This window comes from Acinetobacter sp. YH12249 (genome assembly GCF_013417475.1).
In the GTDB taxonomy this organism is placed as follows: Bacteria; Pseudomonadota; Gammaproteobacteria; order Pseudomonadales; family Moraxellaceae; genus Acinetobacter.
In genome coordinates this window covers 1-42,640 of record NZ_VPDX01000025.1, presented here as the reverse complement: position 1 = coordinate 42,640, position 42,640 = coordinate 1, and the positions used below count along the sequence as shown (strand labels likewise).

Below are 42,640 nucleotides of genomic sequence, written 5' to 3'. Positions count from 1 at the left end.
TGTTCAAATGGCGATTCAGCGTTTAATTGGTTTTGGGAAAAAAGAAGAGTTTAAGGAAATTTTGGCAATTTTAAGAAAGCAGAATCCTGATAGGATAAGGGTTCTGTGAAATTTGTCGTGTACAGAGATGTTTAGGGCTGCTCAATTGCAACATTATCTTGATCTCAATCATGACTCGGGTGTGGCCAATTATGAGATTGGCAATGAGTTTATTCGGGTTCAATTCAAGAAAACTTCGAAAGTGTATACCTATAGCTATAGCAGTGCGGGCTATCAGCATGTGGAAAATATGAAACAGCTGGCCCAGTATGGTGATGGCTTAAATGCCTATATCAATCATCATACCCGTCATCTGTTTGTACGCTAAAAAATGATCGCTGGAAGTTAGAACTGAAACTTTTAGCTCAAAATATTTAAACCATTTCTCTTTAGATCACAGATACAAATCAGTAGTTCCTGAACATTTGATTGATCTGTTAACTTAATGATAGATGGCTCTACAGACAGGGAATCACTATGAATCTCGATTTCTGGTGTCGATTTTTACTTTATACATTGGCTTTGAATTACGGCATTTTAATGCTCTGGTTCTTACTCATTGTCTTTGCGCGAGACTGGGTAAAACGATTGCATGGTCAATGGTTTCAGCTTTCAGATTCGACTTTTGATGCCATTCATTATGGCGGCATGGCCATCTATAAAGTCGGGATATTCCTGTTCAATCTGGTTCCGCTGATTGCCATATATTTGATGGGGAAAAGTTAGGAGATAAAACTTTCCAAAGTTCCAGGAATAAATAAAACTGATAGTCGCATCAGCATTACACAGAGCAGTTTAAACGCTTAAAATGCTCGAAACAAAATAACAATATGGAAAAGGAGTTCGGCTCAATGAATCAGTTTAAATCCGCCTTGATTTTAGGGGCTTTGATTGGCTTGGGAATGATTATTGCCGGATTCATTCTGGGTAATAGTGCGGTCAAGATTAAACAGTATGAGCGGATTGTTTCCGTAAAAGGTTTATCGGAACGTGAGGTTAAAGCCGATGTTGCAGTCTGGCCCATCCGTTTTAGTGGCGGTAGTCAGGATCTGACAGAACTGTATGACACTATGGAGCTGCAAACCCAGCAAATTCAGGCTTTCTTAAAAGGTGAAGGTTTTAAGGCAGAAGAAATTACCACCGGTTCTCCAGTCACTACAGATAAATATGCCCAGCAATACGGCGGTGATGCCAATGTTGCCTTACGTTATACCGCGCATCAGACCATTACGGTTTATACCCACAATATTGATGCAGTCCGTGCAGCGCAAACCCGTCTGGTCGCTCTGGGTAAAAAGGGCATTGCTTTTGGTGGTGATGATTCTGGGCAAAGAACGGAATATATCTTTACCAAATTGAATGACATCAAACCAGCCATGATTGAAGAAGCCACGCAAAATGCCCGCAGTGTGGCAGAAAAGTTTGCCGCGGATTCTCAAAGCCGTCTCGGGAAAATCAAGACGGCCAATCAAGGTCTGTTTAGCATTGAAGACCGTGACAGCAATACGCCTTATTTAAAGAAAGTCCGTGTGGTTTCTACAGTGGATTATTATCTGGCGGATTAAATAGCTGGAAAATTGAAAATAATAGTCTGAAAAATTTAGAGCAGAATGAAGTTTTAAGTGAAGATAAATTCCAGTAATTCTGCTCTTTCTGCAATAAAAGATCTTTATTTTGAGCTAAAAGGTAAAAAATTCTTCTTCAAATATATTTAAAGAAAAATATTTTCAAAAATTAGGAAAATTAAAAAATCTTAGGAAATTAATTTTGCCACAGCTTGGCTACTATATATCTCAAGGGTGTGATGGGATCGAAAAGAGTAGCATGCTGTGAGTGGCGCAAAACGCGAGTGCAGTACGAACCCAAAAGGTCTCGATTCGGCTTAGGACGCTATAGACCAAAAGTTTATAGGCTATAAGATCATTTCTTACAAAGAGTGATAGTTGAAGTAAACCATCAAGATGTTTTCCCAACACCCTCAAAATTTTCTCTTCTCATAAAAATAATCTTCTTCTTCAAACTGCTTAATACCTTCCTTACTCAGTCACTTATCTTCTTCCTCAAATAGCTTTAAATTTATTTGAGATTCAAATAAATACTATTAAAATCACATATCTAATCTATTTTATTTACAGTCTATAGTTTTCGATTATCTTATGTTTAAATACTACTCTAATGTCGCTGGTTGTTTATAAGTATTTGATATAAATAATTTAAAGTATAATATGTTTAATATTTGCTCACAAATTATATCCTTGAAAAATAAAACAGAATGCTATGATAATTTTGCATATAAGAAAGGGGCACGTCCCATGAAAAAATATGAATTAGAAATCAGTTATCCGCATCAAGAAGAAGACGAAGCAGAGCAGCTAGGCAGCTTATCGGCAGAAGAAATTCTCTCTACTTTCAAGTCCATTAACTGGCAACAGTTACGGGTTTTACAATTACAGATGCAAGCCGCCATTACCACTTTTACCGTAACAGACTCCGATGCTGAACAGTCGATTCAGATCACACTGAATGAACTGGCGCCCTCAGGTCAGCTTGAGTTCAGGCTGGAAAGTGATATTGAAGTCGAAGCTCAACATAAAATTCTGGGATTGTTTAGCCTGAAAAACAAAGACTATGTGTCATTTCGCAATCTGACTATGTCACAGGTTCAGCAATATCTTATGGCATTCTTAAATGAAGATCTCGACAGTCTGAAAACCCAGTATCAGTCGGGTCATTCAGTATCTCCCATCAGTGCAGCGTCCAAAGCTTAGTCAGGCACTGATTCTGTAACAGGGCTGGATTGACAGTATTCCCTGACATTGTTATTTTGCGCGTTTTCTCCTGAATGCTTAAAGCACATGCCTATTAACGACAACTTTGTCTACGCGCCGCCTCAAGACCCATTGCATATTCTGTATGAAGATGATGATCTGGTCGTCATTGAGAAGCCGGCCGGTTTGTTGTCTGTTCCGGGACGTTTGCCTGAGCATCATGACAGTGCTTATTTACGGGTACTAGAGCGTTATCCGAATGCCAAAATTACCCATCGTCTGGATATGGCGACGTCTGGCATCCTGATGTTTGCCAAACATCGCGATGCTGAAGTGGCAGTCAGTAAAATGTTCCAGGCACGTACAGTCAGCAAGCACTATATTGCGCTGGTACAGGGAGAAATTCAGACCGAGGGCAGTGTCGATGTACCTTTGATTACTGACTGGGAAAATCGCCCACGGCAAATGGTGCATTTTGAACTGGGTAAAGCTGCCAAAACACTCTATCAACGGCTGGAATATCTGCCTGAGCAAGACATCAGCCGGGTATTGCTAACGCCAATTACCGGACGTTCACATCAGCTCAGAGTCCACATGCTGCATATTGGTCATCCGATTACGGGCGATAAAATCTATCATCCGGAACCAACGCGTAGTCCTCTTAATCGCATGGCCTTGCATGCCAGTGAACTGACTTTTACTCAACCCTTGAGTGGTCATAAAGTTGAAATTCTTGCACCTGCACCATTTTAGTAAAATTTAAGCATTCAAAAAATGAATATGGATTCTGATAAATATTTAAATTTTAGTAAGCTGCAACAGAAATGTCAGAATTTATTTCAGTCATCGGAAAATTATGGAGTTGAATTTAAGCAGTTTTCTAGAAAAATTATGTTCTGAATCATGTCTTATCAAGTAATGATTTTTTGAAATTAAAAAAGTGTACCCGGAAAAATTTCAGGAATCATTTAAGGGACTTTATCACTTTATCTTTAGTTTAACTGTTTGATCTATCTATTTTTATTCAGTTTTTATCAAGATTTGCAGTCTCTCAGGGGTTTGTTCTTATAACATTCGATATAAAAATAAAAACCCCTTTAATTGATTATCACCAACAGATTCATTTTAAGTAAATTGATAGGCATAAAAATATTAAGGTTTTATAGGTGAAAAAATCATTTAAAAGATCAATTATATTAAATGTTTATGGTCATTTTTTATCTTTGATTCTCATCATTAAATTATGCAGAATAACTTTAAAACATCATAAATTTTTAATTTTTTAGTGCCTATATATGGTGCAAGGGGTAAGGGACAGGATGATGCTAAGTGGCGCGCTCTTTGTTCTCGCAAGTGTTTTAATCATTGTATTGCTACGGGTATTCAATAGCCTGAAATTATCAAGAAACAATATTCAGTCTCTACAGGAAAATCTGGATCATTCACGCAGTAAATTGGCTGATTATGAAACACAAGTTGATGAATTAAATTATGAAATGACCCAGCTACGGATGCAGCTGGGAAGTGCCAGAACTGAACTGAATAAATATAAAAAATATCAGGATATCTGTGACATCGAACAATACATTATTAACCGCAGTTTGCAGGCTGAAAATTTCGTAGAAGTAACCAAGCTCGATGCCTCCATCATGCTGGATGATCTCAAAGCCCATATCGCCCAGGTCAAAGCATATTTACAGAGTTTACAGGCTCAGGCCGAAGCTGATATTGAGCAGCAGGCCCGAAAAGCTTTACAGGTTTATTATCAGCAGGCTAAAGAACAGCAGCGACTGCAAGAAGTAGTTGAAGCTCTCGAGCATAAGATCAAGGGCTACCAACATGGTTTTGATCTGCCGGTCACGCACCTTCTGGATCAGCTCATTAGTGGCTACAACGATACTGATGCAGCCCGGCATTTACTGACTATCAGAACACAGATTGAGCAGGCCAAAGAACAGCAGCAGGTGGCCAGCTGCAACTATGTTGATGAAGACCGTCGCAAGAGCACCATTGCGATTTTGAGTCTGGCATTTAATAGCAGGGCAGAATTGTATTTGTCCCAGTTAAATACTCATAATCTGGGTGAAATGCTGCAATCCTTAAAAGATGATTATCGCCTGATGAACTATAAAGGACAAAGCTTGAGCCAGGCCATGATTCAGGAGTCCTATCTGAACTTACGTCTGGAAGAGCTTAAATTCGCCGCCGTTTTACTACAGTTACGACAGAATCAAGTATCTGAGCCACCTGTAGTGATCACTTCCTAACTACAATTAAAAAATCCAGATCAACCGATGAAATTTTTTAATCTGCAGATTGATATGCAGGTATTTTTAATTAGATGAAAATGCAGCTTTTTTTTTCAAATTCTTAAATTTATATTGATAAAATTCAGTTGGTTATTTAGAGAAATTCAATTTTTTTTCATATTTTGTACTCGATAATTCAAATAAAATAAGTTAAGCTGAATCGAATAATAAAACATCATAATAAGGATATCTCTATGGCACGCGATTATGACAAATTCCCTGACGATGAAAATGGTCATGTACTGTGGCAAATGTATCAGGATGGTGATGATCTGCAGGACGACCATGAAATAGAATTCTCGATAGCTTTTAATAGTGAAGAGCAGGCTGACCGCTGTGCATTGCATTTACTCAAAGAAGAACAAAAGATAAGCCTATATCAGGATGAGGAGAGCGATACGCTGGAATGGACAATTACCATTCATGTCTATATGCAACCTACCTATGAAAATATTGTCGATCTGGAACAATGGTTTACCAGAATTGCTGCTGAATTTCAGGGTGAATATGATGGCTGGGGCTGTATGGCCTATGTTTACGATGATGAAGGCGACCCGGAAGAAGGCGAAAGCAAACTTCGTAGCAGCTAATCAAAATTTCCTTATTCAAGCCCGGTTAAGCCGGGTTTTTTATGGCCTGCGGTATTGGTCGGGTCAACTGTAGTTTTTTGTTATACATCCTATAAAATGGATAAATAACAATTATATTTAGGTCGTACAGTATATTGGGCAGTCATTTAAATACTGAGGCCGACGAGATCGGGATGATCCGTCCGAATAATAAATAAAAATAATCTTTCAGTAAGAACAAGAAAAAAAGGTAGGCTGAAATGAGTTATACCCTAAAAATGCATCGCGTATTCAGTGCGCCACCGGAACGGGTGTACCGGGCCTTTATTCATCCAGATGCCATCGCAAAATGGCTGGCACCGCATGGCTTTACTGCCAGAGTTGAGCATGCCGAAGTCAAACCGGGGGGCAGCTATAAAATCACCTTGACCAATTTTGCCACTGGTACCCAGCATCATTTACATGGCACCTATCATGAAGTTATTCCTAACCAGTTACTGCGCTATACCGATTGCTTTTCTACACCTGAGGTCAAAGGTGAAATTGAAGTCACGCTCATCTTTGAAAAAGTGTCTGTAGGCACCAGCCTGCATATTATTCAGGTGGGTTATCCGGATCTGGTACCGCCATCTGCATGCCACTTAAGCTGGCAGGAGTCATTGCAACTTTTGTCCTGGTTGGTCAATCCACATATTTTGGATGGTTAGGTTCAGTTAATTAAGTTGAGCGGGAGATCCTTTTAAAGCTTGAGCATGAGCCCACCCAAAGATGCTATAATTCAGCTTTAATTTTTTGTTTTTTCTTTTATTTTTTATTTTGTTGAGGTTGCTATGGCTCTACCACAATGCCCAAAATGCCAGTCTGAATATACTTATGAAGATGGTGACTTGTTAATCTGCCCAGAATGTGGATATGAGTGGAAAGAAGGGGAAGCAACTGAGGAAACCGTGGTCATCAAGGATGCGCATGGCAATCTGCTGGCTGATGGCGACACAGTTACGGTGATTAAGGATCTTAAAATTAAAGGATCTTCTTCAGTGGTTAAAGTCGGGACTAAAGTCAAAAATATTCGTCTATTGCCCGATGCAACTGATGGACATGATATTGACTGTAAAATTGATGGCATTGGCGCCATGAAGCTCAAATCTGAATATGTGAAAAAAGCCTGATACGTTCTTATACGAATGAGTGCTTTCGGTCTTCGGGTTTGAAGGTTTATGCTTCTTCCTCAAACTCGAAGATCAATCTCTTCTGATTGCCATATCATGCCTGGATCTATGCTTTATGCCTCATCTTCATCTTGAATATTCAGATAATATTCAGCAGCTTGAAACCCGACCTTTAATGTTGGCAATTCACCAGGCCTTATTTAACGCCGGTTATATTAATGACCCGAATGATTTAAAAAGTAGGGCGATTGTACAGCAGGATTTTGTGATTGGACTAGAGCAGGAGACAGATCAGGCTTATGTGCATGCTAAAGTTTCTCTCCTGACTGGTCGTAGTCTGGCCATCCGCCAGGCAATTTCCAAGCTGGTACTTCAGGTCATGCAGCAGCACATTGTCTCGCAGCCAGGGTTAAAGATTCAGCTCTGTGTTGAAATTCTGGAAATGGACAAAGAGACTTATACTAAAGCTATTATTTGATTTTTTTAGATTGAAGTGAGGACTAGGAAATGAAGTTTTCTTAGTTTCTCTCTTTATCTTGAATACATCAGAACTTAATAAAAAATTGAGAAGTATCAAAGCGATTTTGAAATATAAAGAACGATAAATAAAACTAGAGCATGAAAATTTAAATAATCAGTCAAAATTCACCTGATTATTGCAGTTGATCAGAAAATTTTGCCTATAATTAAAAAAATAGTGTAATTTTAGGTATTAGGTCACACTTTTGACCTGATATATGGGGGATGGGTAAAACCAGGACCCATTCACATAATTAAAAATAATGAAAAACAAGAAAGACTGAAAGTAATGAGATGCTTGAAATCTCGGTTTTCAAGTCTGAATAAAACCTTATAGAGAGGTATTCAATGAAAATAATAGGGGAAGAATGTCTGGCTCAGGAAGTCAGGACATTTTTACAAAAATGGGATCAAGCTATTTGTTCACTTGAATTCAGCGAAATTCGTCAACTTTGCCGACCAGATGTCTGTCTGATTGATATTAGCTCCGAACTGAAAGGGATCGAGGCTTATCAGGCTGCATGGCAACAGTACCGCCCATATATGCGCAACAATGGTATGCGCGTTGAACGGCAGGAGGTCACCATTCAGGTCAATAATGACATGGCTTTCGTATATGGTTATGTCCGGATTGCCTATGCGGCGATGGAACGATATTTCCCTTTGCAATGGTGCCGCTTCAGCATGGTCTTGAGCAAGCAGCAAGATCAGTGGCAATTGCATTATCAACATATTTCTGTCCCTGTTCAGGAGAAGACTGAAAAACTGCGCCCTGTGAAACTGGCAGGTTAAGGCAAAAGTTTTAAATTTCATTGAAACAAGATCATCACATCTATTTGTCCATTCTTGAAAAAAATCGCCATAAAAAAGCCTGAATCGTTCAGGCTTTTTTATTTAGGGAAGATTAAAAGCGTTTTGGAATGCGCTGACCATTCGGTACCGGAATTTCCGCATTTTTTAATACGCCAAATAACCAGGTTTCTGCATGTTGTACTGCTGTTTTCAACTGTTCACCCAAGGCTAGACGTCCGGCAATGAAACTCGCCAGTGAACAGCCTGAGCCATGATATTCACCTTTCAGACGCGGACAACGGGTTTCGTTGATCAATTCACCCTGAATATATAGACGGTTCTGGATATAGTCGGGAGTATCTTCGTGGCCACCTTTAACAAGAATCGCGTGGGCACCCATTTCGAACAGTTTCTGCGTGGCTTGATCTAAATCCTGCTCACCTGTCAGAGCGCGCAACTCGACTGTATTTGGAGTTAAAATCGTGGCTAGCGGAATCAGTTGTTTAAACGCTTTGACCAGTGTGGCTTGATTGCCAAGTGAGCCACCACTATTGGCTACCAGCACTGGATCCAGTACATACTGATAGTCCGGATGCGCAGTTAGAAATTCTGCCAGTGCTTCAATATTTTCAGTCGTTCCCAGCATGCCTGATTTAACACAACGAATCGGCAGATCCTTTACCACAGCATTGGCCTGAGCCAGCAGTAATTCCTTTGAAGTTGCTTCAAAACCAAAGACCTGTTGCGAGTTCTGGATAGTCAGGGCTGTACAGGCTATTGCAGCATGAGCACCACTTTGACCGATGGCTTCAATATCTGCTTGAAGGCCTGCTCCACCTGAAGGATCTAAACCTGAAAAGCAAAGTACGGTAGGTCGCAAAATGATGTCCTTCATTCACTAAAATTGCCTTAGTATAGGCAAATTTATTCAAACTCTCGATATTAATTTCTATCACTTGCAAGAACGGTCTGTCAGGCAAAATTTCGTATGTTTTATCTGATCAAAATATAGAGTTGATTACCCTGAAAATGGGCATTCTTGGCTTGTTTTTATGGCCTAATAATTGCTTTAGGGTAGACAAATCTGGCTATACTCACGATATGAATTGATGTCGGCTGCAAACATAGGGGACAAGGTGTGATTCAGAATATTTTAATTGACTTGGATGGTACATTAACTGATCCAAAAGTGGGGATTACGACTTCTGCCCGCTATGGTCTGGAAAAGGTGGGTCATCCGATCAGTGAAGACACGAATATTGACTGGATTATCGGGCCTCCTCTAAAAGCTTCGCTAGCCAAAATTCTGAATGTAGATGCGGATGATACCCTGGCTGAACAGGCACTAATGGCATATCGTGAGCGTTTTGCAGTGACTGGCTTATATGAAAATCACGTCTTTGAAGGTGTAGCTGAAACTCTGGCGGAACTTAAACGCCGTGGTTATCGCCTGTTTCTCGCAACAGCAAAACCAACCGTTTATGCCAAACAGATTCTGGAACATTTTAATCTGGCCCAGTATTTTACTGAGATTTATGGCAGTGAGCTGAATGGTGATCGGACCAATAAAGGGGAACTGATTCAGTATATCCTGGAACAACAAGGCATACAGGCTGATCAATGCATTATGGTGGGGGACCGTGAGCATGATATTTTTGGTGCCCGCCATAATGGGATTGAGTCGATTGCAGTCAAATACGGCTATGGTTCAGAAATTGAATTACAGCAGGCACAGCCTAAATATACGATTGAGAACTTTAGTCATTTATTAGACTATTTAAAATAATTTTTTATTTTCATTAAAAATAAAATGCTTCTATGTTTAGGAGCATTTTTTATATTCATTATTAACAATAATTTTTAACTTCACCTTTTGAATAGAAATCTGTTTTATTGCGTTAACTTGATTAATTGTTTGTATACTTTTGTTCTAATATTTTTCATGCTTACATAAATATAATAATGCATTTTATGTGATCAATGTCATATTTTAATGAACCTATTTGATTATAATTCACAAAAACATATTTTCCTATTTTAATATCTATTTATTTAAATCTAGCTAAAAATATTAAAATTCAACAGCTTAATTTTATAATAAGTTTTTAATTTATTCATTTCACTATGTTTACAATATTTGGTAACAAGTTAAAGATAACATTTTTCAGATTCTCATTCCTTGATTTTGATGCTATGTATTTCACGTTTAATTAAGCAATAAATAAATTATAAAAAAGGATGGGAATAATATGGCGAATATACAGATATTATCGGCAGAGAATGGAGAATTAATTCAGGATATTAATACTAATATTGTGAATTTGACCGAAAAATCAGTGATCAAGGTAAATGCCACGATTGATGAAGTGGCAAAAATTACACGTCAAGGTAATTCGGCTGTTATCTATTTTAAAAATGGTGAAACCATTACGATCGAAAATTATTTTGATTATGCAGTCAATGATAATCGAATCGTTTTTGAACATGAAGGTCAATTGTACTGGGCGGAATTTACTGATGAAAATGGGGTAATGCTCGATACGATTCGATATCACCCGCTTACAGGAGATCTGGCTGAGAGTGAAACCGTAGCTGCGGGTATTTTACCTTGGTTGGGTGGGGCACTGGCTCTAGGAGCTATTGCGGCAGCGGCAGGTGGAGGCTCATCCTCAGGAAGTAGTTCGGATAATCGGGATACGAGTCCGCCGAAGTTAACCGGCGTCATTGTGAATGAAGAAGGCCAGCTTGAACTGAGTTTTGATGAAAATATAAATGGTTCAAATCCACGCGCTGAAGATTTCACAGTGGTTGTGGATGGAGAAGAAATTCCTGTCACCGATATTATTGTACAAGATGACAAGATTATCCTAATTACAGAGCCAGAGATCCGGGACGGACAAGAAGTTACAGTGGAATATCAGGATAGTACACCTGATGATAATCAGGGAATTAAGGATTCAGAAGGGAATGTATTAGAAGATCTGGATTCAGATGATGTGGGTGGAGTGCAGAATCCGGATATTAGTGGCCCCATACTTTTAGCTGCGGAAGTTAATGCCAATGGCAATATCGAGCTTAGTTTTAATGAAGCACTGGATGCAGATAATTTACCTCCTTTAGATAGTCTGGTCGTTACAGTGGGTACCGCACCAGATCAAACTACAGTCGATGTAATTAATATTGTTGCCGATGGAAATACCTTAACGCTGATTACCAGTCCGGTGATTGCAGCAGGTCAGACTGTCAGTGTGGAATATATCGATCCAACTGCTCGGAATGATGAGAATGCCATTCAGGACTTGGCAGGGAACGATGCGGCAAGCTTTAGCACAGTGGAACTACCCAATGGGGTGATCAATGATTCAGAACAACCCGTTGTAGATACAGCAAGTCCAGTTCTTATTGATGCCGAAGTCAATGCTGACGGTAATATCGAACTCAACTTCAATGAAGATGTTTCGACTTCGAATCCTTTGCCTGCTGATTTCACAGTAGTGGTCGATGGAGCAGAAATTCCGGTAACTGACATTGTCTATGACGGCAATAAAATCATTCTGGTAACCGATCCTGTTATTACTGAAGGTCAGGAAGTAGAAGTCACTTATGCTGACAGTACACCGGGAGACGGACAGGGAATCCGTGATGGCAGTGGTAATGTACTAGATGGTTTTGATGCGGTAGGAGTTGGGGGAGTTGAAAATAACTCGGAACAACCAGTAGAAGATACGGAAAGTCCAGTTCTTATTGATGCTGAAGTCAATGCAGACGGTAATATTGAACTTAGCTTCAATGAAGATGTGTCAACCTCGAATCCGTTGCCTGCTGATTTCGCGGTAGTAGTTGATGGAGAAGAAATCCCGGTAACTGACATTATCTATGACGGCAATGAAATCATTCTGGTAACTGATCTAGTCATTACCGAAGGTCAGGAAGTAGAAGTCACTTATGCTGACAGCACCCCGGGAAATGGTCAGGGAATCCGTGATGGCAGTGGTAATGTGCTGGATGGATTTGATGCGGTAGAAGTTGGGGGAGTTGAAAATAACTCAGAACAGCCAGCAGAAGATACGGAAAGTCCAGTTCTTATTGATGCTGAAGTCAATGCAGACGGTAATATTGAACTTAGCTTCAATGAAGATGTTTCGACCTCGAATCCTTTACCTGCTGATTTCACAGTAGTCGTAGATGGAACAGAAATTCCGGTGACCGATATTGTTTATAACGGCAATGAAATTATCTTGGTAACCAATCCTGTTATTACTGAAGGTCAGGAAGTTGCAGTCACTTATGCTGACAGTACTCCGGGAGAGGGTCAGGAAATCCGTGATGTCAGTGGCAATGTACTGGATAGCTTCGATGCGGTAGAAGTAGGTGGCGTTGACAATAACTCAGAGCAACCAGTAGAAGATACTGTAGCCCCTGTATTAATTGATGCTGAAGTCAATGCTGACGGTAACATCGAACTCAGTTTTAATGAAACTCTAGATGCAGACAATTTACCACCTTTAGATAGTCTAGTCGTTACAATCGGTACAGCTCCAGATCAGACTACAGTCGATGTGATCAATATTGCTGCCGATGGAAATATCCTCACGATGATTACCAATCCAGTGATTACAGCTGGGCAGACCGTTAGTGTCGAATATACTGATCCAACTACTGGAAATGATGACAATGCAATTCAGGACTTGGCAGGGAATGATGCCGCAAGCTTTACTACAGCGGATCTACCAAATGGAGTTGTAAATAATTCAGAACGTTTACTGAATCTTGCCGATGATAATGTGTCCGCAATTTTGGAAGGATCACGAGATGCAACTGTATTGGAAACATATAGTGATAGTAGTGGTATCGACGTGCTCAATGGCACTTCGGAAGTTGCCGTGGTCGATTTTACGATTGAGGAAAATATTTCTAGCGTGGTGATTGCAGTACAGCAAGAAAATCTGGTTAGCTTGGCGAATGCCTTTACTTTCGTGGTACGTAATACAACCACTGGCGAAGAATTTGAGGTCGCTTCAGCAAATACCAGTCAAGGCGGCTTAGTTGCTGGTGCATTGGGACTGGAGCTGCTGGGTGGAGTAGCAGATGCTCAAGGATTGAGACTGGATATTAATGACTTGCCTGCTGGAACCTATGAAGTCTCGGTATATGGTGATTCTTCACAATTAGCAGATATCCTGACCACTATAGATTTAGCGAATTTAGGCGATAACACGGTTAACAATCTGGTGTCAGATACTGTATTAGGTTTACTCGAAGCTACCTTGACTGGCCAAAACGCTGATCCTCGTGGAATTCTGGAGCAATTGACACTTCGTGAGTTATTGGATTTAACTACAGGTTCTTCTGTACCAATTATAAATACTTTAACCACAGCAGTTGATTCAGTCTTGTCATTGGCTCTGGATAACATACTAGTTCGCCCAATATTAGGTGATGTATACAATACCTCCGTAGGGAGTTTACTTGCAGGAAATGGAGGCGGGGCATTAGGATTCCTATTAACTACTTTAGGATTGGGTACAGCATTAGATGCGCTTCTAAATGGAATTTTAGAAGGGGTAGATGGTGCAGGCCAGGCATTATTCGATAACCTGGTTGAACCACTAGTTAGCGATATTTTGCTAGATACCGTGCTTGAAGAAACTGGCCTAACGACTGGTTTAAATACCTTGCTCGGATCATTAAATACATTGCTAAGTACTTTAGGGCTGGATGATGTTTTACCAGCTGTTGATGGCTTAATAGACCTGATCGCTCAAGAAGCCTTAAGTAATCCATTAACGCTATTTGGTGGAACCACTGCTGAAGTCTACGAAGTCAATGGAGAAATCTACCGTGCAACAGGCAATATTCAGGAAACTTCAGCCGACGGCACACAAGCGGATAATTGGGCGGGTGGCGTATTAACTGAGATTAATGGGCAGCCAGTAACTTTCGATTTAAGTGATGAGGGAGGTAACTTTACCATTATCGAAGGGACGTATGGTGAGCTCAAACTCTATGAAAATGGTAATTTCAGTTATGAATACAATAGTGCAGTAGGAAAGGGCCCATTACTGAGTGAAGTATTTGAATATACGGTAACGCGTAATGCGGGACAGGCCGATCAGGAAAGTGCTTCAGCAAATCTGGTGATCAATATTGATCGCGTAAACCAGATTATTAACTATGCCGACGATCCAGCAGATAACCTGTTACAGGGTGGCGCAGGTGATGACATCCTGACGGGTGGTGCAGGAGCAGACACAGCGATCTATTATTTACTGAATAATGCTGATGCAACAGGCGGTAATGGTACAGATACCTGGACTGACTTCAATGCAGTTGAAGGTGATACCATCGATGTCTCTGCATTATTAAGTGATCAGGCAGTAGATGCGTCAAATCTGGGGAACTATATCACGCTCGAACAACGTGGAGATGATACAGTCGTGACGATCGATCGTGATGGTTCCGATACCAATACCACCTTTGCACGCGCTGATTTGCTGATATTACAGAATGTAGACAGTGCAACTTTACAGCTGGATGACATCATTAAATATAATCCAATCTAATCAGAAGTTTTTAAAATGGATTATTCATAAAAATTTATGATGTCATTGAACTTCAATTAAAAAATCCCGCTTAATGCTGGGTTTTTTAATTTTATATGGCATTTAAAGTGTTAAAAACCAGATAGAAGCAGCAATGACGACAATTAAGATAACCAGAAAGATTTTTAGATTGGTTTTAGGATAAGTGGTGCTTAAGCTCGCTTTCGTAATTTCCTGACCTGCGGGATCATACAGAATCACCTTTTGTGCACTATTTTCATAACCTAATTCTAGCAGGGCACGCTGTTCAAGAGCTGTCAGACCCTCTTCAGGCATATCCATAACTTGCAGCAGCGTTGTAGAGCCCCAAAGTTTTTGAACAATTGAAGTAGATACCAGCTGTTTTAGGGTGTCTGAGGCAGCATTAAAGTCGGCAATGATGCTGCGTTCATGCGCATAGGGAACGGGAGGGACCATTGTTTGCACAATCGTGCCCTCATTGTCCATCAGTTGCATTTTATCTTTATAAATTTGCACCCATATTGCATTGGGAAGTTTGGATAACTGATCTTGCAGCATGAATTGCCTACGTATTGCTTTGATATTAAATTAAATAATCTATAAACATATCCCGTATCAAGACGGGATATGTAATGTTCCATTACTTGTCAGGAGCACCATATTCATTATTTTCTTTTTTGGTATCACTTGCCCACCAGATAATGAGTAAAATGGCTCCTATCCCTGTCAGTACAAGCAATTGCCACCATCCAGAGCGTCCAATGTCATGCAAGCGACGTGCCCCTACAGCCAGACTTGGGAGCAGAAGCGCTAAATTTAGCAGGCCATTCACCAAAGGTTTGGTGCCTAAAACTGCATCAATGGCTTCACTAATAATGCTTAAAATTACACAAAACAGCATAAAGAACCAAAATTCTTTACGGCGTGCACGACCTGAAAAGTTTGCATAATTGGTTAGACATTTTACGAACCAATCGATACTGCTGTAATTCTCTTCAGCCTGATCCAGATTGGAATATTTATTAATCTGATTGCTAATGCTTTCTCCCAGATGAATCGAGTTTCCCAAAGCCAGATAAATATCTGCTGCCTGACCGGTTGAGTTAACAATAAAATCAACCCGGTCACCGCGTGAAGGAGGGCGTTGTCCACGCCAGTCTGCACCGCTAAAACTGTAGCGGTTGTTATCATCCCCTGTGATAAAACCCGTATTATCTTGAATAGAAAAATCCAGGATGGAACCTTTCATAAGCCCTCTCTATTTATCTTCTGGCTATTATGGATTTGTATAAATATTATTCATATATGGCCGATAGTAGCATAGGAAATTTATTTTGAGATCAAGCTTTTATAAAAATATTTAGGTAATAAATTTTCACTATCTAAAGCTAGAAGTTCTGATTAATAAGAAGTTGATTTAGCCGATAACAAATAATTTAGTTAAATTTAGATTTTCTTAATTTGTTGAATAATAAGGAATGATTTAATGGAGCAAAACTAAGATAAGTTTAATAAGGCTAAAAATATACTGAAATTTATAAAATAGAATTTAAATCAATAACTTAATTAATTTTAGTATTTTATTCAATATAAATATATTGCGAATTTTTACGTAGAGTTTGAATAAGAAACTAATCCCCAACAGACTTTGCTTAAGTTAATAAATGCTTATATATTGATCTCATAAAACAACTTAAACATTACACTGTTTTTAAGTGAATTCACCTATTTTATAAAGACAATTTTAATTAATAAAACATTAAAGAGTGCCATGATGAAAGCTATTCCAATGAAGAAGATGATTAACTGCGTTGCGATGAGTGGTGTATTGCTATTCACTGCTGGTCAAACGATGGCAATGAATCAGCAATCTTCAACTGCTGCTCAAGCAAATTCTAAAGCATCAAATGACAGCCGAATGAATTTAACTGAGAGCCAAGTGATTAAGGTTGTAAGTACGGTCAATAACGGTGAAATTAAACAGGCAAAAACAGCTTTGCCAAAACTTAAAACAGATGACGCACGTAAGTATGCGCAAATGATGATTAGCGAACATACAGCGAACGAGAAAAAAGGCCAGGCTCTGGCAGACCGTTTAAAATTAACTCCTCAAGCAAGCAGTCTCAGTACGGCATTGCAAAGCGATAGTGACAAGATTGTTACTGACCTGAGCAAGCCATCTGCAGCCGATAAAGACTATATGATGAGTCAGGTTGAAGTACATCGTAAAGCCCTGAACACTTTGGATACACAATTGATTCCAAATGCGAAAAATGCGGAATTAAAAAGCATGTTGACGCACACCCGTACTGCGGTAGCGACACATCTGAAAAAAGCTGAACAAATCGTTGAAAAGATGAAATAAGTTAAGCATTCATCCAATAAAAAAACCGCCATTTTAGGCGGTTTTTTTGATCATAATACTTTATATATTATGTGATATTTCTTACCAGCTTAACGCGCCACCAGTTTGATAATCTGTTACGCGAGTTTCGAAGAAGTTCTTCTCTTTACGTAGATCCATCATTTCTGACATCCACTGGAATGGATTGTTCACACCAGTAAACTGTTCAGGCAAGCCTAACTGGCTCAAGCGACGGTTACAGATAAATTTCAGGTATTCTTCCATCATACCGGCATTCATGCCCAATACACCGCGTGGCATCGTGTCACGTGCATATTCGATTTCAAGCATGGTGCCTTCAAGGATCATCTGAATCACTTCTTGCTGGAATTCAGCAGTCCACAGATGTGGGTTCTCGATCTTGATCTGGTTGATCATATCAATACCGAAGTTCAGGTGCATAGATTCATCACGCAGGATGTACTGGAATTGCTCAGCAACACCATTCATCTTGTTACGACGACCCATAGACAGAATTTGGGTGAAACCGCAGTAGAAGAAGATACCTTCAAGTACACAGTAGAATGCGATCAGGTTGCGAAGCAAGATCTGGTCGTTTTCTGGTGTACCGGTTTTGAAAGTAGGATCACTTAGAGATTGTGTATATTTCAAGCCCCAAGCCGCTTTACGTGCAACTGATGGGACTTCGCGGTACATGTTGAAGACTTCACCTTCGTCCATACCTAAAGACTCGATACAGTACTGGTAAGCATGCGTATGAATCGCTTCTTCAAATGACTGACGCAGGATGTACTGACGGCATTCAGGGTTGGTGATGTGACGGTAGATCGCCAATACCAGATTGTTTGCTACTAGTGAATCCGCAGTAGAGAAGAAACCAAGTGAACGCATCACGATGGTACGTTCATCTTCAGTCAAGCCATTTTCAGACTTCCACAACGCGATGTCGTGGTTCATGTTGATTTCTTGAGGCATCCAGTGGTTCGCACAACCATCCAGATATTTCTGCCAAGCCCATTCGTATTTGAATGGCACTAACTGGTTCAAGTCAGCACGGCAGTTGATCATACGTTTATCATCAACCTGTACACGCTGTGCGCCCATCTCAAGTTCTTCAAGACCAGGCGCAACGTCCAGTTGGTCTAGGGAAGCAGATGCTCTTGCCAGTGAATCGGTTGAATTTGATCCTGCGCTTCGAGGGGCTGCAGCGGGTTGTGCAGCTGCCACATTCGACGATGTGTTGCTTGCATCAGATACCATCTGCGGATTAGCCGTTTTTTTCGGCTCGACGGGCGTAGGCTGCTGTTCAGGTGCAGCCGGTTTTTGCGAATCATCTTCGAAATCGTCCCAACTTAGGATAGACATATCAATTCTCTCTAGTTGCTTTATATCTTTTATTAGACATCCAGCAGTGCTGAGATGTCTTACTATACGCTCAATTTGTGTAAACAAAATTAAGTTTTGTCGATGAATGCTCTGAATTTGTTCAGAGATAAATCCCCACTACTTATTTTGTTTACGCTGTTGCTGGCGAACTTTAAACCAGAAATAAGCAATCGGTGCGTAGAAGGTAACGGCAAAGGAAAGGATCAATGCCACAAGTCCTAACATGTAATTGTGAGTCATATGGGGCATTGAGGTTTCCTTTTTAAATAAACATATTAGATATGTTTATTAATCCAATCCCATGTTTCTTGTCTCAACCATCCAGAGTGATTTTTTGAGGCAGGCATTACTAGAATTAGATCATTACTATCTGTATGTTTTCTAAGTCGCTCTCTTATTTGCTCACTAGACAAAGTTGTACTAATAAACCAATAAGAGTCCATTACATGACACCAATCAGGAAAGTTTTTTATTTCCTTCCGCACAGCTTCATGTTTCTGACCTGGTGTTACCAAATCATAACTTATAGAATAAACCGCCATTTTCATACTCCTTAAATATCATTAGGGCAGTTGTTACTCAAAAGTCCTTGACGATATTGCGAGATCAGGCGATTATTCACCTGCTTTTAGCGAAGCAATATGTCGAAGAACTCGCTTCTTAGACTGGAAAGGGGATCTGTAGGAAGATTCCCTTTTTTTATGTCTAAAATTTGGCTCTTAGGATTGGCTGTAGGAACTGCCTTACCTTTGAGTGTGATGACTATCGTAATAATCAAAACAAAATCTCTTTAAAATTTGAATCCCCCTCTTGCGCAGCAGTGCTGCTCACCTTTTGCAAAGGGGGACTTGCATCCCGCCATTTGCTTCGAGAAATCCCCCTCCTTTGAAAAAGGAGGGTCGGGGTGGATTAGAAACCCGTCAGATTATTGACAAGCCTCACAATCAGGATTATCAATTGAACATGCTTGTGGCACTGGCGCTGCTTGAGTGAAACCTTCTTCCTCTACAGGCGCTTCAGGTTTTTTCTCTTCAACCACTGGCGCTGCAACTACAGGAGCCGCAACAGTTGCAGGTTTAACTGCATTCAATGCACCAGTATTAATGGTTGATTTTTCAGCAGAAGTTGCACCTAATGCACGTAGGTAGTAAGTGGTTTTCAGACCACGTAACCAAGCCATCTTGTAAGTGATGTCCAGTTTCTTACCGTTTGCACCAGCGATGTACAGGTTCAGAGATTGCGCCTGATCGATCCATTTTTGACGACGAGAAGCAGCATCTACGATCCAGCGTGGCTCAACTTCAAACGCAGTCGCAAAGATCGCTTTCAATTCTTCAGGAATACGAGAAATCTTTTGTACTGAACCTTCAAAGTGTTTCAGGTCATTGACCATCACTGCATCCCAAAGACCACGTTCTTTCAACGCACGTACCAGGTATGGGTTGATCACTGTGAATTCACCAGACAGGTTAGATTTCACATACAGGTTCTGGAATGTAGGCTCGATTGACTGAGACACGCCACAAATGTTCGAAATAGTTGCAGTCGGAGCAATCGCCATCACATTCGAATTACGCATACCGTCTTTTTGAACTTTGGCACGTAAAGTGTCCCAGTCCAGACGTTGTGTGCGGTCTACTTCAAACATGCGTTCTGGACGAGTTTTCGCAACCAGGTCAAGTGAGTCGATTGGCAGAATACCTTGATCCCACAATGAGCCTTTGAATGTTTCATACGTACCGCGTTCAACAGCAAGGTCACTTGAAGTTGAAATTGCGTAGTAAGAAATCACTTCCATTGATTCATCAGCAAACTCAACCGCAGCGTCAGAACCGTAAGCCATACCCATTTCGTAAAGCGCATCCTGGAAGCCCATGATACCCATACCGACTGGACGGTGTTTCAGGTTCGAGTTACGTGCTTGTGGAACTGCGTAGTAGTTGATGTCGATCACGTTATCGAGCATACGAACCGCAGTTTTTACTGTACGAGCCAGTTTTTCACGATCCAGCTTGCCGCCTTGAACGTGTTGTACCAGGTTGATCGAACCTAAATTACATACTGCGATTTCTTCTTTGCTGGTGTTCAGGGTGATTTCTGTACACAGGTTAGAAGAGTGAACCACACCTACGTGTTGTTGTGGTGAACGCAGGTTACATACGTCTTTGAACGTGATCCATGGGTGGCCTGTTTCGAACAGCATAGACAGCATTTTGCGCCACAAATCTTTTGCACGGATTTTCTTGTGCAACATGTTTGTTTCTTTGGCAATGCTTTCGTAGTAAGCATAACGCTCAGCGAATTCTGCACCAGTCAGATCATGAAGATCAGGCGTTTCAGAAGGTGTGAACAGTGTCCATTCAGCATCTTCGAATACACGTTGCATGAACAGGTCAGGAACCCAGTTCGCAGTGTTCATGTCGTGAGTACGACGACGGTCATCACCCGTATTCTTACGCAGCTCAAGGAATTCTTCGATATCCAGATGCCAGGTTTCCAGGTATGCACATACCGCACCTTTACGTTTACCACCCTGATTTACTGCAACAGCAGTATCGTTGGCAACTTTAAGGAATGGCACCACACCTTGAGACTTACCGTTTGTACCTTTAATGTAAGAGTTCAGGGCACGAACTGGAGTCCAGTCATTACCTAAACCGCCTGCCCATTTAGACAGCATTGCGTTATCACGCATCGCGCCATAGATGTCAAACAGATCATCATCAATTGTAGTTAAGTAGCAGCTAGATAACTGTGGACGTAGCGTACCTGAGTTGAACAGGGTAGGCGTAGACGCCATGTAGTCGAAGCTAGACAATAAGTTATAGAACTCGATTGCACGGTCTTCACGGTTATCTTCGTTCAGGGCAAGACCCATAGACACACGCATGAAGAACAATTGCGGCAATTCGAAACGCACGCCATCTGAGTGGATAAAGTAACGGTCAAATAGGGTTTGCAGACCTAGGTAAGTGAACTGGTTTGAACGTTCTGGTTGAATCGCTGCAGCCAGCTTAGCCAGGTCAAAGTTTAACAATTCAGGTGAAAGAAGCTCTAACTCAATCCCTTTTTTCAGGAAAGTTTCAAGTGCATCACCTTCATTAGTATCAGTGGATAGACCCAAGAACTCTAAACCGGTAGCCACCAGGTCATCACGCAACAGACGTGCAGTCACATAAGTATAGTTAGGTTCTTGCTCAATACGGGTACGAGTTGCCATCATCATTGTGGTAGAGATGTCAGACTCTTTTACACCGTTATAAAGGTTTTTTACGGTCTCATCGACAATCGCCTGTACGTCGATCCCTTCAAGGCCTTCAGCAGCACGAGTCACAGTCGCAGTCAATTCGCTTAAGTCAAGCGGCTTTAACTTACCTTCTGCATCAGTGACTTGCAGTGTAGGGTGATGGTTGGCACCTAACTGTTTGCGCGCTTCAGAACGTTGTTCACGGTAGATGACATAGGCACGTGCAACTTTCTGTTCGCCAGTACGCATCAGCGCAAGTTCAACCTGATCCTGAATTTCTTCGATATGGATCGTGCCACCCGATGGTAAACGGCGTTTGAATGTATTCAGAACCATTTCCGTTAATTGTTCGATACGGTCGTGTATACGGCTCGAATCTGCACTTTGCTGGCCTTCTACTGCCAAAAATGCTTTTCCAATTGCAACAGAAATTTTTTCTGCATCAAAAGCGGCAACATCACCGGTGCGTTTAATCACCTGAAGTTGACCCGGAGTGGACGTGATTACGCTCATGTTAGCATAGCTCCATTGTCATCTATTTTTATGTTTATGGACCGTTTGAACTGGGCAAAAATCGTGCCACAGTGTTCGAGGAATAAACACAAGACCTAGTGGTTATAAAATTAATTGAACACAAGATACGGGAAAATTTAGGGTAGATCAATATTGACATTTTGCTAAATATTTTTCTGAAGTTTTATCTTAATCTTTTGCAAAAAGATCCCAATTTTTATTGATTCTTGCATAAGCCTTATCCGGCAAGGCATAGCATATCAAAGCTGGCAAAAAGTGCTTATAGATAACATTGTGGATAACTAAAAAGGCCTGAATCAACTAGTCACATTTTGTTCAGATTAAGCTTTAATCGATGCAAATAAGCCGACAAACGGTAGTTAAATGCACATTCGAGTGAAATGTGCACGATAAAATATTACAAAATGCTACTTTGATGTATTGGTTTGGTGAACGCTATCTTGTTTACAATGTAAACGTGTGTATATTGCAAGCATATTAAAAACGTATCTATTGGATTTCAAAAGGATACGTCCGTAGCATACGTCCATCAAATAAAGGGGCAACACATGAGCCAAGAAGAAAAGTTACCTAAAATTCTAATTGTTGAAGATGATGAGCGTCTTGCTCGTTTAACACAAGAATACCTCATTCGTAATGGTCTTGAGGTTGGGGTAGAGCCGGATGGCAACCGTGCTATTCGTCGTATTATTGCTGAGCAACCAGACATGGTGGTTCTAGATGTCATGTTGCCAGGTGCTGATGGTTTGACCATCTGCCGTGAAGTTCGTCCACATTATCATCAACCGATTTTAATGCTGACTGCACGTACTGAAGATATGGATCAGGTCTTAGGTCTGGAAATGGGTGCAGATGACTATGTCGCTAAACCGGTTCAGCCGCGTGTCCTGCTGGCTCGTATTCGTGCTTTATTGCGTCGTACCGACAAGGTGCCTGAAGATGAAGTGGCTCAGCGCATCGAATTTGATGACCTGGTGATCGACAATGGTGGTCGTTCAGTGACCTTGAATGGTGAGCTGGTTGACTTTACCAGTGCAGAATATGACCTGTTGTGGCTGCTGGCTTCAAATGCGGGCCGCATCCTGTCACGTGAAGATATCTTCGAGCGTCTACGCGGCATCGAATATGACGGCCAAGACCGTTCAATTGATGTGCGTATCTCGCGCATTCGTCCAAAAATTGGTGACGATCCTGAAAATCCAAAACGTATTAAAACAGTACGTAGTAAAGGTTATCTATTCGTCAAAGAAACTAACGGTATCTAATCGGTGCCTTTAGCCGCCTGAATAAACAGGATAATTAATAGGTGTTTAAACACAGTATATTTTTGCGGATATACGCAGGCCTGGTCATGCTTGTGGTCCTGGTGGCAGTATTCAGCTATCTGCTGGTACAGATCATCAACTACCAGCGTGCGCAGGAGTATCGTGAATCCCTGACTAATGGTATGGCATATATCATCAGTGAGGGGGTTGCGAGACAGCCTAATCTGCAGCAAAAGATGGATTGGGTTTCAGATGCGTCTGATCTGTTGGAATTGCCGATCTACTATGTCGAAGCCAGTAAAGTGGATATTACCCGAGCGGAAGGTCGACGTCTGGCTGACCGTAAGGCAGTCGTGCGTTGGGATGCTAAAACTGGGGTAGCTTATATTGTCATTGGGCTACGCGATGATCCAAGTCATTATCTTTATATTAAGGCGGATAATATTACTGAACGTCAGATGAAGGCTTTACCGGTCTTTATTCTGGACTATCTGGTGTACTACCCAGGTCAGGAAAAAGAATACCTGAAGCGAATTCAGGACTATTTCTCTTATCCAATCTCGATCGAAAATGTCCAGAGCCTGCCACTAGATTCCGAGCAGATCGGACGTTTGCGTCTGGATCACAGCATTATTTTATATCGTGATAGTGCCTCAATTCGCGGCACTACAATTTCGATCATTTCTCCTATTCCTAGCTCGACGTCTGAAGTGCTGGTGATGGGGCCAGTGCCGTTATTTAACTGGATGCCATTCCAGTTAGCTGCCGGGATTACCTTACTGAGCCTGTTTGTCTTAAGTCTGGGGATTTATGGTCTGCTGGTGCCAATGCAGCGTAAACTGCGAGAAGTGAGCTATGCCCTGAATAAGATGAAAACCGGGAACATGTCATTGCGTCTTCCAGTAGAGGGTAGTGATGAGATGGCGACGCTGGCTTCCAGCTATAACAATATGTCGGACCATATTCAGCGCCTGATTGAAGCGCAGCGTGAATTGATGCGTGCTGTATCGCATGAGCTGCGTACACCGGTTGCCCGTATCCGTTTTGCTGTGGAAATGATGGCAGATGAAGACGACTATGATTATCGCTTGCAGCAGGTTGAGCAGATTGATAAGGATATTGAGGCCTTAAATACCTTGATCGATGAAATCATGACCTATGCCAAACTGGAACAGGGCATGCCTTCAATTGAATTTGAAGATATTGATCTGTTTGAAGTGTTGGAGCAGGTGGCCGTCGAAACAGATGCTCTAAAAACTGGCAAAGAAGTTGAAGTGCTGCCAATGCCAGTACCTGTAACCGTAGAAGCTGAACGACGTTACCTGCATCGTGTGGTGCAAAATCTGGTGGGTAATGCAGTACGCTACTGTGAGCAGAAAATCCTGATCAGCGGCGGACTAGATGCTAAGGGCATGGCGTATATCTGTGTAGAAGATGATGGTCCGGGGATTCCAGAAGCTGACCGCGCCCGTATCTTTGAAGCTTTTGCCCGACTGGATGATAGTCGTACCCGTGCTTCAGGGGGGTATGGTTTGGGCTTGTCTATTGTCAGCCGGATTGCTTACTGGTTTGGTGGAGAGATTCAGGTCGATCAAAGTCCGACACTGGGTGGTGCACGCTTTATCATGATTTGGCCAGCCAGCCGTTACGGTAAAAAAATCAAGCAAAAACCGATCGAAAAGCTGGAAAAAGCTGAAGTGTCAGATCAGTCAGAATAAGAGTTTAGGTGAGAAAAAACGATACATAGGTATCGTTTTTTTATGGCTATTTAAAGGGGATTATTCATGGATGGTAGCATCCGGTTCAATCAGTGGCTTGCCTTCTTTCAGGCTGTTTAAGGCATCAGAATTGAAGTTGATCAGTAGCTTGTTATTTTTAACATCTACCTGATAGCTTTGGATTAGCTTCTGGTCACCAGATAAGGTTTCAAGCTTGTACTCATCGGCAATATTCATAATACCGTCCAGGTTAATGCTGGAAGAGGCATAGTCTGTCTGGAAAAGTTTATGAATATCCCCTAAGTCAAAGATTGCATTGCTGGCATCCTGATGTTTTTGGATATAGCTTTCTACATGTCGCATCAATAATTGAGCAAAGAAAAAATAATCAGGTTTATGGGTAAATCGTAGAGACATGCATGGACTCCTTATTGTTACTTTATAAATGTCATAGTGTGTTTAAAAATAGAAATATCATAATCTGAATCAAACTGTTGGACGTGTTGCAAAAATACACAATTGCTCTTTTTAGGTTTACCGAGAGCGGGTAGAAAAGGCAGGCTTCTAATTGAATGACAACATTCATGTTAAACATCTTTTAAAAACACACTGATTTTTTCGAGGCATTATGCAAAGGTGAAATGTTTTTGATTGATTCTTTATAAGTTTCGTTTCATTGGGTGGGTAGCCAGCCACTGTACAAGGAGTGAGGCTTAATTAAGCAGGGCTTTAAAAGTCTATCTGGGTTTAGAAAAAAATAATGGAAATTTAAACTTTAATTTAAAAAAACGATCGGTTGAGATTCTATGAGCTTAAAGCCAGAATAAAATTAGGAATGTCTAAAAAATCATCCAAAAGACTAAGGCTTATAAACTAGCAAGTGAAATCCAAAATCAGGTACAATTGGCGGGATTAATTTTGTGTTTGGTGTATTTGAAGGCCAATACATACATTCTTTGTTAATAAATCGGCCTGCCAGGAGTTATCCCCGCATGAGTGCCATTACTCCATACGAATGGGCAATTATTGCCTTCGTGATCGGCGTTACATTTTTATGCGTCTTTATGCTCACTGTCCCATTACTCCTCGGGGGTAAATCATGGGGCCGTGCCAAGCAGGAGCAGTTTGAGTCAGGCGTAGTCAGCGCAGGTGGAGCTCGTATCCGCTTGTCTGCGAAATTCTATTTAGTTGCAATTTTCTTTGTAGTCTTCGACCTCGAAGCACTTTACCTGTATGCATGGGCATCTTCTGTTCGTGAAGTAGGTTGGATTGGTTTTGCAACTGCAGCTATCTTTATTTTGGTTTTACTTGTTGGTTTGGTTTACGAATTATCGACAGGCGCACTGAACTGGGCACCTTCAGACAGACGTAAAGCAGCAGGATACAAAGCTAAAATTGGTTCGCCAAATATGGATCTTGCAGAAATTACGCGCTTCAACTCAGTTGAAGAATTGGTTATGGATCCAACTGGTCAAATCCCAGCTCAATCATCTGGTCTTGTGAAAAAATCACAAGTTCAACCCTCTGATAAGGAGTAACTCGGGATGAAATATACATTAACCCGTGCGAATCCGAATGCTGATGAATATCCACTTCAAGAGCGTATCGTTGTAGAAGATCCGCTTCTAGAAGAAGAAGTGAATAAAAATGTGTTCATGACTCGCCTAGAGGATGTAATGCACACAGCAGTGAACTGGGGTCGTAAGAACTCAGTTTGGCCATTTAACTTTGGTACATCTTGCTGCTACGTTGAATATGCAACGACTTTGACCGGTGTACATGACTTGTCACGTTTTGGTGCCGAAGTTATCCGTGCTTCACCGCGTCAGGCAGACTTGATGATTGTAGCAGGTACATGCTTCGTGAAAATGGCTCCGGTAATTCAACGTCTGTATGAACAGATGCTTGAACCGAAATGGGTGATTTCAATGGGTGCGTGTGCGAACTCAGGTGGTATGTACGATATTTATTCAGTCGTACAAGGTGTGGATAAGATTATTCCGGTAGATGTATACGTTCCGGGCTGCCCACCACGTCCTGAAGCATTGATCCAGGCATTAATGCTGTTACAAGACCAAATTCAATTAGAGCGTCGTCCGCTGTCTGCGGTAATCGGTGATGATCTTAAGCCAGTGTATAAGCCAAAGATGATGCCGGAACGTGACCGTAAGAAAGACCAGCGTGTGGCTGTGAAGAACTTACGCTCTATGGATGAAATTAAATAATTTAAACGACCAGTTTTTTGTTGTGCACCCGCTATGGGTGTAGTTGTCGTTTAGGTTGACTGAATTTGTATTAAATAGGAAGCCAAGCCAATGGCTGAAACTGACATTGCTATGCCAGAATCAACAGCAGTTGATTCACGCCCAGCATTTGCCATCATTGAAGAGCTCAAAACCAAGTTTGGTGAGAACTTCTTTGTGCAAACAACTTTCGAGGATTTCCCGACAGTTTGGGTTGAGCGCGCACGTGTACAAGAAGTATTGATGTTCTTGCGTACCGTGCCACGTCCATACGTGATGCTATTCGACTTGTCTGCAGTAGATGAGCGTTTACGTACGCACCGTGACGGTTTGCCTGCGTCAGAATTCACAGTGTTCTATCATTTATTATCTTTAGAGCGTAACTGTGACATTCGTATTAAAGTTGCATTAAGCGACAGCGATCTGAATATTCCGACCGCAACGAATATCTGGCCAAATGCGAACTGGTATGAGCGTGAAGCTTATGACATGTTCGGCATCAATTTCGAAGGGCATCCAATGCTCCGTCGTATCTTGTTGCCAACCTACTGGGAAGGTCATCCGCTACGTAAAGAATATTCTGCACGTGCGACTGAATATACTCCGTATATTCAAGACAAAGCCAAGCAGGACTTTGAACAGGAACATCTACGTTTCGTGCCAGAAGACTGGGGTCTGAAGCGCGGTAATGCAGATGAAGATTTCATGTTCCTGAATTTGGGTCCTAACCACCCGTCTGCGCACGGTGCGTTCCGTGTAATTTTGCAGTTGGATGGTGAAGAAGTGAAAGACTGTGTGCCAGATATCGGCTATCACCACCGTGGTGTGGAAAAGATGGCTGAACGTCAAACTTGGCATTCATTCATTCCGTATACTGACCGTGTGGACTATTTGGGTGGTTGTGCTCAAAACATGCCGTATGTGATGGGTGTGGAACAATTGGCAGGCATTACTGTGCCAGACCGCGCACAATGTATCCGTGTCATGATGTCGGAATTGTTCCGTATCAATAACCACTTGCTGTACATCGGTACTGCGATTCAGGATGCCGGCGGTATGACCCCAGTATTCTATATGTTCGCTGACCGTCAGAAAGTGTATGACATCGTGGAAGCGATCACCGGTTACCGTATGCATCCAGCATGGTTCCGTATCGGTGGTACTGCACATGACTTGCCAAATGGTTGGGAAAAACTGGTTCGAGACTTACTCGACTGGATGCCTAAGCGTTTGAATGAATACTACACTGCAGCACTGAAAAACTCTGTATTTGTGGGTCGTACCCGTAATGTGGCTCAGTACGATGCGAAATCTGCATTGGCATGGGGCGTAACAGGTACTGGTCTGCGTGCTACAGGTATCGACTTTGACGTACGTAAATACCGTCCATATAGCGGTTATGAAAATTACGACTTCGAAGTACCGGTTGAGTACGAAGGCGATGCATATGCTCGTGTGATTGTTCACTTCCGTGAAATCGAACAGTCACTGAAAATCATTAAGCAGTGTCTAGAGAATATGCCATCTGGTGCGTACAAAGCGGACCATCCGCTGGCTGTTCCACCACCAAAAGACAAAACATTACAAGATATTGAAACCTTGATTACGCACTTCTTGAGCGTTTCTTGGGGTCCTGTAATGCCTGCAGGTGAATCATCTGTGATGGCAGAAGTGGTGAAAGGTGCGTCGACTTATTATCTGACTTCAGACAAGTCAACCATGAGTTACCGTACCCGTATTCGTACACCAACTTTCACGCATTTACAGCAAATGCCTTCTGTGATTAACGGCAGTCTTGTATCTGACTTAATCATTTATTTAGCGACAATCGACGTCGTAATGGCTGACGTGGATCGCTAAGGGGTAAACGCATTATGATGATTTTGACTGATAAAAAGCCACGTGTGAATGTTGAAGGGATTTTAACTTCGGAAGAAATCCACGAAATTGAACATCACATTGGGCATTACCCTTACCCACGTGCAGCGTGTCTTGATGCGCTGAAGTGTGTACAACGCCGTAATGGCTGGGTAGACGATGCTCAAATGAATGCCATCGCGCAAATGCTCAGCATGAGCCTTGCCGATTTGGAAGGGGTTGCAACGTTCTATAACCGTATTTACCGTCAGCCAGTGGGTCGTCACGTAATTTTACTGTGTGACTCAATTGCATGTTTCTTGATGGGTGCGGAGACTTTAGCAGAAGCATTCCAGCGTGAATTGGGTATCCAGTTCGGCCAAACCACAGCGGATGGCCGTTTTACCTTGCTTCCAATTTGCTGCCTAGGTAACTGTGATAAAGGTCCAACCCTCATGATTGATGAAGATACTCACGGTCTCGTGGAAGTAACATCAATTAAACAGTTATTGGAGAAGTATGTATGAATACCGAACCAAAACCAATTTATGGCGACGGTAACCCGGAAACGCATCCACTGACTTGGCGTCTAAGCAAACAAGCAAATGTCCGTCATGTCGATGACTATGAAGCGCTTGAAGGCTATGCAGGCTTTAAAAAAGCCCTGTCTATGACACCGAAAGAAGTGCTGGAAGTTGTAAAGGCTGCAACCGTAAAAGGTCGTGGTGGTGCAGGCTTCCCGGCAGGGATCAAATGGTCGCTGATGGCGCCAAATGACAATTCAGGTCCACGTTACCTGATTTGTAATGCCGATGAGATGGAACCAGGTACCTTCAAAGACCGTCTGTTGATGGAAGATCTTCCGCATCAGCTGATCGAAGGTATGCTGATTGCAGCTTATACCCTTGAAGCAACTCAAGGTTATATCTTCATCCGTGGTGAATACATCGAAGCGGCGAAGTACCTGAACGAAGCACTTGAGCAGGTTCGTGCCAAAGGTTACATGGGTGACAACATCCTGGATTCTGGCTGGAGCTTCGAGTTACACGTGCATACCGGTGCGGGTCGTTATATCTGTGGTGAAGAAACTGCATTGATTAACTCGCTTGAAGGTCGCCGTGCAAACCCGCGTACCAAACCGCCATTCCCGCAGGTTGCAGGTGCTTGGGGTCGTCCTACGATCGTGAACAACGTAGAGACCTACAACAACTTGCCAGCCATCATGTTGCGTGGTCCAGAATGGTACATCGGTCTGTCTGCAGGTAAATCGAAAGATCCTGGCACAAAAATTTATGGTGCTTCAGGTAAGGTGAAATTCCCAGGTCTATGGGAACTGCCATTCGGTACCACTGCACGTGAAGTGATTGAAGAACATGCCGGTGGTATGCGTGACGGCCTGAAGCTGAAAGCATGGTTACCCGGTGGTGCATCAACTGACTTCCTGGCTGCCGAGCATATCGATCTTCCGATGGATGCGGAAAGCATCATGAAAGCAGGTTCACGTTTAGGTACCTGTCTATTGATGGTGGTTGATGAAACTCAATGTATGGTTTCAGCAACCCGTAACCTCGAAGAATTCTTTGCGCGTGAATCATGTGGCTGGTGTACACCTTGCCGTGATGGCTTACCTTGGGCGGTGAAAGCGCTTAAAGCACTTGAAGATGGTACTGGCAAGAAAGAAGATATCGATCACTTACAAGAACTGACTCGTAAGCTTTGGATTGGTAAAACTTTCTGTGCTCACGCACCAGGTGCTATGGAACCGTTAATGGGCGCACTCAAACATTTCCGTGGCGAATTTGAAGCGAAAGTCGTAAATGCTGCCGCTCAAACCCGCAACGTAGAACAAGCTTAAGGAATTCGACTATGGCTACAATTCATGTCGATGGAAAATCGTATGAAGTCAACGGCTCGGAAAACTTGCTGCAAGCATGTTTGAGTCTTGGCATCGACATCCCATACTTTTGTTGGCATCCATCCTTAGGTTCTGTCGGTTCTTGCCGTCAATGTGCTGTGACTCAATACGCGAATCCAGAAGATACGCGTGGTCGTTTGGTCATGTCATGTATGACACCGGCTGCTGACAATACCTACATCTCGATTGAAGACAAAGAAGCAAAAGATTTCCGTGCTTCTGTTGTTGAATTCTTGATGACCAATCACCCGCACGATTGTCCAGTCTGTGAAGAGGGTGGCCACTGTCACCTGCAAGATATGACTGTGATGACACAACATGACCGTCGTCGTTACCGGTTCACCAAGCGTACGCATTACAACCAAGAACTTGGTTCGTTCATTGCGCACGAGATGAACCGTTGTATCGCATGTTACCGTTGTGTTCGTTATTACAAAGACTATGCGGGCGGTACGGATTTCGGCGTATATGCAAACGCTTCTCGCGTTTATTTCGGTCGTCCGGAATCAGGTACTTTGGAATCTGAATTCTCAGGTAACCTGACTGAAGTTTGTCCGACTGGTGTATTCACCGATAAGACTCACTCAGAACGCTATAACCGTAAATGGGACATGCAGTACGCACCAAGCGTATGTCATGGCTGTTCTTCAGGTTGTAACATCTCTCCAGGTGAGCGTTATGGTGAGCTTCGTCGCGTTGAAAACCGTTTCAACGGTGAAGTTAACCAATACTTCCTGTGCGATAAAGGCCGTTTCGGTACCGGTTATGTAAACCGTAAAGACCGTCCGCGTCAGCCACAGTTCCGTACTGGCACGAATGTAGAAACTGTTTCTGTTGATACAGCATTGGATACCGTAATTGCGAAAATCCAAGGCAAAAAAGTACTGGGGATCGGTTCACCACGTGCATCGCTTGAAGCTAACTTCGCACTACGTGAGTTAGTTGGTCAAGACAATTACTCAACCGGTATGGCTCAAAAAGAGCAAAATTTGGTTGACCTGGCTGCATCGATCATGCAAACCGAAGGTGTTTATAACCCGAACATGCGTGAAATCGAAAGCTATGATGCGGTACTCATTCTGGGTGAAGATCTGACTCAAACTGCGCCACGTATGGCTTTATCTGTTCGCCAAGCTGCGAAAAATAAAGGCAAGGAAATGGCTGCAGAGCGCCGTACCCAAGAATGGCTGGCTGAACCTGTACAACGTATTGCCCAAGATGCGAAATCTCCGATTTACATTCTGGCTGCAACACAAACACGTTTGTCTGACGTTGCGGAAGGTGAAGTGGTTGCTTCTCCAAATGACATCGCACGTTTAGGCTTCGCGATTGCTGCGGGTGTGAAAGGTGAAGTCATAACTGGTCTTGATGACGATGCGAAAGCATTTGCACAAACCATTGCAGATACGCTGAAAGCTGCCAAGAAACCACTGATCATCTCTGGTACAAGTCTACAAGACGCAACCATCATGGAAGCTGCTGCACAAGTAGCACAAAACCTGGGTAATGCGGGCTTGACCTTGACTGTTCCTGAAGTGAACTCAATGGGGCTGGCAATCTTCGGTGGTCAAAGCCTTGAGCAAGCATTTGCACAAGACTATGACACTGTCCTAATTGTAGAAAACGATCTTTACCGTCGTTTACCAGCGGCTCAGGTTGATGCTGCGCTTGCAGGCAAACAGGTGATCGTATTGGATCACTCTGAAACTGCGACTGTGAAGAAAGCGAACATCGTATTGTCTGCTGCCTCATTTGCTGAAGGTGATGGTACTGTCGTTTCTCAAGAAGGCCGTGCACAACGTTTCTATCAAGTGTATGACCCTAACTACTACAACCCGGAACTGGCAATCAAAGAATCTTGGCGCTGGTTACACGCACTGGAAACAGGCGTACAAGGCAAAGCGATTTCTTGGACTTTGCTGGATGACGTGATCGAGTCAGTGGCAAAAAACATTCCAGCGCTGGAAGGCATTCTGGATGTTGCACCTGATGCGGGCTTCCGTGTACATGGTCTGAAAGTGGCACGTGAACCACGTCGTTACTCAGGCCGTACTTCGATGCGTGCGCCATTGTCTGTCCACGAGCCGAAACAGCCAACCGATATCGATTCTGCATTAACATTCTCTATGGAAGGTTATGTGGGTAATGAAACACCATCTCCACTGATTCCATTTGCCTGGTCTGCAGGCTGGAACTCACCACAAGCCTGGAACAAATACCAGGATGAAGTGGGCGGTCACTTAAAAGGCGGTGATTCAGGCGTTCGTTTATTCGACCGTTTACCAAAGCGTCCAGCGCGTAGCTTCGTCGCACCAGCCCCTGTGCTCGTAAATGCTGAAAGCTTCCGTCTGGTACCAATGCATCACATCTTTGCATCTGGCGAGTTCACCATTAAAACACCTGCCATGGAATCACGTATTCCGGATGCAGTATTTGCAGTGGGCGAACAGGATGCTACACGCTTGAACCTGCAAGACGGTCAGAAGATCACTGTGAAAGCAGGCGAGACTTCAATCGTTCTTCCTGTACAAGTGATTGAATACTTACCAACAGGTTATATTGGCTACCCAATTGGTCTTGCACCAACGGTATCTCTTGCAGAGCCTGTTTCAGTCGCGGTAGGAGCGTAATTCATGGAACAAGAATTAATCCGTCAAACGCCGCTGTGGGCTGAAAACTGGCCAATCGCCTATTCAGTACTTCAAGCGATCGTGATCTTACTGGTTGTAGTACTGATCGCTGCGTTGATGTCTTTTATTGAACGTCGTTTACTCGGCTTGTGGCAAGACCGTTACGGTCCGAACCGTGTAGGTCCGGGCGGTATGTTCCAGATTGTTGCCGACATGCTGAAAATCATGTTCAAGGAAGACTGGACACCAAAATTTGCCGATAAATTGACTTTCCGTATGGCTCCAGCAGTTGCGATGGCAACTGCGGTGCTGTCGTTCATGGTTATTCCTGTGTCACCTTATCTAGGTGTTGCAGACATGAGTATCGGTCTGTTGTTCTTCATGGCAATGGCAGGTATTGCGGTATATGCAGTACTATTTGGTGGTTGGTCTTCTAACAACAAATACGCATTGCTTGGTGGTCTACGTTCAGCAGCGCAAACTATTTCTTATGAAGTGTTCCTGGGTATTTCACTGATGGGTGTAGTGGCAATTGCCGGTTCATTCAACATGCGTGAAATCGTAGAAGCACAGAAAGATGTCTGGTTTATCATTCCTCAGTTCTTAGGCTTCCTGATCTTCGTGGTTGCAGGTGTTGCGGTAACTCACCGTCACCCATTTGACCAACCAGAAGCGGAACAGGAACTGGCGGAAGGTTACCACGTAGAATATGGCGGTATGAAATGGGGTATGTTCTTCGTTGCGGAATACGTAAACGTAGTACTGATCTCTGCATTGATCGTAACCCTGTTCTTCGGTGGCTGGTTAGCACCATTTGGTCTTGATTTCCTTCCACCAGCATTCTGGTTCATTATTAAAACAGCATTCTTCGTAATGATGTTTGTATTGGCGCGTGGTTCTTTAATGCGTCCACGTTATGACCAGGTGATGAACTTTGGTTGGAAAATTTGCTTGCCATTGGCGTTGGTTAACCTTTTGGTGACTGGTGCTGTGATTCTGTTGAATCAGGCCTAAGACAGCAGGGAGAACAAAATGTTTAAATTTCTAGCTGGATTCGGGTCAATCGTTCGTACGTTGTTCATGGTATTTACCCATGCAACGCGCAAACGTGACACCATTTTATATCCGGAAGTGCCAGCCGAAGAAATCGTGCCACCACGTTTCCGTGGTCGTATCGTATTAACGCGTGACCCAGATGGCGAAGAGCGTTGTGTGGCATGTAACCTGTGTGCGGTTGCATGTCCGGTAGGCTGTATTTCACTACAAAAAGCAGAACGTGAAGATGGTCGTTGGTATCCGGAATTTTTCCGTATCAACTTCTCTCGCTGTATTTTCTGCGGTATGTGTGAAGAAGCATGTCCTACGACTGCGATTCAGATGACACCAGATTTCGAATTGGGCGAATATGTTCGTCAAGACTTAGTCTACGAAAAAGAACACTTACTGATTTCTGGTCCTGGTAAATATCCTGACTATAACTTCTACCGTGTAACCGGTATGGCAGTTGCTGGTAAGGACAAAGGTCAGGCACAGCGTGAAAGTGCGCCTGTTGATGTACGGAGTCTATTACCATGATGTGGCCATTTTATTTAATGGCCCTTGTGGCCATCGTCTCTACGGTTCGTGTGGTAACTAACACGAACCCGGTACATGCTTTATTAAGCCTGATCGTTTCACTCCTTGCTGTAGCAGGGCTGTTCCTGATCGTGGGTGCACCATTTGCGGGTGCGCTTGAAGTCATCGTTTATGCTGGCGCGATCATGGTGTTATTCGTGTTCGTGGTAATGATGCTGAACCTGGGCGAACAGACTGTTGCTCAGGAACGCAAATGGTTGACTTCATCGGCTTGGGCTTATCCGGCATTGATGAGCTTCCTGATTGGTCTGATCTTGGTTTGGGTACTTAAATCAGATTACGTGCAGCCTTCAATGGTCATGGGCACAGAAATGGTCGGTCCTAAAGCGGTAGGTCAATCACTCTTTACGCAATACTTATTGTTGGTAGAAGTTGCCGCGATGTTATTGCTTGCATCACTTGTTGCAGCATTCCATTTGGGTAAACGTGAACCAGGTGCAGAAGAGGAACAACAATAATGGGCAACATCCCTTTAGAGCATGGTTTGATCGTTGCATCCATTCTTTTTGCACTGGGTTTTTACGGTGTAATGGTGCGACGCAACCTGCTATTCATTTTAATGAGCCTTGAAATCATGATGAATGCTGCTGCTTTGGCATTCGTCCTGGCGGGCAGTGCATGGGCACAGCCTGATGGTCAAATCATGTTTATTCTGATTCTGACTCTTGCTGCGGCAGAGGCGTGTATCGGTCTTGCGATCGTCCTTCAGTTCTATCATCGCTTCCATCATCTGGATGTGGATGCTGCTAGTGAGATGCGCGGATGAGTTATTTATATCTAACAATTTTATTCCCGCTCATTGGCTTCGTCCTTTTAGCGGCAGGGCGTCATAAGCTTCCTGAAACAGTTGCAGCCATTATTGGTGTAGGGGCTGTGGGGTTATCGGCATTGTTCGCACTCATTGCGGGTATGGACTTTGTCAACAATGGTTCTACCGCGGTGGTGCAACCTCTTTGGACCTGGTTCAATGTCGGTGGTTTTGCACCGGGCATCAGCCTGCACCTGGACGGTTTGTCTCTGTTGATGCTGGGCATGGTGACAGGCGTTGGTTTCCTGATCCATATCTTTGCATCATGGTACATGCGCGGTGAACAAGACTTCGCACGTTTCTTCTCTTATTTCAACCTGTTCGTTGCAAGCATGTTATTGCTGGTACTGGGTGACAACCTGGCGTTGTTATTCCTGGGTTGGGAAGGTGTAGGTCTGTGTTCTTATCTGCTGATTGGTTATTACTACCAAAACCCTGCAAACGGTGTGGCAGCGATCAAGGCATTTACCGTTACCCGTATTGGTGACGTATTCCTGCTGATTGCCATGTTCTTGCTGTTCCAGCAATTCGGTACGCTGAATACTCAGTACATCGTTGAAAATGCTGCGACTGTGATGACTCAAAGCTCATCATTAACCATCTGGACTGCACTAATGTTGTTCCTAGGTGCTGCTGGTAAATCTGCGCAGATCCCGTTACAAACATGGTTGGCAGATGCGATGGCAGGTCCGACTCCTGTTTCTGCATTGATCCACGCTGCAACAATGGTAACTGCGGGTGTTTACCTGTGCTGCCGTCTGTTCACAGTATTTGAACTTGCACCTGAAGTAATGATGTTCATCTCGATTACTGGTGCGGTGACATTGCTGGTGGCTGGTTTTGCTGCATTAGTACAAACAGACATCAAACGTATTCTGGCTTACTCAACTATGAGTCAGTTGGGCTATATGTTTATGGCTGTAGGTGCTGAAGCATACCAGGCGGGTCTGTTCCATATGCTGACTCACGCATTCTTCAAGGCATTATTATTCTTGTCTTCTGGTGCGGTGATTCTGGCTTACCACCACGAACAAAACATCTTCAAGATGGGCGGTCTGTTCTACAAGAACAAATTCCTGTTTGCATGTTTCGCCATTGGTGGCGGTGCATTGGCTGCAATTCCATTCATCACTGTGGGCTTCTTCTCAAAAGATGCAATCCTGGGTGCGGTATGGGTACAAGGCCAATCAATCGCAGTTTACAGCACACTTTACTGGGTGGGTGTAATCGGTGCGTTCCTGACTTCGATCTATACATTCCGTCTGATCTGGGTTGTATTCTTCGGTAAAGAAAACACACCTTACCACGCAATCAAGGGTGTAACTTACTGGGGTCCATTGGCAATTCTTGCAGTACTTTCAACTTTCGTTGGTGCAGCATTAAAAGCACCTGTGGAAAGCATTTTAAATGCAGCTAAACTTCCTGCATTTGAAATTCCGGAAGCGCTTGAACATGGCATGCATACTGCAGAATACACAGCAGTAGGTATTGCACTGATAGGTCTTGCAATTGGCGTAGTGCTGTTTGCTTTTGCTTACAACGCTGTGAAATCTTTTGCGAAAACTTCTCTGGGTGCGGGCCTTGCAAACATCTGCCGTAATGCACTTGGTTTTGACAAGCTGTATGACATCGTTTTTGTGAAGCCTTATTTGTTCTTCGCGAAACTGTTCGGCCGTGATCCGATTGATGGCTTCTGGCTGGTGCTGCCTGCACTGGTTAAAGGTGGTCATAGCTTTACTAGTTCGCGTCAAACAGGTTCACTGCGTGAATATGCATCTAGTATGGGGCTCGGTGTCGTTGTCCTACTGATGATCTTGCTCGTGATTCAGGTAGTGGGGAAATAAAATGGAAGCTCCAAACAATATTATTTTGCCGGCTCTGATCCTCATTCCGTTCATTGCAGGTTTTATTTGCTGGTTGGTCGATAAACTCGACCAACACCTTCCGCGTTATATCGCGCTGATTGGTATGTTAGTAACGCTGGTCTTGACCATCGTCCTTTGGCAGTCGGGTACTTATAACTATGAACTTGGCGGTGCGGCTCCTACGTGGGCAGCCGAGTTCAAATTGCCTTGGATTCAAACCCTGGGCATTAACATTCACCTTGCAGTGGATGGTTTGTCTTTACTGATGGTTGGCTTGACTGCACTCCTTGGTGTGCTGGCAGTAGGCTGTTCATGGGGTGAGATTCAGAAAAACGTGGGTTTCTTCCACCTGAACCTTTTATGGTCTCTGGGTGGTGTAATCGGTGTATTCCTGGCAATTGACCTGTTCCTGTTCTTCTTCTTCTGGGAGATGATGCTGGTGCCGATCTACTTCCTGATCGCACTTTGGGGTCATAAAGGGGCAGAAGGCAAGTCACGTGTATATGCTGCAACCAAGTTCTTCATCTACACACAGGTGGCTGGTTTAGTCATGCTGATTGGTATCCTCGGTCTGGTGACTGTAGGCTACACCATGACTGGTCAAATCCGTTTCGACTACAACTACCTGATGGGTGTAGCGAACATGCTGGATACACAAGCGCCAGCAGTTGCTTATGCATTCATGATCTGTTTATTCATCGGTTTTGCGGTAAAACTTCCAGTTTTCCCATTACACGGCTGGTTACCAGATGCGCATGCACAAGCACCGACAGCGGGTTCTGTTGACCTTGCAGGTATCTTGATTAAGACAGCTGCCTACGGTTTGATCCGTTTCGTAATTCCATTCTTCCCGGCGGCTTCTGCACAGTTTGCAGACATCGCAATCATTTTCGGTTTAATCGGTATCTTCTACGGTGCTTGGTGTGCTTTCCAGCAAACCGATATGAAACGTTTATTGGCGTATACATCTATTTCACACATGGGCTTCGTTTTACTTGCGATTTATGCAGGTAACATCCTGACTTTCCAAGGTCTGATGATCATGATGCTGGCTCACGGTCTGTCATCTGCGGCGCTGTTCATTATGTGTGGTCAGGTGTACGAACGTGTTCATACACGTGATATGCGTTTGATGGGTGGTATTCGTGGTCAGTTCCCATACCTTGCATTCTTCCTGATGTTCTTCATCGCGGCGCTTGTCGGTATTCCAGGTCTAGGTAACTTCATTGGTGAGTTCCTGATCCTGATGGGTTCATTCGGTAAATTCCCTGCATTCACAATCCTCGCTGCAATCAGCCTGGTATTTGCGGGTCTGTACGGTTTGATTCTGATCCATAAAGCGTTGTTTGGTGTTCCAAACGAAGAGCAAAAACAGCACTACACAAATCCGTTAAAAGATTTAAATGCACGTGAAGTGGTAATTTTGCTGATCTGTGCATTTGGTCTAGCATGGCTTGGTCTATACCCACAAAGCTTCCTTGACGTTTCTAACTCAAGCATGGCGTGGTTAGCGAATAGCTACATTCCTGTGTCTGAAGCAGCTGATGCTGTGCAGCAAGCTGCCGTTTCAGCTGAAAATGTGGAGATCCAATAAGCCATGAACTTCACAATGTCTTTTTCTGAGCTTATGCCTCTAGCACCTGTGATGATCGTGTCATTGACTGCGATCGTCGTGATGTTGCTTACTGCAATTAAGCGTAACCATAACTTAGTTGCGACTACGACAGTCATTGGTTTAAACCTGGCGGCGTTGTACATTCTGTTCGTTCTGTTAGCGGGTCAATTTGCACCTGCTAATGTAATGAACCTGTTCCTCGTAGATCCGTTTACGATGCTGTACCAGTTTGTGATTATTGTGGCTGCACTGGCGTGCAGTACCTTGTCACATGCTTATATTGAAACCTATAAAGATAACCGTGAAGAACTGTATATCCTGATGTTGACCTCCGTTGCCGGTGCGATGCTGATGGTGGCAAGTTCTCACTATGCATCTTTCTTCATTAGCCTTGAGCTCATGTCGATCCCTGTATACGGCTTATTGGCGTATACACATCAGCGTTCTCAATCGCTTGAAGCAGGTGTGAAATATCTGGTGCTTTCAGCAACTGCATCTGCAATGTTGTTGATGGGTATGGCATATGTTTATGCATATACAGGTTCTCTAAGCTTTGTCGCTGAACCAGGCAAACTGTTAACTGCATTCAGTCAACCTGCTGTAGTAATTGGTCTGGCACTGATCGTATTCGCTGTGGGCTTTAAACTGTCACTGGCTCCATTCCACAAATGGACACCAGACGTATACGCAGGTGCTCCAGCACCAGTTGCAACTTTCCTTGCAACTGTGTCTAAAGTGGCAATGCTGGGTCTGTTCGTACGTTATGTATTGTCTTCTGGCTTAATCCTGTCAGATAGCTTCGTAACTATCATCAGCGTGATTGCAGTACTTTCCATCATTGTAGGTAACTTGCTTGCAGTGAAACAGGTGAACTTGAAACGTATCTTGGCATACTCTTCAATTGCTCACTTCGGTTATGTACTGGTTGCAATCGTATCTGCACGTAATACTGACTTTTTACAGGTTCAAGGTTTCGCGACTTTTGAAAGTGTAAACGTCTATATTATTACTTATGTATTGACTACGATTGGTGCTTTCGGTGTGGTAACGCTGATGTCTAGTCCGTATAACAATACAGATGAAGCAGGTAGCTTGGCGGAGTACCGCGGTCTGTTCTGGCGCCGTCCAGTATTGACTGCTGTATTAACTGTGATGATGCTATCTCTAGCAGGTATTCCATTAACAGCAGGCTTCATCGGTAAGTTCCTGGTTGTGAAAACTGCGGTAGCAGGCGAGTCTTGGTTCCTTGCTGCGATGGTCATCCTGGGTTCAGGTATTGGTCTGTACTACTACCTGCGTGTAATGGTTGTCATGTATATGACTCCACCAGAAACACCACGTCTTGACGCTGTAAATCACTGGGGTCAAAAAGTCGGCGGTATCATGGTATTGCTTGTTGCATTACTGGTACTGGTGATTGGTGTTTATCCGGATCCAATCATTGCGCTGTCTCGTTATGCATTCTTCGCAATGTCACCTGAATTACAACAGTTTATTTTCACTTTGGTTCAAAGTGGTTTTAACTAATTCAGCGCAAGTTTGAAGTTATTACAAAAAAGCCTCCACGATTGGGGGCTTTTTTAGTTAAACAAATCCGGAAAAGTCTTTATAATAGCGGAAATTTATCTTTAACCTTCTAGGTGTTCTCCCGTGGCAATCCATGAAATCCGTCATCCTTTAATTCGACATAAACTCGGTTTACTGCGTCGTGCTGACATTAGTACCAAGAACTTCCGTGAGCTGGCTCAGGAAGTGACTATGCTTTTGACTTATGAAGCGACCAAGGATCTTCCTGTCGTTGAACATGAGATTGATGGCTGGAACGGACCGGTGACTGTAGACCGCATTGCAGGTAAAAAAATTACTGTGGTGCCAATTCTACGTGCAGGTATTGGTATGCTGGATGGTTTCCTGAATCTGATTCCAAGTGCCAAAGTCTCTGTACTGGGTCTGGAACGTGATGAAGAAACCCTACAGGCACGTACTTATTATAAAAAACTGGTTCCAGACGTACAAAACCGTCTTGCCATGATTATCGATCCAATGCTGGCAACTGGCTCTTCTCTTGTCGCTGCGATTGATGTATTGAAAGCCAGTGGCTGTAAAGATATTCGTGTAATGGTATTGGTTGCTGCACCTGAAGGCATTAAACGTGTTGAAGAAGCTCATCCAGATGTGGTGATTTTTACTGCAGCGATTGATCATGGCTTGAATGAAAATGGTTATATCGTTCCGGGTCTGGGCGATGCGGGTGACAAGATTTTTGGTTCAGTTCAGAAAGATTAATATTTTTGAAAATGAACAGAAAAGGGGCTTTTATAGCCTCTTTTTTATATACTGAATACTGACAGATACAGAAGGGGACGTTTATGACTTCCGAGCAATACCAAGGAAAAGTAAAACAGTACAATCCAGAAAAAGGATTTGGTTTTATTTCTTCACCTGAAGGTGAGGTATTTTTTCATATCTCGGATTTCCCCGCCGATTCAGGTGAGCCGAAGCGCAATGACCGGGTAAAATTCAATGTGGTTCAGAATGGGGATCGCTATAAAGCCATCAAGATTGAGCGTGTAGAAGATAAATCGAAGAAAGCCAAAAAAGCCAAAGCGGTAGCAGTCAATACTTCGATTACATCAGCACTATTGTCGAATTTAAAGCGTTAATATTTGCTTGGAAAATTCATTTAAAAGAGGGCCTTAGGGCCACTGCTGTCCCATAGTTTGCTTTAAATAAAAAAACCTGAGTCCTAACAGTTAAAATATGAGTGCAAACAAACACTTTAACGACCAGGATTCAGGTTTTGTCACATCAGAATACCGTATTTCATGA

39 protein-coding genes are annotated in these 42,640 nt (G+C 43.0%); 31 read left to right on the top strand and 8 right to left on the bottom strand.

What is annotated here, in order from left to right; genetic code table 11:
• The first annotated feature begins 145 nt into the window (after positions 1-145).
• From FTV25_RS12730 to FTV25_RS12680, 11 genes are all read left to right on the top strand, one after another.
• A complete protein-coding gene (locus tag FTV25_RS12730; protein WP_004785142.1) occupies positions 146-367 on the top strand; it encodes a hypothetical protein in 222 nt (73 codons plus the stop codon).
• A 149-nt stretch (positions 368-516) separates the two neighbouring features.
• On the top strand, positions 517-765 hold the full coding sequence (locus FTV25_RS12725) for a DUF6868 family protein (RefSeq protein WP_180004013.1): 249 nt from the start codon (positions 517-519) through the stop codon (positions 763-765).
• 125 nt (positions 766-890) lie between these two features.
• The gene (locus FTV25_RS12720) at positions 891-1,604 is read left to right on the top strand and encodes an SIMPL domain-containing protein (protein WP_034705273.1); all 714 of its coding nucleotides are present in this window, start codon (positions 891-893) and stop codon (positions 1,602-1,604) included.
• Positions 1,605-2,351: 747 nt separating this feature from the next.
• Positions 2,352-2,807, top strand: coding sequence for a hypothetical protein (locus FTV25_RS12715; protein WP_180004015.1), 456 nt, complete (start codon positions 2,352-2,354; stop codon positions 2,805-2,807).
• An 87-nt stretch (positions 2,808-2,894) separates the two neighbouring features.
• The gene (locus FTV25_RS12710) at positions 2,895-3,560 is read left to right on the top strand and encodes a pseudouridine synthase (RefSeq protein ID WP_004785137.1); all 666 of its coding nucleotides are present in this window, start codon (positions 2,895-2,897) and stop codon (positions 3,558-3,560) included.
• A 569-nt stretch (positions 3,561-4,129) separates the two neighbouring features.
• Entirely contained in the window at positions 4,130-5,074 is a 945-nt protein-coding gene (locus FTV25_RS12705) for a DUF4041 domain-containing protein (RefSeq protein WP_180004041.1), read from the top strand.
• Between the two features lie 236 nt (positions 5,075-5,310).
• Positions 5,311-5,706: a ribonuclease E inhibitor RraB gene (locus tag FTV25_RS12700; RefSeq protein WP_034171734.1), complete on the top strand. Its 396-nt coding sequence runs from the start codon at positions 5,311-5,313 to the stop codon at positions 5,704-5,706.
• Between the two features lie 239 nt (positions 5,707-5,945).
• On the top strand, positions 5,946-6,392 hold the full coding sequence (locus tag FTV25_RS12695; RefSeq protein WP_004785131.1) for an SRPBCC domain-containing protein: 447 nt from the start codon (positions 5,946-5,948) through the stop codon (positions 6,390-6,392).
• A 123-nt stretch (positions 6,393-6,515) separates the two neighbouring features.
• Positions 6,516-6,854, top strand: coding sequence for a zinc ribbon domain-containing protein YjdM (locus FTV25_RS12690; RefSeq protein WP_034705280.1), 339 nt, complete (start codon positions 6,516-6,518; stop codon positions 6,852-6,854).
• Positions 6,855-6,969: 115 nt separating this feature from the next.
• A complete protein-coding gene (locus tag FTV25_RS12685; protein ID WP_180004016.1) occupies positions 6,970-7,332 on the top strand; it encodes a 5-carboxymethyl-2-hydroxymuconate Delta-isomerase in 363 nt (120 codons plus the stop codon).
• 389 nt (positions 7,333-7,721) lie between these two features.
• Positions 7,722-8,165: a nuclear transport factor 2 family protein gene (locus FTV25_RS12680; protein WP_180004018.1), complete on the top strand. Its 444-nt coding sequence runs from the start codon at positions 7,722-7,724 to the stop codon at positions 8,163-8,165.
• A gap of 112 nt (positions 8,166-8,277) precedes the next feature.
• On the opposite strand, the gene FTV25_RS12675 is transcribed toward FTV25_RS12680, so the two are convergent.
• The gene (locus FTV25_RS12675) at positions 8,278-9,045 is read right to left on the bottom strand and encodes a hydroxymethylpyrimidine/phosphomethylpyrimidine kinase (RefSeq protein ID WP_180004043.1); all 768 of its coding nucleotides are present in this window, start codon (positions 9,043-9,045) and stop codon (positions 8,278-8,280) included.
• Between the two features lie 258 nt (positions 9,046-9,303).
• On the opposite strand from FTV25_RS12675, the gene FTV25_RS12670 reads away from it, so the two are divergent.
• Together FTV25_RS12670 and FTV25_RS12665 are read left to right on the top strand one after the other, a co-directional pair.
• The gene (locus FTV25_RS12670; RefSeq protein ID WP_180004020.1) at positions 9,304-9,951 is read left to right on the top strand and encodes an HAD family hydrolase; all 648 of its coding nucleotides are present in this window, start codon (positions 9,304-9,306) and stop codon (positions 9,949-9,951) included.
• Between the two features lie 463 nt (positions 9,952-10,414).
• On the top strand, positions 10,415-14,728 hold the full coding sequence (locus FTV25_RS12665; protein WP_180004031.1) for a SwmB domain-containing protein: 4,314 nt from the start codon (positions 10,415-10,417) through the stop codon (positions 14,726-14,728).
• Positions 14,729-14,830: 102 nt separating this feature from the next.
• On the opposite strand, the gene FTV25_RS12660 is transcribed toward FTV25_RS12665, so the two are convergent.
• Positions 14,831-15,286, bottom strand: a complete 456-nt coding sequence (locus tag FTV25_RS12660) for a hypothetical protein (protein ID WP_034706330.1) — start codon at positions 15,284-15,286, stop codon at positions 14,831-14,833.
• Positions 15,287-15,368: 82 nt separating this feature from the next.
• The gene (locus tag FTV25_RS12655; RefSeq protein WP_180004033.1) at positions 15,369-15,977 is read right to left on the bottom strand and encodes a DUF805 domain-containing protein; all 609 of its coding nucleotides are present in this window, start codon (positions 15,975-15,977) and stop codon (positions 15,369-15,371) included.
• A gap of 525 nt (positions 15,978-16,502) precedes the next feature.
• On the opposite strand from FTV25_RS12655, the gene FTV25_RS12650 reads away from it, so the two are divergent.
• Complete coding sequence (locus tag FTV25_RS12650; RefSeq protein ID WP_171505613.1) at positions 16,503-17,093, top strand: DUF4142 domain-containing protein; 591 nt, start codon at positions 16,503-16,505, stop codon at positions 17,091-17,093.
• 81 nt (positions 17,094-17,174) lie between these two features.
• Here the strand turns inward: FTV25_RS12650 and FTV25_RS12645 are convergent, their stop codons facing one another.
• The 4 genes from FTV25_RS12645 to FTV25_RS12635 form a co-directional block, all read right to left on the bottom strand.
• A complete protein-coding gene (locus tag FTV25_RS12645) occupies positions 17,175-18,458 on the bottom strand; it encodes a ribonucleotide-diphosphate reductase subunit beta (RefSeq protein WP_004785102.1) in 1,284 nt (427 codons plus the stop codon).
• Positions 18,459-18,596: 138 nt separating this feature from the next.
• Entirely contained in the window at positions 18,597-18,728 is a 132-nt protein-coding gene (locus FTV25_RS16135; protein WP_005237071.1) for a hypothetical protein, read from the bottom strand.
• A gap of 26 nt (positions 18,729-18,754) precedes the next feature.
• Positions 18,755-19,021 (bottom strand): hypothetical protein, encoded by a 267-nt coding sequence (locus FTV25_RS12640; RefSeq protein ID WP_180004035.1) that lies wholly within the window; start codon positions 19,019-19,021, stop codon positions 18,755-18,757.
• Positions 19,022-19,404: 383 nt separating this feature from the next.
• A complete protein-coding gene (locus FTV25_RS12635; protein ID WP_159124296.1) occupies positions 19,405-22,239 on the bottom strand; it encodes a ribonucleoside-diphosphate reductase subunit alpha in 2,835 nt (944 codons plus the stop codon).
• Between the two features lie 569 nt (positions 22,240-22,808).
• Between FTV25_RS12635 and bfmR the strand changes: the two genes are divergently transcribed.
• Entirely contained in the window at positions 22,809-23,525 is a 717-nt protein-coding gene (gene bfmR, locus FTV25_RS12630) for a response regulator transcription factor BfmR (RefSeq protein ID WP_004785097.1), read from the top strand.
• A gap of 41 nt (positions 23,526-23,566) precedes the next feature.
• The gene (bfmS, locus tag FTV25_RS12625) at positions 23,567-25,243 is read left to right on the top strand and encodes a sensor histidine kinase BfmS (RefSeq protein ID WP_034705648.1); all 1,677 of its coding nucleotides are present in this window, start codon (positions 23,567-23,569) and stop codon (positions 25,241-25,243) included.
• Between the two features lie 60 nt (positions 25,244-25,303).
• On the opposite strand, the gene FTV25_RS12620 is transcribed toward bfmS, so the two are convergent.
• Entirely contained in the window at positions 25,304-25,660 is a 357-nt protein-coding gene (locus FTV25_RS12620; RefSeq protein WP_004785094.1) for a hypothetical protein, read from the bottom strand.
• A 575-nt stretch (positions 25,661-26,235) separates the two neighbouring features.
• Between FTV25_RS12620 and ndhC the strand changes: the two genes are divergently transcribed.
• From ndhC to FTV25_RS12545, 15 genes are all read left to right on the top strand, one after another.
• On the top strand, positions 26,236-26,781 hold the full coding sequence (gene ndhC, locus FTV25_RS12615) for an NADH-quinone oxidoreductase subunit A (RefSeq protein ID WP_004785092.1): 546 nt from the start codon (positions 26,236-26,238) through the stop codon (positions 26,779-26,781).
• Between the two features lie 6 nt (positions 26,782-26,787).
• Positions 26,788-27,468, top strand: a complete 681-nt coding sequence (locus FTV25_RS12610; protein WP_004785090.1) for an NADH-quinone oxidoreductase subunit B family protein — start codon at positions 26,788-26,790, stop codon at positions 27,466-27,468.
• A gap of 90 nt (positions 27,469-27,558) precedes the next feature.
• Positions 27,559-29,346 carry an NADH-quinone oxidoreductase subunit C/D gene (gene nuoC, locus FTV25_RS12605; protein ID WP_034702039.1) on the top strand — a complete coding sequence of 596 codons (1,788 nt, stop codon included), beginning with the start codon at positions 27,559-27,561 and terminating at the stop codon, positions 29,344-29,346.
• 14 nt (positions 29,347-29,360) lie between these two features.
• A complete protein-coding gene (gene nuoE / locus FTV25_RS12600) occupies positions 29,361-29,870 on the top strand; it encodes an NADH-quinone oxidoreductase subunit NuoE (protein WP_004785086.1) in 510 nt (169 codons plus the stop codon).
• Entirely contained in the window at positions 29,867-31,198 is a 1,332-nt protein-coding gene (gene nuoF, locus FTV25_RS12595; RefSeq protein WP_180004037.1) for an NADH-quinone oxidoreductase subunit NuoF, read from the top strand. The genes nuoE and nuoF overlap by 4 nt, the downstream gene beginning before the upstream one ends.
• A gap of 11 nt (positions 31,199-31,209) precedes the next feature.
• Positions 31,210-33,888: an NADH-quinone oxidoreductase subunit NuoG gene (gene nuoG, locus FTV25_RS12590; RefSeq protein WP_180004039.1), complete on the top strand. Its 2,679-nt coding sequence runs from the start codon at positions 31,210-31,212 to the stop codon at positions 33,886-33,888.
• Positions 33,889-33,891: 3 nt separating this feature from the next.
• Entirely contained in the window at positions 33,892-34,902 is a 1,011-nt protein-coding gene (gene nuoH, locus FTV25_RS12585) for an NADH-quinone oxidoreductase subunit NuoH (protein ID WP_004785081.1), read from the top strand.
• 18 nt (positions 34,903-34,920) lie between these two features.
• The gene (gene nuoI / locus FTV25_RS12580; RefSeq protein ID WP_004785079.1) at positions 34,921-35,463 is read left to right on the top strand and encodes an NADH-quinone oxidoreductase subunit NuoI; all 543 of its coding nucleotides are present in this window, start codon (positions 34,921-34,923) and stop codon (positions 35,461-35,463) included.
• Positions 35,463-35,981 (top strand): NADH-quinone oxidoreductase subunit J, encoded by a 519-nt coding sequence (gene nuoJ / locus FTV25_RS12575; RefSeq protein WP_171056685.1) that lies wholly within the window; start codon positions 35,463-35,465, stop codon positions 35,979-35,981. Before nuoI ends, nuoJ begins: the two co-directional genes overlap by 1 nt.
• Positions 35,981-36,289, top strand: coding sequence for an NADH-quinone oxidoreductase subunit NuoK (gene nuoK, locus FTV25_RS12570; RefSeq protein ID WP_004280769.1), 309 nt, complete (start codon positions 35,981-35,983; stop codon positions 36,287-36,289). The genes nuoJ and nuoK overlap by 1 nt, the downstream gene beginning before the upstream one ends.
• Entirely contained in the window at positions 36,286-38,175 is a 1,890-nt protein-coding gene (gene nuoL, locus FTV25_RS12565; protein ID WP_179993295.1) for an NADH-quinone oxidoreductase subunit L, read from the top strand. Before nuoK ends, nuoL begins: the two co-directional genes overlap by 4 nt.
• A gap of 1 nt (position 38,176) precedes the next feature.
• The gene (nuoM, locus tag FTV25_RS12560) at positions 38,177-39,790 is read left to right on the top strand and encodes an NADH-quinone oxidoreductase subunit M (protein WP_004785072.1); all 1,614 of its coding nucleotides are present in this window, start codon (positions 38,177-38,179) and stop codon (positions 39,788-39,790) included.
• A gap of 3 nt (positions 39,791-39,793) precedes the next feature.
• Positions 39,794-41,338 (top strand): NADH-quinone oxidoreductase subunit NuoN, encoded by a 1,545-nt coding sequence (nuoN, locus tag FTV25_RS12555; protein WP_004785070.1) that lies wholly within the window; start codon positions 39,794-39,796, stop codon positions 41,336-41,338.
• Between the two features lie 123 nt (positions 41,339-41,461).
• Complete coding sequence (gene upp / locus FTV25_RS12550) at positions 41,462-42,097, top strand: uracil phosphoribosyltransferase (RefSeq protein ID WP_004785068.1); 636 nt, start codon at positions 41,462-41,464, stop codon at positions 42,095-42,097.
• An 83-nt stretch (positions 42,098-42,180) separates the two neighbouring features.
• Positions 42,181-42,474: a cold shock domain-containing protein gene (locus tag FTV25_RS12545; RefSeq protein WP_004785065.1), complete on the top strand. Its 294-nt coding sequence runs from the start codon at positions 42,181-42,183 to the stop codon at positions 42,472-42,474.
• Positions 42,475-42,640: the final 166 nt, after the last annotated feature.

What these genes read in the sequence shown, in the direction of transcription:
- FTV25_RS12725 (WP_180004013.1), top strand. Translation starts at nt 517, where the DNA reads ATGAATCTCGATTTCTGGTGTCGATTTTTACTTTATACATTGGCTTTG.
- FTV25_RS12720 (WP_034705273.1), top strand. Translation starts at nt 891, where the DNA reads ATGAATCAGTTTAAATCCGCCTTGATTTTAGGGGCTTTGATTGGCTTG.
- FTV25_RS12715 (WP_180004015.1), top strand. Translation starts at nt 2,352, where the DNA reads ATGAAAAAATATGAATTAGAAATCAGTTATCCGCATCAAGAAGAAGAC.
- FTV25_RS12710 (WP_004785137.1), top strand. Translation starts at nt 2,895, where the DNA reads ATGCCTATTAACGACAACTTTGTCTACGCGCCGCCTCAAGACCCATTG.
- FTV25_RS12705 (WP_180004041.1), top strand. Translation starts at nt 4,130, where the DNA reads ATGCTAAGTGGCGCGCTCTTTGTTCTCGCAAGTGTTTTAATCATTGTA.
- FTV25_RS12700 (WP_034171734.1), top strand. Translation starts at nt 5,311, where the DNA reads ATGGCACGCGATTATGACAAATTCCCTGACGATGAAAATGGTCATGTA.
- FTV25_RS12695 (WP_004785131.1), top strand. Translation starts at nt 5,946, where the DNA reads ATGAGTTATACCCTAAAAATGCATCGCGTATTCAGTGCGCCACCGGAA.
- FTV25_RS12690 (WP_034705280.1), top strand. Translation starts at nt 6,516, where the DNA reads ATGGCTCTACCACAATGCCCAAAATGCCAGTCTGAATATACTTATGAA.
- FTV25_RS12685 (WP_180004016.1), top strand. Translation starts at nt 6,970, where the DNA reads ATGCCTCATCTTCATCTTGAATATTCAGATAATATTCAGCAGCTTGAA.
- FTV25_RS12680 (WP_180004018.1), top strand. Translation starts at nt 7,722, where the DNA reads ATGAAAATAATAGGGGAAGAATGTCTGGCTCAGGAAGTCAGGACATTT.
- FTV25_RS12665 (WP_180004031.1), top strand. Translation starts at nt 10,415, where the DNA reads ATGGCGAATATACAGATATTATCGGCAGAGAATGGAGAATTAATTCAG.
- FTV25_RS12660 (WP_034706330.1), bottom strand. Translation starts at nt 15,286, where the DNA reads ATGCTGCAAGATCAGTTATCCAAACTTCCCAATGCAATATGGGTGCAA.
- FTV25_RS12655 (WP_180004033.1), bottom strand. Translation starts at nt 15,977, where the DNA reads ATGAAAGGTTCCATCCTGGATTTTTCTATTCAAGATAATACGGGTTTT.
- FTV25_RS12650 (WP_171505613.1), top strand. Translation starts at nt 16,503, where the DNA reads ATGAAAGCTATTCCAATGAAGAAGATGATTAACTGCGTTGCGATGAGT.
- FTV25_RS12645 (WP_004785102.1), bottom strand. Translation starts at nt 18,458, where the DNA reads ATGTCTATCCTAAGTTGGGACGATTTCGAAGATGATTCGCAAAAACCG.
- FTV25_RS16135 (WP_005237071.1), bottom strand. Translation starts at nt 18,728, where the DNA reads ATGCCCCATATGACTCACAATTACATGTTAGGACTTGTGGCATTGATC.
- FTV25_RS12640 (WP_180004035.1), bottom strand. Translation starts at nt 19,021, where the DNA reads ATGGCGGTTTATTCTATAAGTTATGATTTGGTAACACCAGGTCAGAAA.
- FTV25_RS12635 (WP_159124296.1), bottom strand. Translation starts at nt 22,239, where the DNA reads ATGAGCGTAATCACGTCCACTCCGGGTCAACTTCAGGTGATTAAACGC.
- bfmR (WP_004785097.1), top strand. Translation starts at nt 22,809, where the DNA reads ATGAGCCAAGAAGAAAAGTTACCTAAAATTCTAATTGTTGAAGATGAT.
- FTV25_RS12620 (WP_004785094.1), bottom strand. Translation starts at nt 25,660, where the DNA reads ATGTCTCTACGATTTACCCATAAACCTGATTATTTTTTCTTTGCTCAA.
- ndhC (WP_004785092.1), top strand. Translation starts at nt 26,236, where the DNA reads ATGAGTGCCATTACTCCATACGAATGGGCAATTATTGCCTTCGTGATC.
- FTV25_RS12610 (WP_004785090.1), top strand. Translation starts at nt 26,788, where the DNA reads ATGAAATATACATTAACCCGTGCGAATCCGAATGCTGATGAATATCCA.
- nuoC (WP_034702039.1), top strand. Translation starts at nt 27,559, where the DNA reads ATGGCTGAAACTGACATTGCTATGCCAGAATCAACAGCAGTTGATTCA.
- nuoE (WP_004785086.1), top strand. Translation starts at nt 29,361, where the DNA reads ATGATGATTTTGACTGATAAAAAGCCACGTGTGAATGTTGAAGGGATT.
- nuoF (WP_180004037.1), top strand. Translation starts at nt 29,867, where the DNA reads ATGAATACCGAACCAAAACCAATTTATGGCGACGGTAACCCGGAAACG.
- nuoG (WP_180004039.1), top strand. Translation starts at nt 31,210, where the DNA reads ATGGCTACAATTCATGTCGATGGAAAATCGTATGAAGTCAACGGCTCG.
- nuoH (WP_004785081.1), top strand. Translation starts at nt 33,892, where the DNA reads ATGGAACAAGAATTAATCCGTCAAACGCCGCTGTGGGCTGAAAACTGG.
- nuoI (WP_004785079.1), top strand. Translation starts at nt 34,921, where the DNA reads ATGTTTAAATTTCTAGCTGGATTCGGGTCAATCGTTCGTACGTTGTTC.
- nuoJ (WP_171056685.1), top strand. Translation starts at nt 35,463, where the DNA reads ATGTGGCCATTTTATTTAATGGCCCTTGTGGCCATCGTCTCTACGGTT.
- nuoK (WP_004280769.1), top strand. Translation starts at nt 35,981, where the DNA reads ATGGGCAACATCCCTTTAGAGCATGGTTTGATCGTTGCATCCATTCTT.
- nuoL (WP_179993295.1), top strand. Translation starts at nt 36,286, where the DNA reads ATGAGTTATTTATATCTAACAATTTTATTCCCGCTCATTGGCTTCGTC.
- nuoM (WP_004785072.1), top strand. Translation starts at nt 38,177, where the DNA reads ATGGAAGCTCCAAACAATATTATTTTGCCGGCTCTGATCCTCATTCCG.
- nuoN (WP_004785070.1), top strand. Translation starts at nt 39,794, where the DNA reads ATGAACTTCACAATGTCTTTTTCTGAGCTTATGCCTCTAGCACCTGTG.
- FTV25_RS12545 (WP_004785065.1), top strand. Translation starts at nt 42,181, where the DNA reads ATGACTTCCGAGCAATACCAAGGAAAAGTAAAACAGTACAATCCAGAA.